This is a genomic window from Leifsonia shinshuensis (assembly GCF_013410375.1).
GTDB classification, from domain to species: domain Bacteria; phylum Actinomycetota; class Actinomycetes; order Actinomycetales; family Microbacteriaceae; genus Leifsonia; species Leifsonia shinshuensis.
In genome coordinates this window covers 448,362-501,648 of record NZ_JACCFL010000001.1, presented here as the reverse complement: position 1 = coordinate 501,648, position 53,287 = coordinate 448,362, and the positions used below count along the sequence as shown (strand labels likewise).

The window sequence follows — 53,287 nt, the reverse complement described above, 5'->3', positions numbered from 1 at the left end:
CCCGCGGCGATACGGTCCGAGGAATCCGTTCCCATCACCAGAAGGAGCCGCGATGTCCAGCTCTCAGCCCTCCGCGTTCGCGTCGTTCTCGCTCAACGGGCAAGACCTGACGAAGGCGGCCATCAACAGCGTGCGCGTCGCGCTGGGGATCAGCGGCGCCGTCGCCCTCATCATCGGCGTCATCATCGTGTTCTGGCCGAAGACCGCGGCGGTCGGGCTCACCGTGCTGATCGCGATCTCGCTGCTCATCTCCGGCATCGCCTACCTCGGCATCGGCATCTTCGCGCGCGGCATCGGCGGCGGCGCGAGAGCGCTCGACATCGTCTTCGGCATCCTGCTCGTCATCGGCGCGGTCATCGCGTTCGCGAACCTCCAGGGGACCACGGCTTTCCTGGCGGTGTTCATCGGCATCCTGGTCGGCATCGCGTGGATCGTGGAGGGCGCGGTCGCGCTCGCCCAGCTCGGCGACTCGCCGTCGCGCGGCTGGTCGATCTTCTTCGGCATCCTGAGCATCGTCGCCGGCATCGTGCTGCTGTTCAGCCCGCTGTGGGGGATCGTGGTGCTCTTCCTGCTCGCGGGGATCAGTCTCATCGTGCTCGGGATCGTGCAGATCGTGCGCGCGATCACGTTCGGCCGCGGGATCGCGACGCCGGAGGTCTGAGGGCGTTCCGCGGGGCCGGTTTCTCGGCGCCTCCCCTTCTCGGCGTCAGCGGCCGATGACACACTGAGGTCGTGCTTCTCGACACGATCGTCACCACGCTGGAGACCGTCGCGGGAACGCGCTCGCGCCTGGCCAAGGTCGACGCGCTCGCGGGCCTGCTCGGCGCCCTGGAGCCGGAGGAGATCGCGCCGGCGGTCGGCTTCCTGGTCGGCAAGCCGCGTCAGGGCCGCGTCGGCGTGGGCTGGCGCGGGGTGGCGGATGTCATGGGCGCGGGTGTGGATATCCCGACCCTGACCGTCCTCGATCTCGATACCCTGCTCGGCGAACTCGCCGCGCTCGGCGGGGAGGGGTCGGCACGCGACCGCAGCGCCGCGCTCCGCGACTTCGCAGCGCGCGCGACGCCGGGCGAGCAGGACCTGCTGGCGCGCATCCTCCTCGGCGAGATGCGGACCGGCGCCCTGGAGGGCGTGCTGCTCGACGCGATCGCCCGCACCGCCGACCGCCCGGGGCCCGACGTGCGCCGGGCCGCGATGCTCACGGGCGACCTGGGCGCGGCCGCCGTCCTGGCGCTGACCGGCACCGCCGAGGAGCTCGCCGCGGTGGGCCTCGTCGTCGGGCGGCCGGTGCTGCCGATGCTGGCCGCCACCGCGGCGTCGGCCTCCGCCGCGCTGGAGACCACCGGCCGCGCGTCGGTCGAGTACAAGCTCGACGGCGCGCGCATCCAGGTGCACCGCTCGGGCGACACCGTGCGCGTCTTCACCCGGACGCTCGCCGACATCACGCACCGCGTCCCCGAGGTGGTGGAGATCGTGCGCCGGCTGCCCGCCCGCGACCTGGTCCTCGACGGCGAGACCCTGGCACTCGACGAGGACGGCGGCCCGCGGCCGTTCCAGGAGACGATGTCGCGTTTCGGCGCGGAGGCCGGGCGGGAGACCCTGCTGCACCCGTGGTTCTTCGATGTCCTCCACGTGGACGGGCGGGACCTGCTGGACGAGCCGCTGTCGGTCCGGATCGCGGAGCTGGAGCGGGTCGCCGGCGAGTACCGGATCCCCGGCGAGGTCACCGACGACCCGGAGGCAGCCGAACGGGTCTCGCGCGACGCCCTCGCCGCCGGCCAGGAGGGCGTCGTCGTCAAGGCGATCGACTCCCCCTATGCCGCCGGCCGTCGCGGAGCGAGCTGGATCAAGGTCAAGCCGGTGCTCACCTACGACCTGGTGGTGCTGGCGTGCGAGTGGGGCTCGGGCCGGCGCGCCGGGTTGCTCTCGAATCTGCACCTGGGCGCGCGCGACCCGGACGGCGCGTTCGGCGAGCCGGGCGGGTTCGTGATGGTCGGCAAGACGTTCAAGGGCCTCACCGACGAGCTGCTGCGCTGGCAGACCGAGGAGTTCCAGCGGATCGAGGTGCGCCGCACGCCCGGCACCGTCTGGGTAGCGCCGACGACCGTGGTCGAGATCGCGATCGACGGCGTCCAGCGCTCGTCCCGCTACCCCGGCGGCATCGCCCTCCGCTTCGCGCGCGTCAAGCGCTACCGCGACGACAAGCCGGCGGCCGAGGCCGACACCATCGGCACGCTCCGCGCACTGCTCCGCGAGTAGCGCGGCGCCACCCCACCCGCAGCCGCCCCGCCCCCGCCCCACCCTGCCCCACCCTGCCCCCGCTGCCAACGGAGGAGTCTCCCCCTCCGCTGCCCCTCATTTCCTCCGCTGGCTGCTCCCCCGCGGCGTGTCGACCGCCACCTCCTCCGGTGGCTGCTCCCGGCCGGCGTGTCGACCGCCACCTCCGCCGGTAGCCGCTCCCGGCCGGCGTGTCGACCGCGATCTGCTCCGTTCGCAGCACGCGTGGCCAACGGAGGACACTCGGCCCGGCGCGCCCGGGGAAACGCGGGCAACGGAGGAGTTCCGGCTTCGACCGTCGCGCATCTCCTCCGTAGGCTGCACTCGCGTGTCGGCGGCCATCTCCTCCGCTGGCGACAGGCGTGGGCAACGGAGGAGATGCGGGGCGACACGCCGAGAGAAAGCGGGCAACGGAGGAGTATCGGGCGGTGTGGGGCGGGATGTCCTCCGTTAGCGACGTGCCGGCTGTGTGGGACCGGGGGTGGGCCGTGGGAGTGGAGCGGGCCGTGGGCGTGGCGAGCGGCGCGGCGTAGGATTCCGGCATCGAGGGAGGATCGACGTGACGAACAAGACGCCTCGCGAAGAGGAGATCCAGAAGGAGCAGGAAGCGAAGGACGCCGAGAAGGAGCGCCTCGAGCGCGACGAGGAGGAGCGCCTCCGCTAGCACCGCTCGGCGAGGGGCCGGCTAGCGACGGCGGTCAGCGCCGGGCGGTCGCCCGCGCCCCGGCGTCGTGCGGCAGCTGGAACGCGCCCGCCAGCGGGATGAGCAGCAGCGCCGCGGCGAGCGCGAACGCCCAGTGGTAGCCGGGCAGCGGCGACCCGGTCACGCCCTCGGACACCCCGGTGGAGGCCCGCACGAACACCGCGACCACCGCGAGTCCCAGCGCGGTCGCGACCTGTTGCAGCGCGGACGCGAGCGTGTTCGCGTTGTTGGTGTCCGCCGCGTCCACGTCCGCGAACTGGAGCGTGTTGTACGCGCTGAATCCGATGGACCGGAACACGCCGCTCGCCACCAGCAGCAGGAGCAGCACGGGCAGCGGCGCCGCGGGCCCGATCCCGACGAATGCCGCCAGCACCAGCATGCCGAGCAGGTTGGACCAGATAAGCACCGTGCGGAAGCCGAACCGGCGGATGAGCGGGGTCGTGAACGGCTTGATCGCGAGGTTGCCGACGAAGATCGCGATGACGGTGAGGCCGGCGACGGTCGCGCTCCAGCCGTAGGCGAGCTGGAACAGCAGCGTGAACAGGAAGGGCGCTCCCGTGATGATCATCCGGTAGACGCCGCCGCTGATGTTCCCCGCCCGGAACGAGTGCAGCCGCAGCACGCTCCAGTCGAAGAGCGCGTGCTCCCGGCCGCGCGACCCCGCGATGGCGACCCAGCCGACGGCGATCGCGACGAGGATGGCGGCGCCGCCCGCGAGCTGGAGCCGCGCGTCCTCGGCGCTCAGCCCCTCCGCTCCGGCGGTGAGCAGCACCAGGGCGAGCGCGATCGCCGCGTAGCCACGGCCGTCGAACGGGAGGTCGCGCTGCCGTTCGGTGTGCGGCACCAGCACCAGCCCGGCGATGACCGCGGCGACGCCGAAGGGGAGGTTGATGAGGAAGATCCAGCGCCAGCCGACCGTGTCCGACAGGATGCCGCCGAGGGCGGGCGCGATCACCGGGGCGATGAGCGCGGGCCAGGTGAGGTAGGCGATCGCGTCGAGCAGGTCGACCGGGTCGATGTCGCGGAGCACCGCCAGCCTCCCCACCGGCACCATGAGCGCGCCGCCGATGCCCTGCAGCACGCGGGCGACGGTCAGCAGCGTGAGCGTCGGCGCGAACGCGCACAGCAGCGACGCGACGGTGAAGACGACGATCGCGGTCAGCAGCACCGGGCGGATGCCGATCCGGCGGGACAGCCAGCCGGTCGCCGGGATGCCGGCGGCCACCGCCAGCAGGTAGGCGACCATCGCGACGCTCACGTCGGCCGGCGCGACGCCGAACTCGCGCGCCATCGTGGGGGCGGCGGTCTGGATGATCGTGCCGTCCAGGTTCTCCATGAAGAACGTGGCGGCCACGAGGAGTGCGAGGCCGCGGCTGAACGACACGGCCGTCCGCGTCATGCGGTAGGGTCCTCGGTCGCAGACTGCCGCGCTGCCCCCGGCTCCGCCGTCCTCCCCCGGTTCCGCCGCCGGACCTCCCGCGGCGCACGCCCCGCGAGGAACGAGCGGCCCGGGTCGACGACGAAGCCCTGGCGGAGGGCCTCCCGGCCCACCAGCATCCGGAAGCCCATCTGGTCGCGGTTGCTCAGCGTGGTCTCGGCGAGGACCGTCCGGCCGCCCAGGACGATCTCCTGCAGCACCACGATCCGCTCCTCGGTGTGGCCCGACGAGCTGCGCACCACGCGGCGGTCGTGGATGGGGACCTCGACCACCGACGCGTCGGTGTCCGCGTCCTGCCACGGGTGCACCATGAACCGGACGCGGTCGCCCGGGAGCTCCTCCAGGTCGAACGCGTGCAGCGCCGAACTGCGCGCCCCGGTGTCGATCTTGACTTTGATCCACGGAATGCCGATGCTGGGCAGGCTCGCCCATTCACGCCACCCCACGACCAGGGTGTTTGAATGGAGGTCACCGGCCATTCCCCTATCTTCGCAGGATCCATCGATGAAGCTCGCCATCCTCTCCCGCGCTCCGCACGCGTACTCCACCCAGCGGCTGCGCGCGGCCGCGCGCGACCGCGGCCACACCGTCAAGGTGCTGAACACGCTCCGCTTCGCGATCGACCTCTCCGGCGAGGAGCCCGACCTGCAGTACCGCGGCCGGCTGCTGTCCGACTACGACGCCGTCCTGCCGCGCATCGGCAACTCGATCACCTACTACGGCACCGCCGTCGTCCGCCAGTTCGAGCAGATGGACGTCTACACGCCGAACACCGCCAACGGGATCACCAACTCGCGCGACAAGCTGCGCGCCAACCAGATCCTGTCGCGGCACAACATCGGGATGCCGGCGACCACGTTCGTGAACAGCCGCGCCGATGTGCGCATGGCGATCGAGCAGGTCGGCGGCGCGCCGGTCGTCATCAAGCTGCTGGAGGGCACCCAGGGCATCGGCGTCATCCTCGCGCCGGAGGCGAAGATCGCCGAGTCGATCGTGGAGACGCTGCACTCCACCAAGCAGAACGTCCTCATCCAGAGCTTCATCTCGGAGAGCCGCGGGCGCGACATCCGCGCGCTCGTCGTCGGCGACCGCGTGGTGGCGGCGATGCGGCGTGTGGCGAGCGGGGACGAGTTCCGCTCCAACGTGCACCGCGGCGGCACGGTCGAGAAGGTCGAGCTGACGCCGGAGTACGAGGAGGCTGCGGTGCGCTCGGCCCAGATCATGGGCCTCCGCGTGGCGGGCGTCGACATGCTCGAAGGCAACGACGGCCCGCTGGTGATGGAGGTCAACTCCTCCCCCGGCCTGGAGGGCATCGAGCGCGCCACCGGCCTCGACGTTGCCGGCGCGATCATCGACTTCATCTCCAACCAGGTCGCGTTCCCCGAGATCGACGTGCGCCAACGGCTGAGCGTCTCCCGCGGGTACGGCGTGGCCGAGCTGCTCGTGCACGGCAACGCCGACCTGATCGGCAAGACGATCAAGGAGTCCGGGCTGTGGGACCGCGACATCACGGTCCTCACGCTGCACCGCGGCGCGACGGTCATCCCGAACCCGCGCAGCGGCGTCGAGCTGCAGGCGGGCGACCGGCTGCTCTGCTTCGGCAAGCTGGAGGAGATGCGGTCGATGATCCCGGACCGCCGGAAGCGCCGCACGAAGGTGCGCCGGCTACCGAAGGAGCACCTGGCGGAGGCTGCGACCACCTCGGCGTAGGGCGAGAAGGCGCGGCAGGGCAGCGCGCGGCTCAGGCCGCAGGCGCCTCCGCGTCCCACCAGCGCAGCACGCGCAGCGCCCGCAGGGTGACCCAGCGGCTGGGCATCCCCTCGTTGTCGCCGAAGTCGAGCCAGACCGGGCCTTCGTGCCGGTTCTCCAGGTTCCAGAGGCCGTCGGCGTCGGCCTTGCCGCGCAGCAGCTCCACCGCCTCCGCGAGTCGCGGGTCGCGGCGGTCGACGGCGCGGAAGTGCTCCAGCCCGCGCAGGATGTCGTGGAACCACCGCGTGGGGCTGCTCAGCATCGTCAGGCGCGGGTCGGCGACCTCTCCGGTGCTCCGCCGGCGGAACAGTCCTCGGGCGAGCAGGTACTCCTCGCCCGTGCCCTGGGCGTCCGCCGTCGTCGCGTCGCCGCCGCCGGTGGCGTTCCAGGCGGCCAGGCCCTCCACCGCGCAGATCGTGGAGTGGAACGAGGACACCCGCGCGCCGTACTCGGCCCAGCAGTTCCAGGCGCCGTCGTCGAGCCGGCCGCCGGCTAGGGTCGCTGCGACGTTGGAGCCGTCCTGGCCGAAGTAGGCCGCGAGTCTCAGCACGACGCCGTTGATGCACGGCTCGGTCTCGCCGTCGAAGTAGGGCTCGCCGGCGTGGTCCCAGCGGACGTGGTCGCGCACATGGGAGACGGCCTCCAGCGCACGCGGGTGCTCCGGGTCGACGCCGAAGTCGGCGAGCTGCTGCAGCACGAAGTGGGTCGCGGTCCAGGCGTCGAAGAACGGGCGGTCCTCCTGCGCCCAGCCCGGCCGGTAGACGCCGCCGTCCCAGGTGCCGTCCGGTCCCTGCGCGTCGAGGAGCCGCGCCCCCCAGCCCTCGGTCGCGACGCGGTCGCGCTCGGCGGCGACGGTCTCGTCGGAGGCGCCCGCCAGATCGCGCAGCACCTGCCAGCGGATGCTCGGGTCGGAGTCCAGGAGCCACTCGATCGTGTCCATGCCCCGCATGGTACTCAGGCCCTCGGACAGTCCGGGATCACCGCGGGCTGCGCTCCGCCACCAGCACGAGTACGACGATCGCCAGCAGCGCGCCGATGAGCGCGATGCCGGGCAGCCCGCCCGCCCGCAGCGGCAGCATCCACGCCGCGAGGAGGCCCGCCACGAGACTGCCCGCGGCTCCGATGAGCCGGTAGACCCACGGGCCCAGCCGCAGCTCGCGGCGGTACTCGGCGTCCCCGACCAGGTACACCGCGACGCCGCCGGAGAGCAGCCAGGCCGCCGCAGGCGTGACCGGCGCGAAGGCGTCCTCCAGCGAGAGGTGCAGCCCGGCGGCCACGCCGACGAGGCCGAACAGCATGACGAAGTGCGCGAGGTAGTAGGCGGTGAGGGCGAGCGTCGTGCCACGACGGCCGGCCGCCCGGCCGAACGACCGCTCCGCCCGCTCGTCGTCCCCGGAGAAGTAGCACCACCACAGTGCCGCGACCATCGCGACCGTCGCCACCGCGCCGAGCACGACCTGCGGACGCAGGCCGGACGCGGTCAGCCCGGCGCCGACCGACACGATCGACTCGCCGAACGCGATGATCATCAGCAGGCCGTGCCGCTCCACGAAATGGGAGGCGCCGAGTGCGAACGGCGACGCACGGGCCAGCAGCCCGGACACCAGGAACAGGACCAGCGGCGCCAGGAACAGCACCCACTCCAGCCAGCCCGTCGCGAACCCGGAGGCGATCAGCAGGAGCGCGGCCACGGCGTTCAGCGGCCCGACCCGCAGCATGACCCGCACCGAGCCGCGGCCTCCCCGGGCGATGAACAGCCCGGAGTGGATGACGACCACCGCCAGGTACGCGACCCCGAACAGCACGCCGGAGCCGGTGAACACATCCGGGATCGCCAGCGACAGCACCAGGAACGCCGCCATCGCCGCGATGAGCAGCAGCCGCACCGGGACCGTGTCCGGCACGGCCTGGTTGGTGAGCCACGCGAACGCGTCGTACATCCACCAGACGACGGCGAGGATGGCCGCGGCGCGCAGCACCGATTCGACGCCGGGCGACTGCACGATCACTGCGGTCAGCTGGCCGATCGTGAAGACGAACACCAGGTCGAACAGCAGCTCGATCGTGGACACGCGCGACGCCACCCGCGCGATCCGGCCTCCGGTCACCCCGCTCACAGGCCAAAGGTAGCGGGGCGCAGGGCCTCTAGGCTGGCCCCATGCCCACGCCTTTCGTCGCCGATCCCGGCCGCTACGACTCGATGCCCTACCGCCGCGCCGGACGCAGCGGCCTCCAGCTTCCGCCGCTCTCGCTCGGGCTCTGGCAGAACTTCGGCACCGCGCGCTCGTTCGACACGCAGCGGGAGATCGTGCTGCGGGCGTTCGATCTCGGCGTGACGCACTTCGACCTCGCCAACAACTACGGACCGCCTCCGGGAGCGGCGGAGGAGTCCTTCGGGCGCATCCTCGCCACCGACCTGCGCGCCTACCGGGACGAGATCGTCGTCTCGACCAAGGCCGGCTACCTGATGTGGCCGGGCCCGTACGGCGACTTCGGCTCGCGCAAGTACCTGCTGTCGTCGCTCGACCAGAGCCTGCGACGGCTGGGGCTGGAGTACGTGGACGTCTTCTACCACCACCGTCCGGACCCGCAGACGCCGCTGGAGGAGACGATGGGCGCGCTGACGACGGCGGTCGCCCAGGGCAAGGCGCTCTACCCGGGGGTCTCGAACTACGACCCCGCGCAGACGACGGCCGCGGCGGCGCTGCTCGCCGATGCCGGGACGCCGCTGCTGCTGCACCAGCCGCGCTACTCGATGTTCGACCGGCACGTGGAGGACGGCGTCCTGGACGCGGTGGACGCTGCGGGGGCGGCCGCGATCGTGTTCTCTCCGCTGGCCCAGGGGATGCTGACCGACCGCTACCTGAACGGAGTGCCGGCGGGCTCGCGCGCGGTGACCAGCGTCTTCCTGCACGAGTCCGACCTGACCGAGGATGTGCTGAGGACGGTGCGTGCGCTGAACGATATCGCCGCCGAGCGCGGCCAGAGCCTCGCGCAGCTCGCGCTGCAGTGGGTGCTGCGGAGCCCCGTGGTGGTGTCCGCGATCATCGGCGCGAGCAGTGTCGCCCAGCTGGAGCAGAACCTGGGCGCGCTGGACGCGCCCGCGCTGACCGCCGACGAGCTCGCCGCGATCGACAGCGTGCTGGAGTAGGTCGGCGCGACAGGGGTCGCGACACGCCGTTATGGGCGCGGCGTAGCAGCGTGTTGCGACCCCTGTGCGGCGCGGCCGCGCGGTGCTGCGGCTACGCGAGGGTGGGCAGCGTTGCGAGGGCCTGCTCGACGTGCGACGCGAGCGTCGCGTCGGCGGGGCCCGCGATCCACTGGGCGAAGCCGACGTGGAACGCGCCCACCGCCGCCTGTCCCGCGAGACTCGCGGCGGGCTCCGGGACGCCGCGGGCGCGCAGCGCCCCGCCGCTCGCGGTGGCGAGGGCGGCCAGCTTGAGCAGCTCGCGCTCCTGGAGGCTCGGGTTGGCCGCGATGACGGCCGAGCGCCGCCGCGGGAAGTCCCCGCCGGCACTGTCGATCAGGGCTGCGGCGGCGCGCATCCCGTCCCCTGCGACGGCGAGCGGCGTCGCGTCCTCCGGCGCGGCCGCGATGGCGGCGAGGACGGCGTCCTGCATCGCGGTCGACCCGGCGAAGAGCACCTCGCGCTTGTCCGCGTAGTGCCGGAAGAAGGTGCGCTCGGTGACGCCCGCGCGCTCGGCGATGTCGGCGACGGTGGTCCCCTCGAAGCCGCGCTCGGCGTACAGCTCGATCGCCGCCTGGGCCAGGCGGCCGCGCGCATCCGGTGTCCAGCGTCCCACGGCGTCATTCTACCGGTTTCCGGCGAAGTGATGACAGTTGCTGACATGGGTGCTATCGTGATGTCAGTCACTGACGACAGTCACTGACATCGACACCATCCACGATCCCATGACTCGGGAGGTCATTCCCATGCGCGTCTTCGTCACCGGAGCATCCGGCTGGATCGGCTCCGCCGTCGTCCCCGAACTCCTCTCCGCCGGCCACGAGGTGACCGGCCTCGCCCGCTCCGAGGCCTCGGCCGAGCGCATCCGCTCCGCCGGCGCCACCCCCGTTCCCGGCTCGCTCGACGACCTGGAGAGCATCCGCTCCGGCGCCGCGGCGGCCGACGCGGTCATCCACCTCGGCTTCAAGCACGACTTCTCCGACTACGCCGGCGCCGGCCGCACCGAGCGCGCCGTCGTGGCCACCATCGGCGACGAGCTCGCCGGGTCCGACCGGCCCTTCCTGTTCGCGTCCGGCATCGTCGCGCGCCCCGGCGTGCTGCTCACCGAGGACGTCCCGTCGCCCTACGTCGGGCCGGACGCGCCGCGCGGCGGCGGCGAGGCGTTCGCGTTCGAGTACGCCGACCGCGGCGTGCGGCCGGTCGCGCTGCGGTTCTCGCCGACCGTCCACGGCCGCGGCGACCACGGCTTCAGCGCCGAGCTGGTCCGCGTCGCCCGCGAGAAGGGCGTCGCCGGCTACGTCGGAGACGGCTCCAACCGCTGGCCCGCCGTCCACCGGCTCGACGCCGGGCGCCTGGTCCGGCTCGCCCTGGAGCAGGCCACCCCGGCCGCGCGCGTGCACGCGGTCGGCGAGGAGGGCATCCCGACCCGGGACATCGCGACGGCGATCGGCGAGGGTCTCGGCCTCCCGGTCGAGTCCATCGCGCCCGAGGACGTGGACGCGCACTTCGGCTGGATCGGCCGGTTCTTCGGAATGGACATCCCGGCCTCCAGCGCGATCACCCGCGAGCGCTACGGCTGGACGCCCACCGGGCCGACCCTGCTGGAGGACTTCGCGTCCGGCGCCTACTTCGAGGCGGTCGCCGCGCGCTGAGCGCCTGGCGCCGGCAGCAGGCCGATGACGGCGGCGGCGAGGAAGCACAGCGCGCCGCCGACCGTGCCCACCCCGGTCCAGAACGGACTCAGGAGGGCGTCGGTGCCCGGCAGCACGAACGCGCCGACGGCCGCGAAGCCGAAGAGCACGGAGCCGAGCAGGTTGAGCCAGACGCCGGCGCGGTCGCGCGACGAACCGCGCTGCCGGGCCACGGCGACCACCGCTAGCACGCTCGACACGAGGAAGCAGATCGACCCGAAGGCGTCCGGGCGCCAGCCCGTCCCGCCCTTCGCCCCGGCAGAGATCGCGGCGATCAGCGCCTGCGACGTGCTCACGTTGAAGAACAGCGTCCCGACGAACTGGATGACCGACGAGCTCCGGTCCGGCACCCCGAGCGCCAGCCCGGCGCCCAGCGTGAAGAACACGGAGCCGACGACGAACACGACGTTCGTGACGACCGCGCCGAGCGCGGCGGCGATCGACGGCAGCGCGGCGACCGCGAAGCACACCGAGCCGACCGCGAAGGAGGCGTCGGAGAGCAGGAGTCTTCTCCGCTCCCCGGCGCCTCCTCCGTCGCTCACGGCACGCTCAGTGCGCGAAGTGGGTCCGCGTGCGCGCGGACTCCGTGGCCTTCGCCGGCGAGGCGACCGCCGCTCCCGCCTTCTCGGCCTGTTCGCCGAGCTCGGCGCACACCGCGCGGATGTCGTTCACGAGATCCTGGGCGAGGTCGGCGTTGAACCCGTCGCGCACGACGATCCGCAGCACGGCGACGTCGGTCGCGTCGTCCGGCATCGTGTACGCGGGCACCTGCCAGCCGCGGGCGCGCAGCTCGTGCGACACCTGGAACACGGTGTACGGCGTCCCGTCCTTGAGCGCGAACGAGATGACCGGGATGGCGGAGCCGTCCGTGATGACCTCGATCGCGGGATCCTCGGAGAGGCCCTTCGAGATGAGCAGGGCGGTGTCGCGCAGCGCCTCCATGATCGCGGTGAACCCCGAGCGGCCGAGCCGGACGAAGTTGTAGTACTGGCCGACGATCTGGTTGCCGGGCCGGGAGAAGTTCAGGGTGAACGTGGGCATGTCGCCGCCGAGGTAGTTCACCCGGAAGACGAGGTCCTCCGGCAGGTGCTCCGGCGAGCGCCACACCACGAACCCGATCCCGGGATAGGTCAGCCCGTACTTGTGCCCACTGACGTTGATCGACACGACGCGCGGCAGACGGAAGTCCCACTCCAGGTGCGGGTGCAGGAACGGCACGACGAACCCGCCGCTCGCTGCGTCCACGTGCACCGGCACATCGGGGCCGCCCGAGGCGGCCAGGGTGTCGAGCGCGTCGCAGATCGCCGCGATCGGCTCCAGCTCGCCGGTGTAGGTGGTGCCGAGGATGCCGACGACGCCGATCGTGTTCTCGTCCACCGCGTCCACGACCTGCTCCGGCGTGATGACGTAGCGGCCCTTGGCGACCGGGAGGTAGCGGGGCTCCACCTCGAAGTAGCGGCAGAACTTCTCCCACACCACCTGGACGTTCGCGCCCAGCACCAGGTTGGGCACCCCGCCGGGCTCCGCACCTCCGGAGACCCCCGCCCGCTTGGCGCGCCAGCGCCACTTGAGCGCGAGGCCGGCCAGCATGACGGCCTCGCTCGACCCGATGGTGGCCGCTCCGGTCGGTTCGCCGGGCTCGGCGTGGAACAGGTGGGAGACGATGGACACACAGCGCCGCTCCATCGCCGCGGTGGCCGGGTACTCGTCCTTGTCGATCATGTTCTTGTCGAACGCCTCGGCCATCAGGATCTCGGCCTCCGGGTCCATCCACGTCGTGACGAAGGTGGCCAGGTTGAGGCGCGAACTCCCGTCGAGGAGCAGCTCGTCGTGGATCAGCCGGTAGGTGCTGGCCGGATCGGTGGCGTCGTCGGGCAGGGTGTCCGGCGGACTCTTCCGGGACAGCCGGCCGGTGTAGGCGGGGGCGAGCCGGGTGTCACCGCTCGCCGTCTGGATGTCTGACTCGAGCCGCGCCATGCGCCGCCCCTCTCTGCCGCGGCGCCGTCACGGGTCGGCGACGCCTCCTTGTCGGCCGCGGATCACTTCGACTTGTCGAGTTTCCCGATCTCGTTGCCGTTGATGTCGTAGACGACCAGGGTGCTGCCCTTGGCCGTCCCGCTCGACGCCTTCGCCAGCCACTCGTCGACCCCCTGGCACGCCATCATGGTGCTGGCGATCGGGCCGAAGGTGATGGTGTCGCCGTCGACCGTCCCCTTGCCGGAGAGGCGGTTGCAGCCGTCCGTGCCGGAGAAGGCGCCGTCGTTCTGGATGGTGAGGTTCGGCTGCTGGGCGGCCGTCGACCCCCAGGTGCCGACCAGCGCCGCGCCGCTCGGGGTGCCGGCGCAGCCGGCGAGGAGGGCAAGGGCCGCTGCGGCGACGGCGGCGCCGCCGATGAAGCGGGCGGGTGCCCGCCGGATCGTCCGCGCCATGTCGTCCTCCCCCTCTGCGGGCCGCCCGGTGCTGCGGCCCGCGTCACGAGGCCGAGGATAGCGGGGCGCGACGAGCGCGCAACAGGGTCGTCATCCCCGATCTCACCCTCGGGTGAGGTCGTCGACGAGCGCCAGCACCGTCGGACTGCCGAGGATGCGGAAGTGGCCGCCGACCGGCACCTCCACGTTGACGGCGCCCGGCAGGGCGCAGCCTCCCGGGATGTGCGGGTCGTACCAGCCCCAGACTGACACGATCCGCCCGACGTCCACGCCGTCGGCCGCCAGCCGCACCAGGTCGGGGTGGCCGCGCCGCAGCGCGCGCACCGCGGGGAACGGGACCCAGGCCGCCAGCACGGAGCCGGAGAACGGGGTGGCGATCGCGACCACGCGGCGGATCCGGGCCGAGGCATCCGGCCTGGCGAGCAGGAGCCGCGCGACCAGGCCGCCCTTGCTGTGCGCGACGATCGTCACGCCGCTGAGGTGGTTCTCGCGCAGGTGCCGCTCGACACGGTCGACGGCCTCGCCCAGCGGCATCCGGTTGTCGCCGAGCCCGGCGACGACGTGCACGGGGTGCCCGGCCGCGTGCAGGCGCCGCGCGAGCGGGTGCAGGAACCGCCAGGTCTCGTAGATGCCGGGCAGCAGGACGACCGGGCCGCCCTCGCCGCCCTCGTCGACGAGCGCCTCCGGCGCGCCCCGGTCGAACGCCGCCCGCAGCTGGTGGCGCAGCACGTACTCGTAGTCGGCGAGGACGACGCCGATCCGGCGGCCGAGGCGCAGGACGCCGCGGAGGGGATGCGGACGCGGGTGCTCTGCCACGCTGCCCAGCATCCCGCCGGCGGAGCGGTATTGCCAAGCACCGGGGCGGGGTGGATAGTTGCGCCATGGGCGATGTGATCGCATTCATCCTGTGCCTGGCGCTGTTCCTGGTGGGCCTGTTCCTGCTCGGCCTCGCCGACACGCTCCCCGCGTGGCAGGGACTCGTCTTCTTCGCAGGGATCGTCTGCGTCGCGCTGTCGTTCGGCATCCCCGTGCACGCGCTGGGCCACTCCGAGCAGCGCTGATCCGTCCCGGACGCCGGGTCGGCTCCCCTGACCGGCGGGTCGGCTCACATGTCCGGCGCGGTGTGGACCCCGGAGTCGGCGCGGAAGCCGGCGGTGGCCTCCTCGTAGGTGGTGTGCTTGCGGGCGGGGTGCGACTCGGCGGGCGGCGGGACGTCCGCGCGGCTCAGGGCGTGGAGGACGAGCTGTTCGACGAGCTCGGCCGCGGTCGTCTCCCGGTGGCGGGCGATGCGGACCAGCGCGGCGAACTCGCGCTCTCCGAGGCGGATCGTCAGGGGGATTCCTGCAGGCGCACGACCGGGGCCGTGAGCGGACGCGGGCTCAGCGACATCAATACCGTGAGAATCCTTCATGAAGGGATCGTCTCACGGGCGCGCGATCTTTTGAAGAACCCAAATCTGCGAACAATACGCCGAATCCGGTCCGCGTCCAGTGGGACCGGCGTTCTGCTCTGCGGTGACCGGAGCGCGCGTCACCAGACCGCGTCGTCGGACGCCAGCCCGGCCCGCCGCGGCGGCTCCACCCGGCGCGGGGAGTCCTCCACGACGGCTGCCGCGAGGGCGTCGAGCGCGGCCAGCGCGGCCGTCGCGCCGGACGCCGACGCACCGTACCAGCGGCCGCAGGTGAGCACCGGGAGGCCGTTGCGGGTCACGTACCAGCCGCTCATCCCCACCCGGTCGCCGTTCACCGCGACCACCGCGAGCTGGTCCACCGCCGCGCGCAGCGCCGTGACGTGTGCGCGGGCGCTCGCGAAGGACGTGTAGGCGCGGGCGCTGCGGGCGAGCTCGCGATTGTTGGGGGCCAGCACGCGCCACACGCCGCACGGGGCCGTCGCCGACACCGCGCGCGCCGCCGGCTGGGCCCGTCGCAGCTCGAGCGGGCCCGTGGGGCCCGCCGGCGTCACGGTCACTGCGGCGACGGCGGCCGAGCGGCGGGCGCCGGCCTCCACCGCGTGGAGGAAGCGGACCCAGGCCAGGAACATGGGGTCGGTGCTGGAGCGGAACATGGAGAACACGATGCGGGGCGTGGCGGACATAGGGCAGCCTTCGGGTGGGGACGGCGCTGGCGCTGGGGGGTGTACGCCTCGGGGTCGACCGTCGAGAACAAGGTGGAAGGCGCGGATGACCGAGCGGCGTCCGGAAGATGAAGAAGGGGTGTACGGCGGACCCCCAATCTGTGGGCATTCTCAGCAGTCCGGCCCGCGTTTCGCGGCGTTCGCGCAGCGGTCCACCCCCGTTCGGGGCTGTCGCCGTGACGGTCTGGTGAACAGCGGATGAAGCCCCCTTCGGGAACGCACAGGCGCCTCCTAGGCTCGCTCCTGTCCACTCCCCAGGAGGCTTGCCTGCCATGTCGAAGCGCGCCCGTCTGACGGCGCTCCTCGGCGTACTGGCCGCCATCGTGGCGGTGGTGGTCGTCATCACCCTGGCGACGCGACCGGGGGCGGTGAGGGCGGCGCCCTCGTCGGAGACCGAGGTGAGCGCGGGGACGGACGACTGCGGCCACGGCTGGGGCGACGACGGCCGGACGCTCGGCGGCGCGGCCTCCTTCGACGTCTCGAACACGACGATCGCCGGCGTCGAGGTCTACCTCCAGTCCGTCGACACCCAGAAGGTCTACCTCGACCTCGAGAGCATCGGCGCGGGCGCGCACGCCCACGCCCGCGTCTCCCTCGGCTCCGGCCGCTACCGGTTCGTCTGCCTCCCGGCCGACGCGGACCCGGCGCACGGGCCGACCGTGCGGGTGGGGCCCGCTCCGCCGGGGACGGCGCTGACCCCCGGCATCGTGCCGGTGACCCGGGTCGACCTGATCCCGCCCGCCCAGGCGTACGGGGCGTGGGTGTCCTCCCGCCTGCCCGTCCTGCGCCAGCAGGTCGCCGCCGTCGCGGCCGACGCCGAGGAGGGCGACTTACCGGCCGCGAAGCGCGACTGGCTGACCGCCCACACCACCTATGAGACCCTCGGCGCCGCCTACGGGGCCTTCGGCCCGGCGGGCGACGCCATCGACGGGCTGCCCCGCCACGGCCTGACCGGCTTCCACGCGGTGGAGGCGCCGCTCTTCACGGGCGGTACCGCCGCCGCTGCCGCTGGGCCGGCCCGAACGCTGGTCTCCGATGTCGACACGCTCATCGCCCGGTTCCCGAAGGCGCAGATCGACCCGGGCGACATGGGGCTGCGCGCCCACGAGATCGTGGAGGACGCGCTCCGAGACGTGCTCGGCGGCGCCGCCGACGCCGGGTCGGGCACCGAGCTGGCCACGATCGACGCGAACCTCACCGGCACGATCCAGGCGCTGGAGCCGCTGCACGGCATCCTCGCTCCGCGCTACCCGCAGCTCGCCGCAACCGAGCAGTCGATCGCGGCGACCCAGCGGCTCGTCGAAGGATTCCGCGCGGCGGACGGGACCTGGACGCCGCTGTCGGGCCTCAGCACTGCCCAGCGCGAGCACGTCGACGCGGCGCTCAGCGAGACGGCGGAACTGCTCGCGCCGGTGGCGGCGATCTGCGACCCGAGGAGGGCACCGTGACGGGACGGGAGCCGGAGAGCGGCCGCGTGCCGATGAGCGGCCAGGGACCGAAGACGGGGCTGGGCCGCCGCGACTTCCTGCAGGTCGGAGCGGGCGTCGCGGCCGGAGCCGCGGTCACGGGCGGCGTCGGCGCGGCGCTGGCCCCGGCTCCGGCTCCGGCGAGCGCGGCCGTCACCCACGCCCAAGCTGCGGCGACGGGCGCCCGCGCGACGGAGGTCCCCTTCCACGGCGAGCACCAGCAGGGCATCCTCACGCCGGTCCAGCGCTCCGCCGCGTTCGTCGCGCTCGACGTGACCGCGGCCTCCCGCGCCGAGCTGGCCGACCTGCTCAAGACGATCACCGAGCGCGCACGCTTCCTGACCACAGGAGGCACGCCCCCCGACCCGGGGCTGACCGCGCCGCCACGCGACTCCGGGGTGCTCGGTCCCACCGTCGTTCCGGACGGGCTCACGGTCACCCTCTCGGTGGGCGCCTCCCTCTTCGACGGCCGCTACGGTCTGGCGTCCGCCCGCCCCGCCCGGCTGCGGACGATGGACGAGTTCCCCGACGACTCGCTCCGCCGCGAGGTCTGCGACGGCGACCTCCTCCTGCAGGTCTGCGCCGACGACCGCGACGCCGTCACGCACGCCGTGCGCGAGATCGCCCGGGCGACCCGCGGCGGGATGGGCGTCCGCTGGCGGCAGGACGGCTTCGTGTCCCCGCCGCGACCGACCGGCACGCCGCGCAACCTGATGGGGTTCAAGGACGGCACCAGCAACCCCGACGTGCACGACGCGGCGCTGATGAAGCGGCTGGTGTGGGCCGCGGGCACGGGCTCCGAGCCGTCCTGGACCGCCGGCGGCAGCTACCACGTCGTGCGGGTCATCCGGATGCTGGTCGAGTTCTGGGACCGGGTGAACCTGCACGAGCAGGAGAACATGATCGGCCGCCGCCGCGACACCGGCGCTCCGCTGACGGCCTCCGCGGAGTTCGACGATCCGCACTACGAGAACGACCCGACCGGGGACGTCATCCAGCTCGACGCGCACATCCGCCTCGCCAACCCGCGCACGACGGCGAGCGCGGACCAGCGGATGCTGCGCCGCGCCTACAACTACGACGGCGGCGTCGACGCCAACGGGACCCTCGACATGGGCCTCGTCTTCGTCGCCTTCAACCAGGACCTCGACCGGCAGTTCGTGGCCGTCCAGAAGCGGCTCGCCGGCGAGCCGCTGACGGACTACGTCCAGCCGTTCGGCGGCGGCTACTACTTCGCGCTCCCCGGAGCCCGCGACTCCTCCGACTGGCTCGGGCGAACGATGCTCGCCTGACGGAGGCCCCAGGTAACACCCCCGCAACACCCACCGAACAGAAGGAAGCAGGAATCGTGTCCAGACTCAACCGTCTGCGCCGCCACCCGGTCGCCTCGGCCGGCTTGGCGCTGCTCGGCGCGGCGACCCTCGTGGGCGCCGGCGTCCTCGCCGTCGCCCCCGCGTCGGCGTTCCCGGCCCACGGGACCCCCGACCACTCCCACCAGACCCAGACGCCGATCAAGCACCTCGTCGTGATCTTCGACGAGAACATCTCCTTCGACCACTACTTCGGCACCTACCCGAAGGCGGCCAACACCGACGGCACCACCTTCACCGCTGCGGCGAACACCCCCGCGACGAACACGCTCGCCAGCAGCGGGACGCTCACCAGCAACCCGAACCTGTACGCGCCGACGCGGCTGACCCCGGCGCAGGCCCTGACCTGCGACCAGAACCACAGCTACGCCGCCGAGCAGGCCGCGGTCGACAACGGCAAGATGGACCTGTTCGTCCAGAAGACCGAGTCCGACACCTGCACCGGCGCGTTCGCCCAGCCGGGCCTGGTCATGGACTACTACGACGGCAACACCGTCACCGGGCTGTGGAACTACGCGCAGAACTACGCGATGAGCGACAACATGTGGGACACCACGTTCGGCCCGTCCACCCCGGGCGCGCTCAACCTGATCTCGGGCCAGACCCACGGCGGCACCGCCTACGACCCGAAGACCGGCGCGGTGCTCCCCGCCTCCACGTCCGTCCAGTCGAAGAACGCCGCGGGCGTCGGCACCGTGATCGGCGACCCCGACCCGGTGTACGACGACTGCTCGGGCAGCGACCACACCTCCACCTCGGCACTGGTCGGCATGGCCGGCAAGAACGTCGGTGACCTGCTCAACGCGCGCGGCGTCAGCTGGGGCTGGTTCCAGGGCGGCTTCACGCCGACCACCGCGTGGAACGGCCAGGCCGGCAGCTACGCCAAGTGCGACGCGACCACCGCGAACATCGGTGGCGCGACGCCCAAGGACTACTCGCCGCACCACAACCCGTTCGCGTACTACAAGTCCACGTCGAACCCGCACCACCTGCCGCCGACGTCGACCCAGGCCATCGGCCACACCGACCAGGCCAACCACCAGTACGACCTGACCTCGTTCGACAAGGCGCTCGCGGCGAACAACCTGCCCGCCGTCTCGTTCCTCAAGGCCCCGGAGGCGCAGGACGGCCACGCCGGCTACTCCGACCCGCTGGACGAGCAGAAGTTCCTGGTCAACGAGATCAACGCCCTCCAGAAGTCGAAGGACTGGAAGAGCACGGCCGTCGTCGTCACCTACGACGACTCGGACGGCTGGTACGACCACGTCGCGCCGACCATCGCCAACGGCTCGAACGACCCGGCCGTCGACTCCGCGGTCTGCACCAGCGTGACGAAGATCGCCGGCGGCTACGCCGACCGCTGCGGTCCGAGCCAGCGCCTGCCGTTCCTGCTGATCTCGCCGTGGGCCGCCCAGAACAAGGTGGACCACACCGCGATCGAGCAGACCAGTCCGCTGAAGTTCATCGAGGACAACTGGGGCACCGGCCGGATCGGCGACGCGTCGTTCGACGCCCGCGCCGGCTCGCTGAACGGCCTGTTCGACTGGCGGCACCCGCAGCACCGCGAGGTGCTGCTCGACCCGGCCTCCGGCGCGGTCAGCCAGGTCGTGCCCACGCACGGCCACGGCGACGACGGCGACGACAACCGCTAACGCCCGAGTACGCACATAATCGGTCGGAAGCCGCCGAGTACGCAGACTATCTGCGTACTCGGCGGTTTCATTCGGGGCGGGAGGTCAGGAACTCGTCGAGCGAGAGCGGCCGGCGGCCGGTGACGCGCTCGACATCGCCGCTCGGCCCAGCGAACTCGCCGGCGGCGATCGCGATGTAGGTGGACACCCACGCGTCGTACTGCCACTGCGGGGCGTCCCACTTCTTCCGCGAGGCGTAGGCCTCCTCGACCGTCTCGTCGTGGAACGAGACGGCGCGGCCCAGATGAGCCGTCAGCTTCTCGGCGACCTGCGCCATCGTCAGGTCCTCCGGACCGGTCAGATCGTAGGTGACGTTCCGGTGCTGCTCGGGGTTCCGGAGCGCGACCGCGGCCACCCGGGCGACGTCGGCGCGCGCGACCATGGCCGCCTTGCCGTGCCCGGCCGGCCCGCGGATCACTCCGTCCTCGCCGACCATGTACTCCACGAAGTCGAGATAGAGGTCGTCGCGCAGGAAGGTGTACGCCATCCCGGTCGCCTTGATGCGTTCCTCGGTGGCGTAGTGGTCGCGGGCGAGGGTGAAGGTCGCGTCGGGCGCGGCGCCGAAGAACGAGGTGTAGACGATGTGCCGCACGCCGGCGTCGGCCGCGGCGTCCACGAACGCGAGGTGCTCGCGGAGCCGGTGCTCGTTCTCGGCCGCCGAGACCATGAGGACGGTGTCCACGCCCTCCAGCGCGGCGCGCACCGAGTCGCCGTCGGCGTACGTGCAGGCGAACACCTCGGTGCCGGGGAATCGCGGGGCGCGCTCCGGGGAGCGCGCCAGCATGCGGAAGGGGAGGCCGGCCTCCGCGAGCTCGGACGCGGCGAGCCGGCCGACCGTCCCGGTTACTCCTGTGACTGCGATGGTCATGTGTGCTCCTTGCGACCCGTCGTCTCCCCACATGATCGGTCAGGGGACGCCGCCGCGTCCAGCGTCCGCGTGCTCCGCTTCCCGTGCTTGACCCTCACACCGTGTCAGGCTGGATCGTGGCCTCCATCATGTACACCATCGGAGAGTTCGCCGCGATCGGGCGGGTCAGCGTCCGGATGCTGCGGCACTACGACGCCATCGGCCTGCTACCGCCGGCGCGCGTGGACGACCGCAGCGGGTACCGCTACTACACGGACGCGCAGCTGGCCGGACTGCTGTTGATCGTCGAGCTGCGACAGCTCGGGATCGGCCTCGACGCCATCGCCGCCGTGCTCGCGTCCGACGACCCGCGCCCCGCCCTCACGGCGGCGCTCCGGCAGCGCCGGGCCGAGCTGGAAGCGGGCATCGCCGACGACCGGAACCGGCTCGACCGCCTGGAGCGGCGCCTCCGCATACTGGAAGGAACCGAGATCATGACCACACCCGTCGAGTACCGGCCGCTGGAGGCGGTCACCGTCTACGCCGTCAGCGGCACCGCGCCCGGGATGGGCCCCGAGCTGGTCGGCCCGATGGTCGGGCCGCTCATCGGCTCGCTGGACAGCGCGCTGGAGGCCGCGGGCCGCCCGATCCTGGCGCCGTCGGTGTTCTGGTACGAGGCCAGGGACGACGAGCGCCTGGAGGTGCACATCTCCTACCCGGCCGAGACGCCGCCGCGGGCCGGCGACGGCTACGAGATCGTCGACCTCCCCGCGGTCCCGCTCGCCGCGACGCTGCTGCACCACGGCGACATGACCGGCATCGGCGACTCCTGGATGGCGCTCACCGAGCGCCTCGTCGCCGACGGCTACCGGGTCGTCGGCCCCACCCGCGAGGTCTACCTCCACGCCACCGGCCACGAGCCCGCCCCCGACTGGCTCACCGAACTCCAGGCTCCCGTCGAGCCCGCCTCCTGACCCCAACCGCCGAGTACGCGAATAATCAGGCGAAAACCGCCGAGTACGCAGACAATTCGCGTACTCGGCGGTTGCGGTGCGGAGGGGGGACCCGGCCGCCGCACGCCGATGACAGGGCGACGGCCGGGAGTCTGCGCGGCTAGAGGCCGCGGGCGAGGCGGTAGTAGGCGGCGTTCCAGTCGAGCTCGCGGGAGAAGGCGCGCAGCGTGGTGTCCTCGTCGATGACGAGAAGCTCGGTGCGGGCCATGCGGGCGAAGTCCTCGAAGGCCTGGATGCCGACGGCGGTGCTCATCACGGTGTGGTGCGCGGCGCCGGCCTCCAGCCACGCGGTCGCCGACGTAGTGAAGTCGGGAGCCGGCTTCCACACGGCGCGGCCGACCGGGAGCTTCGGCAGCGGGGCGGTCGGCTCGACGACCTCCACGACGTTCGCCACGAGCCGGAAGCGGTCGCGCATGTCCGAGAGCGCCACGACCACCGCGGGGCCGGGGTCGGCGGTGAAGACCAGGCGGACCGGGTCGTCCTTGCCGCCGATGCCGAGCGGGTGGACCTCCAGCGTCGGCTTCGCGCTGGTGAGCGACGGCGAGACCTCGAGCATGTGCGCGCCGAGGATGCGCTCGTCGCCGGGCGTGAGGTCGTAGGTGTAGTCCTCCATCAGGGACGCGCCGCCGGGGAGGCCCGCGCCCATGACGTTCGCGGCGCGGACCAGGATCGCCGTCTTCCAGTCGCCCTCCGCGCCGAAGCCGTAGCCCTCGGCCATCAGCCGCTGGACGGCGAGGCCGGGGAGCTGCTTCAGCGCTCCGAGGTCCTCGAAGCTGGTGGTGAAGGCGCCGAAGCCGCCCTCCTCCAGGAACGAGCGCAGCCCGACCTCGATCGCGGCGCCGTCGCGCAGCGACTGATGACGCTCGCCGCCGCGACGGAGCTCCGGGACGACGTCGTACAGGTCCTCGTACTCGGCGACCAGCGCGTCCACGGCGGCGTCGGAGGCGGCGGCGACCGCGTCGGCCAGCTCGTTCACGCCCCAGGTGTTGACCTGCACGCCGAAGCGCAGCTCGGCCTCCGTCTTGTCGCCCTCCGTCACCGCGACGAAGCGCATGTTGTCGCCGAAGCGGGCGAGCTTCAGCGAGCGGGTGGCCGCGTGGCCGGCGGCGGCGCGCGTCCAGGTGCCGATGCGCTGCGTCACGGCCGGGTCGCTGACGTGGCCGACGACCGTGGTGCGCGGGACGCCGAGGCGGGTCTGGATGTACCCGAACTCGCGGTCGCCGTGCGCGGCCTGGTTGAGGTTCATGAAGTCGAAGTCGATCTCGCCCCACGGCAGCTCGACGTTCGCCTGGGTGTGGAAGTGCAGCAGCGGCTTCTGCAGGGCGTCCAGGCCGGCGATCCACATCTTGGCGGGGCTGAAGGTGTGCATCCACGCGACGAGGCCGATCACGGCGTCGTCGGCGTTGGCCTCCAGCGCGATGCGGCGGATGGCGTCGGAGTCGGTCAGCACCGGCTTCCAGACGACGCGCACCGGCACCTCGGAGGAGGCGCCGAGGGCGTCGGCGATCCCGCGGGACTGCTCGGCGACCTGCGCCAGCGTCTCCGGTCCGTACAGGTGCTGGCTGCCGGTGAGGAACCAGACCTCGTAGTGGTCGAGGGAGGTCGTGAGCTTCGGCATCAGGCGAGGGATCCTTCCGGGTTCTGTCCGTAGACGTTCTGGTAGCGGTCGAAGAGGCTGTCGATCGCCTCCTGCGGGATCGGGACGAGCGGGCCGCCCTGCCGCGCGATGTGCACGGTGCGGGCGACGTCCTCCGCCATGACCGCGGCCTTCACGGCGTCGCGCGCGTCGCGGCCGATGGTGAAGACGCCGTGGTTCTGCATGAGGACCGCGCGGCTGCGGTGGCCCTCCAGCGTCGCGACGATGCCGCGCCCGATGGAGTCGTCGCCGATGATCGCGAACGGCCCGACCGGGATCTCGCCGCCGAACTCGTCGGCCATCGCGGTGATGACGCACGGGATCGGCTCGGCGCGCGCCGCCCACGCGGTGGCGTAGGTGGAGTGCGTGTGCACGACGCCGCCGACCTCGGGAAGGTGTCGGTAGACGTAGGCGTGCGCGGCGGTGTCGGAGGACGGTGACCGGTCACATCCGGCCGAGCCGGGGACGACCTCGCCGTCGAGCGTGCAGAGGATCATGTTCTCCGGCGCGAGGTCGTCGTAGTCGACGCCGCTCGGCTTGATGACGAACAGGTCCTCGCCGGGGACGCGCCCGGAGACGTTGCCTCCGGTCCAGACGACGAGCCCGTAGCGGACCAGCTCGGCGTGGAGGGCGGCGACCTGCTCCCGGGTGCGGCGGACGGCGGGGGACTCGGGGGTGGGCGCCTGGGCTGCGGTCATCGGGCGGTTCCCTTCAGAGCGATCGACTCGACGGCGGCGCGCTCGGCCGCCAGGCCGTCGCGGTAGCGGGCGAGGTAGGAGGCGAAGCCGGCGACGTCGTCGGGGTGCGGCTCCACGGTGTCGGCGGCGAAGCCGGAGAACACCTCCCGGTCGAGGTAGGCGTCGAGCGGGGTGCCGTCGCGGGCGGCGCCGAGGTAGGCCGCGAGCACCGCCGCGCCCCAGGCCCCGCCCTCCGACGCGGTGTCGGCGACGGAAACGGGCGCGTCCAGAGCCCCGGCCAGGAAGCGCTGCGCGACTCCGGCCGTACGGAACATCCCGCCGTGCGCGAACATCCGGTCCAGGGCCGCCCCCTCGGCGTGCAGCACCTGCATCCCGAGCGCCAGCGTCCCGAAGACGCCGTAGAGCTGTGCGCGGGCGAAGTTGCCGAGGGTGAGCCGGCTGTCCGGCGTGCGGGCGACCAGCGGCCGCCCCTCGTCGAGGCCCGTGATCGGCTCTCCGGCGAGGTAGTTGTAGGCGAGGAGGCCTCCCGCGTCGGCCTCGCCGTCGAGCGCCTCGCGGAACAGCGTCTCGAAGACCGCGTCCGCCGCGACCGGGACGCCGGCGGCCTCGGCGAACCGGCCGAAGAGCGACGCCCACGCCGACAGCTCGCTGGCGCCGTTGTTGCAGTGCACCATCGCGACCGCGTCGCCGGCCGGCGTGGTGACCAGGTCCAGTTCGTGATGCGGCTGGGCGAGCGGGCGCTCCAGCACCACCATCGCGAAGATGCTCGTACCCGCACTCACGTTGCCGGTGCGCGGGGCGACCGAGCCGGTCGCGACCATGCCGGTGCCGGCGTCGCCCTCGGGCGGGCAGAACGGGATGCCGGGCAGCAGCTCCCCCGACGGGTCGAGCAGCGCGGCGCCCTCCGGGGTCAGCTCGCCGGCGGGCTCGCCCGCGACGAGCACCTCGGGCAGGAGGTCGAGGAGCGGCTTCGGGAGCGCCGACCCGACGCGCGCGTCGTAGCGGGCGACCAGCTCCGCGTCGTAGCCGGCGGTGGCGGAGTCGATCGGGAACATCCCCGACGCATCACCGACGCCGAGGACGCGGCGGCCGGTCAGGCGCTCGTGCACGTGGCCGGCGAGGGTGGTGATCGTGTGCAGGCGCGACAGGTGCGGCTCGTCGTCCAGCACGGCCTGGTGGAGGTGCGCGATCGACCAGCGCAGCGGGATGTTGACGCCGAAGAGCTCGCCGAGCTCGGCGCTCGCGGGCCCGGTCGTCGTGTTGCGCCAGGTGCGGAACGGGACCAGCAGCTCCCCGGCGGCGTCGAAGGCGAGGTAGCCGTGCATCATCGCGGAGACGCCGATGGCGCCGGCAGTCCGCGGCCGCACGCCGTGCCGCGCCTCCGCGTCGGCCACGAGGGCGGCGTAGGCGGCCTGCAGGCCGGACCAGACCGCGTCGAGCGAGTACGTCCAGGTGCGGTCGACGAAGTCGTTCTCCCACTCGTGGGAGCCGACGGCCAGCACGGTCGCGGGATCGGCGGCGTCGACCAGGCAGGCCTTGATGCGGGTGGAGCCCAGCTCGATCCCGAGGGCGGTGCGGCCGCTGACGAGGGCGTCGCGGTGGGTGTTCATCGTTCTCACTTCGTTGTGACCGGTCACATAGTGTCGTACGAGTGTCCCTCGCGCACAATCCCCTTGTCAAGCCGCCTCCGCCGGGCGCACATTCGTGACGAATCGCGGCTCTCGCTCGCGCGTTCTGCACATTCGTGACGAATGCGGCGCGGGGTCACGCCGAGTCGCGCACCACCAGCACCGGCGCCACCGGCGCGTCGAACGCGAGCTCGCGTCCCTCGATGAGCGCCACCAGGCGCGCCACGCAGCGGCGGCCGAGCTCGGCGAAGTCCTGGCGCACCGTCGTCAGCGGCGGCGCGAAGAAGGCCGCCTCGGGGATGTCGTCGAAGCCCACCACCGCGAGGTCCTCGGGCACCCGGCGTCCCCGCTCCCGCGCCGCGTGCAGCAGCCCGAGCGCCATCTGGTCGTTCGAGGAGAACACGGCCGTCAGTTCGGGGGCGGCGAGCAGCTCAGCGCCGATCGCCGCGCCGGACGCGGCCGTCCAGTCACCGTCCCTGGACACCACCGGCTCGAGGCCGGCCGCGGCGAGCTCGGCGAGGAACCCGTCGCGCCGCGCGCGAGCCTCCGACCAGTCGCCCGGGCCGCTGAGATGGGCGATGCGCGTGTGGCCGCGCTCGATCAGGTGGCGGGTGGCGAGCCGGGCGCCCTCCAGCTGATCCACGAAGACGCCGTCGTCGCCCGCGACACCCGCGCCGTGCAGGGTGACCGACGGGACGGCGAGCGAGAACGCGGCCATGGCCTCCTGCACCGCACGCTGCGGCGCGATCACGATGACGCCCTCCACCGACTGCGCGCCGAGGTGGTCGATGGCCGCCCCGAGGTCGCCCGGGTCGAGGGAGGCCGCGTGGGCGACAGTGACGAAGTAGCCCGCGTCCCGCGCGGCCTGCTCGACAGCGTCGATGCTGGACGCCGGCCCGAACAGCGACGACGCGGAGGATGCCAGCACGCCGATGGTGCGCGAGCGCGCGGTGGTGAGCATGCGGGCGGCGCGGTTCGGACGGAAGTTGAGGTCGGCCATCGCCGCCAACACCCGCTCGCGCGTCTCCGGCCGGATGCTCGGATGGTCGTTGAGCACGCGGGACACGGTCTGCCGCGAGACCCCCGCGGCGGCTGCGACCTCCCGCACGCCGGGTGCCCGTCCGCTCTCGCTCACATCCACACCCTACTGGCGGTCCGGATGCCTCGAGGGGCACGCCGTCATCGCTTCCGGGTCTGGAAGCGCGAAAGTCATGCCCTCGGCAGCATGCGGCCCGCGAGCGAGCGTGGCTACGTGACGACCGCGAAGCCGCCGGTCCACCCAACACGCTCGGCCGCCCCCTACGCCTCGAGGGGCACGCCGTCATCGCTTCCGGGCCTGGAAGCGAGAAGGTCATGCCCTCGGCAGGATGCGGTCCGCGAGCGAGCGTGGCTACGCGACGACCGCGAAGCCGCCGGTCCACCGAACACGCTCGGTCGCCCCATACACCTCGAGGGGCACGCCGTCATCGCTTCCGGGGCGCGAAGCGAGGTGGTCGCGTGCCCCTCGGGAGGATGCAGTCCGCGAGCCAGCGGTGGCTACGCGACGACCGCGAAGCCGCCGATCCACCGAACACGCTGGGCCGCCCTCTACGCCTCGAGGGGCACGCCGTCATCGCTTCCGGGTCTGGAAGCGAGGAGGTCGTGCCCCTCGGGAGGATGCAGTCCGCGAGCCAGCGGTGGTTACGCGACGACCGCGAAGCCGCCGGTCCAGGAGACGCGCTCGGCGGCGGCCAGCGTGATCTGCAGGAAGCCGAGGGCCTCCAGCTCGCGGGCGCGGCTGAGGGGGCCGGCGTCGACCGCGTTGAGGCCGCCCGCGCGGATCAGCGCGGCGAGCTCGGCCTTCGCGTCCTCGTCGTCGCCCGCGATGAGCACGGTGGTCGGGTGCGAGCCGTTGACGCCGGAGGCGAGCGTGGCCGCGAACGTGGTGTTGAACGCCTTGAGGACGCGCGCCTCGGGCAGGGCGGCCGCGATCGTCGCGGCCGCGGACGAGTCGGCGGGGACGGTCAGTCCGTCGAAGGTGGCGAAGTCGACCGGGTTGGTGATGTCGACCACGGTCTTCCCGGCGAGCTGGGCGCCGTAGGTGGCGAGCACCGCGTCGACCTCCGGGTACGGAACCGCCAGCACGACGATCGAGCCATTGACCGCTCCGCCGGCGCGGCCCAGGTACTCCACCGTGCTGCCGCCCGCGGCCAGGACGCCGCCGATCGCCTTCGCCATGTTGCCGTTCCCGATGATGCTGACCGTGGTCATGTGTCCTTCTCCTTGTCGAGTTCGCGCCACTTTTGTTGACGCTTCAACTAAATGATAGCCCGCATTAGTTGAAGCGTCAAGTAATGCGATAGAATGCTCTCCATGAGGACGAACGAGGAGCTCGCCGGCCGCGAACGCGACGCCTGGCTGGGCCTCGTCGCGCTCACGCAGCTGCTGCCTCCCGTGCTCGACGGTCAGCTCGCGCGCGACGCCGCGGCGACGCACTACGAGTACTTCGTGCTCTCGCGGCTCGCCGAGGAGCCCAATCGGCGGATGCGCCTGAGCGCCCTCGCGACGGCCACGAACGCGTCCGTCTCGCGACTCAGCCACGTCATCACCCGCATGGAGGCCCGCGACCTGGTCAAGCGGATGCCCTGCGAGGAGGACGGCCGGGCGACGAACGCGGTCCTCACCGACGCCGGCGCGGCGATGGTGGCCGACGCGGCCCCCGGGCACCTGGAGACCGTGCGGGACCGCATCCTCGGGGCGCTCCGGCCGGAGCAGGTCGAGCAGCTCGCGGACATCTCGGCGGCGCTCGTCGGCGCGATCGACCCCGCCCGGCGGCCGTCCGACGCGTGCGCGGCCATCGTGGAGGCCGCTGAGGGCGCCCGCGCGAGCGCGTAGCGCGCCGCGGGGTCGTCGAGGGGCGCCCTGTGGCCTCTCAACGGGCGTTGCAGGGGCATTCACGTGCCCCTCGGCGCGTGCGCAGTCAGTCGATGAGGCCGAGCGCGGCGAGACGCTCCAGCACCGCGCGCCCGGCGGGCGGGCAGCGGTCGGCGTCGGCCGTCGTCACCCAGTGCACCGCGTCCACCTCGCCGGACGGCGCGGGCTCGGCCGCCGTCTCCGCCCGGAACACACGCATGTGGACCTGCCGGCCGTCCGGTTCCCCGTGGGCTTGCGTCCGCACCTCGAACAGCTCGGCCAGCGCGTCGGCGTCGAGCGCGAGCGCGACCTCCTCCTCGGCCTCCCGCGCCGCCGCCGCGGCCGCGGTCTCACCGGCGTCGATCTTGCCGCCCGGCATGTAGTACACGTCGCGCCCGCGGGAGGTCACCATGAGCACGCGCCGGTCGCGCACCACCGCGACGGCCGACACCTGCAGCGGAGGCAGCGTCATGCCTCGACCAGCTGCTTGAGCTGCCGGAGTCCCTTCTCGAAGTCCGGTCCGATCAGCTTGTCCAGGTTGAAGAAGCGGCTGAAGAAGGTCTTCGCGCTCTCCATCCGCCAGATGACGCGGGTGCGGTCGCCCTCCGGGCTCAGCAGGAAGCGCACGTGGCTGCTCGACCGGAACGGCCGCGTGAAGTCGAGGGCGACGCCGACGCCGTCCGGCTCGACGGACTCGATCCGCATCCTCCCGGCGCCCGCCTTGCGGTTGCCGCTCCACGCGTACGTGGAGCCGACCGTGCCCGGCTCACCGGTGTACTCGCGCTTCAGCGCGGGGTCCATGCCCTCCCACGGCGACCAGTCGACCCAGCGCGGCAGCTCCGCGATGTAGGGCAGCAGCGCTTCCGGCGTGGTCTGGATGGTGTCGGTGCGCTCGACGACGATTGTTCCGGCCATGCGCACACCTTAGCGGCATGGCATGATCGGGCTGTGACCGGGCGAACGATGCTCCTCGACAGCGCATCCCTCTACTTCCGCGGGTTCTACGGCGTCCCCGACACGGTGCGGGCGCCGGACGGCACCCCGGTGAACGCGGTGCGCGGCTTCCTCGACATCATCGCGAAGCTGGTCACCGACTACCGTCCCGAGTCGCTCGTGGCCTGCTGGGACGACAACTGGAGGCCGCGCTGGCGCGTCGACCTGATCCCCAGCTACAAGGCGCACCGGGTCGCGCAGGAGGTGCCGGGCGGGGTCGACGTGGAGGAGGTGCCCGCCGAGCTCGTCGCGCAGGTGCCCGTCATCCGGGAGGTGCTCGACGCCCTCGGGATCACGATCGTCGGTGCCGCCGACCACGAGGCCGACGACGTGATCGGCACGCTCGCCACCACCACGCCCGGACCGGTGGACGTCGTGACCGGCGACCGCGACCTGTTCCAGCTGGTCGACGACGACCGGGACGTGCGCGTCGTCTACACCGCGCGCGGGATGAGCAACCTGGAAGTGCTGACGGACGCGACGGTCGTGGCCAAGTACGGCATCCACGCCCGCCAGTACGCGGATTTCGCCGCGATGCGCGGTGACAGCTCCGACGGCCTGCCCGGCGTCGCCGGGGTCGGCGAGAAGACCGCGGCCGCGCTGCTGGCCGAGTACGGCGACCTCGACGGGATCCGGGCGGCCGCCGCCGACCCCGCGAGCGCGATGAAGCCCGCGCTCCGGACGAAGTTCGGCGCGGCGGGCGACTACCTCGCCGTCGCGCCCACCGTCGTCGAGGTCGTCCGCGACCTCCCCCTCGGCACGGTCGACGCGCGCCTGCGGGCCCCTTCCGACGAGCAGCGCGCGGCCCTTGCGGCCCTCGCCGAGCGCTGGGCCCTCGGCGGCTCCCTCGACCGCTGCCTCACCGCCCTCACCTGACCCCTCCCCCAAGCAGCCGCCGAGCACAGGAAAACCGTCGCGAATCACGCTGAAACGCGACGTTTTTCCTGTGCTCAGCGGCTAGGAGGCGGAGGGGTCGAAGCGCCAGAGTTCGCGTTGGGCGAGGAGGGCGAGCTCGCGGAGGACGTCGAGGTCGGCGTCGGACTCGGCCGGCCGGCGGGCGGTGCGGCCGAAGACGCACATCGCGCCGATGCGCGTGCCGTCGGGCGCCTCCACGGGATAGCTGGCGTAGAAGCGGAGGTGCGCGGGGCCGGTGACCAGGGCGTTCGTGGCGAACCGCTCGTCGTGCTCGGCGTCGGGCACCACCATCCCGTCCGGGGACTCCAGGGTGTGCAGGCACGCGGACTGCTCGATCGGGATCTCGGTGAGGGCCGCGCCGACCGCCGCGATCGGCCACTCCGTGCGGTCGTCGAGCACGGTGAACATCGCGATCTCGGCGCCGAGGGTGCGCTGCGCGGTGCCGACGAGTCCCTCCAGCCGGGCGTCCCGCTTGTGCTCGCCGAGCCGCAGCCGGGCGATCGCCGCGATCCGGTCCTCGGCGGTGGAGGCGTGGTGCCCGGTCTCTACGGGGTGCCCGATCAGGGCGGGGGCGAGAGCGTCGGCGATCGAGCGGGCCCAGAACAGATAGTCCGCGGGGCTGCGGTGCCGGCCGCCCTCCACCCGGGGCGACGCCGGCAGGGGGACGAACGTGGCGCCGGTCTCGGCGCAGGCCTCCCGGGCGGCGCGGTTCAGCCGCTCGGCGTGCTCCTGCACGAAGTCGCGGAACTCCTCGTCGTAGGGCGGCAGCGACCGGATCGGCTGGGCGCCGAGCCAGGCGACCACCCCCGCCCCGCTGGCGCGGACCTCCTGGAGCAGCCCGGTGACGTGCCCGCGCCACCGCGCCGGCTCGACCATGCGGACCGTGTCGGCGACGGTCGCGCTGAGGATCACGACGTCGTACCGGCCCGCGCCGGCCGCGCGCACCATCCGGGCGAGCCGGCGGACGCCGGCCGACGGGTGCGCCTCCACGTCCACGACGACCCCGCGCCCGGTGGTGGCGGCGATCGCCCGCGCGAGGGCGCCGGGCAGCGCCAGGTCGTGGCTGCTGACCCCCCAGCCGACCACGGGTCCGGAGCCGGCGAGCAGCACGCGCAGGTTCCGGCGCCCGGCGACGAAGGCCTGCGGCGAGTCCGCGGGCCGCGCCAGGGACTGCCGCACGCCGCCGACGCGCAGCAGTCTGAGCCGGGCGGCGAGCCGCCGCGAGGCGCCGAGCCGGTCGTCTTCCACCTGCACGACGGTATCCCGACCATGCGCCCCACGGCACCCACGGCTCGCCGCGACTCCCGCCAGACGCCGGAGAGGCTGTCGAGTACGCGCAAAATCGGGCGAAAACCGCCGAGTACGCGGATAATTCGCGTACTCGGCGGTTTGTTTCGGGAGGCCGCTACGGGAGGATGTGCCCCGCGAGCCGGAACAGGCGGTACCACTCCTCGCGGCTCAGCGGCAGGTCGGAGCCCGCAGCGGCCTCCTGGACGCGGCCCGGGTTGGTGGTCCCGAGGACGACCTGCATGTTCGCGGGGTGCCGCGTGATCCACGCGGTCGCGATCCCGGTGGGGGTGACGCCGTAGGCGGCGGCGAGCTCGTCGAGGGCGTCGTTCAGCTCGGGGTACTGCTCCCGGTCGCCGAGGAAGACCCCGTCGAAGAAGCCCTTCTGGAACGGCGACCACGCCTGCAGCGTGATGTCGTTGAGGCGCGCGTAGTCCAGGATGCCGTTGTCGCGGTCGATGGACTGGTCGAGGCCGGCCATGTTGGCGGCGACGCCCTGCGCGATGATCGGCGAGTGCGTGATGCTCAGCTGGAGCTGGTTCACCTTCAGCGGCTGCGTCACCCAGCGGCGGAGCAGCTCGATCTGGCCCGGCGTGTGGTTGGAGACGCCGAACGCCCGCACCTTGCCCGCGGCCTCGAGCTCGTCGAACGCCGCCGCGACCTCCTCCGGCTCGACCAGCGTGTCCGGACGGTGCAGCAGCAAGAGGTCGAGGTAGTCCGTGCGGAGCGCGGCCAGGGACTCGTCGACGGTGGCCAGGATGTGCTCGCGCGAGAAGTCGAAGTAGCCGTTCCGGATGCCGACCTTGGACTGGATGACCACCTGGTCGCGCTCGGACGCGGGCACCGCGCCCGCGTCGCCGAACCGGGTCTCGCAGCCGTGACGCTCGTCTCCGTAGATGTCGGCGTGGTCGAACACCGTGACGCCGGCGTCCCTGGCCGTCCCCACGAGCGTGCGGACTTCCTCGTCGCTCAGCGGGCTGATCCGCATGAGACCGAGGACGACGTTGGAGGCGGGGACGGCGATGTTCGGAAGGCTCAGGGTTCTCATGCCTCCATCTAACCCCCCGTCAACCCCCTGGCCGGATTCGCGCAGAAGACTACCGTCTACAGTCCGGGGAATCGGGGCCCGGACGGACGGTAGGAGGGGACCGATGACGATGACGCCAGAGGCGAGGACGGCGGTCGACGGGTTCCGGCGGGAGACCCGTCTCGAGGCGTGCCAGCCGCACGGTCCCGGCTACATCGTGCACGCCCTCGGGCGCGACTTCCACGTGAGCGACGAGATGGCGCGGATCTTCCTGCGCCAGGTGGAGCGGGTCGCGGAGTCCGACGCGTCCGCGCTCGTGATCCTGCGGCACGCGCACGGCGTCGAGCTGCTCATGGTGACCGACGCGTCGTCGTTCTCGATCCGCCCGTCCACCGCGGCGGACCGCGCGGCGGCACAGGCGGCCTATCCTCGGATGCGTGGATGAGCTGGGCGACGCGGACCCTCTAGGTCCGGAGGCTGCAGGCGCGGGAGCCGCAGAAGCGGAGAATGCGGACGCGGAGACCGCAGACGCCGAGGCCGTGGACCGTGTCCGGGCCGCCCTCGCCGACGCGGTCCGCCGGCTGGAGGAGGCCGGCGCGCGCGACGAGGCGCTGGCCGTGCTGGTCCCGCGGCGGCGCAGGTTCGGCATCCCGCGCGAGCCCGTGCTGCGGCCGGCCGGGCGGGTGTGGCGGCTGGGCGTGCTGCTCCTCGCGCGCGACGGCACGCTGCACGCCACCGGGCAGCTCGTGCGCGCCACGCCGCCGGGCCGCACCCAGTACGTCTCGGTGTCGGCGGAGACGCGCAGGGCCTACCGCGCGGCGGCGGAGCGCGGGCACTTCCGCGACGGCGAGACCGTCGACTTCGACGCCCCCGACATCGAGCTCACGGTCGAGGGCCTGCGCGCCGCGACCGGGCCGCTGCTGCTCCGGGACGGGCAAGCGCTGGTGCGGTGGAGCGCCGCCTCGGAGCAGACCGTCGGCTTCCACGACTACCTGGCCGAGCGCGTGGACCTGCTGGCGCACCCGCCCCAAGGAGCGTGAGGCGCCGAGGGTGAGGCGCGCAGCGGGTACGGCGAAGAGCGGGGCTCAGGCCTCGGTCGGGGCGCTGTCCGCCTTGCCGGTGACCTGATCGAGCTTGTCCGACGCCTTCCCCACGGCGTCCGACACCGTGTCGCTCACGGTGGAGGCGGCGCGGCCGGCGAGGTCCCCCACGCTGTCCTTCACCTGCTTCACCTGGTCCGAATTGGAGAAGCCCTGCCATTTGCTCCGCATGTTCTCGTAAGCGCCGCGGCCCGCGCGGGTGCCGACCACGAACCCGACGGCGACCCCTGCCAGAAAGATGATGACCTTCATGCGCAGCACCGTACGCGCGCGTCGCCGACCGCACCAGGGACGAGAATGGGCCGGGTGACGGAACCGGTGCGGGGCGGGGAGGACGGCGGCGACGCCGTGGCGCGCTTCGAGCGCGCGGCGTCCGCGTGGTCCGCGCGTTCAGGCTCCGCGACGGTGCCCGTGCCGGCCGGGCTGGTCGGCGCGCTGCTCGTGGAGGGCGCGAGCGACCGCGCCGCGTGCCGCGAGGCGTGCCGGCTGCTCGGGGTCGATCCGGCGGGCTCCGGGGTGGCCATCCTCCCGATGGGCGGCGCGATGAGCGTCCGCCGGTTCGTCGGCCTGCTGCGCCCGGCGCAGCTGCGGCTGCACGGCCTGTGCGACGCCGGCGAGCGCGGCTTCTTCGAGCGCGCCGGGCTGGACGAGCGCTCGGTGTCGGTGTGCCGTCCCGATCTGGAGGGCGAGCTGCTGCGCGCGCTCGGCGTCGAGCGGGCGGAGGCGGTGCTCGCGCGGGAGGGCGATCTCGGCCTGTTCCGCACCTTCCAGCGCCAGCCCGCCCAGCGCGAGCGGCCGGCGCTCGCCCAGCTGCACCGCTTCCTCGGCACGACCTCCGGGCGCAAGGAGCGCTACGGCCAAGTCCTCACCGCGGAGCTGGCGCCGGCGGAGCTGCCCGCGCCACTGCGGGAGGCGGTGGAGGCCGTTCTCCGCCGATAGAACGCCCGGCGCATAGGCTGGGCCGCATGCCCACCACCTCCCCCGAGCTGCTCGATCGCCTGGCCGTCCTCTTCGCCGCGCGCGACCGCGACAACATGCGCCCGACCATCGACGCGTTCCTGGCCGTGCTCGCCGAGCACCCCGACGACCCGCACGTGCTCTACGAGGTGGGCGGCTCCTACGACACCGCGGGCGAGGAGGAGACGGCGGCCGGATACTACGAGCGCGCCCTCGATGCCGGACTGGCGGGCGACACGCTCCGGAAGTGCCTGCTGCAGCACGGCAGCACCCTGCGCAACCTCGAGCGCTTCGACGAGTCCCTGGCGGTGCTCGACCGGGCGCGGGCCGCGTTCCCGGAGTCCGAGTCGGTGCGCGTCTGGCACGCGCTCTCGCTGCACGCCGCCGGTCGCAGCGACGGCGCGGTCGCCGAGCTCATGGAGCTCGCCGCCGACCGCATCCGCACCCCCGACCTGCTGCGCTACGAGGCGGGGCTGCGCGGCAACGCCGAGTACCTCCGCGAGCTCGACGCCGCCCGCTGACATTCGTGACGAATCGCGGCTCTGACCCCGCCAAACGCGACATTCGGCACGAATCGCCAGACCGACATTCGTGACGAATCGCGGCTTTGAGCGCGCGAAAGGCGCGATTCGTCACGAATGTGCGGAGGCTCAGGCCAGCAGGGCGGCGATGACCAGCAGCACCGGGACGGCGAACAGCGTCGTCAGCAGGACGATGTCCCGGGCGACCGGCATCCCGCGCTCGTAGCGGGCGGCGAAGTTGTAGACGTTCTGCGCGGTCGGGAGCGCCGCGAGCGCCACCGCCGCGAACAGGGCGTGACCGTCCAGCCCGAAGGCGAACCGGGCCACGACGAACGCGATCAGCGGCATCCCGACGGACTTGAGGACCACCGCGGTCGCGATCTCCGCGCGGCCGTGCCCCGCCTGGAGCGGACGGGACCCGTGCAGCGACATCCCGAACGCCATCAGCACGAGCGGCACCGCGGCGCCGCCGAGCAGCTCGAACGGCTGGTAGACGGCCGCCGGGATCGGGATGTGCAGCACGTCCACGAGGATGCCGAGCAGCGAGGCGATGATCATCGGGTTGCGCACCGGCTGCGTCAGGATCGACCGGAGCGAGACCGTCCCGCGGCTGGTGACGTCCAGCACGGTGAGCGCGATCGGCGCGAACACGATGAGCTGGAGCAGCAGCACCGGCGCGACGTACGACGCGCTCCCCAGCACGTAGACGGCGACGGGGAGGCCGATGTTGTTGGCGTTGACGTAGCCGGAGCCGAGCGTGCCGATCGTGGTCTCCGCCGCCGGCCGCCGGAAGAACAGTCGCGACAGCGCCAGGAACAGCCCGGCCGCGACGACGGCCGCGATGGCCGCGACGACGAGCTGCGTCGAGAACACGACTTTGAGGTCGGCGTGCGCGAGCGTCACGAAGAGCAGGGCCGGGTTGGTGACGAAGAACGCGATGCGGTTGAGCACGTACGGCGCGGTCGGGCCGCCGACCCGGAACCGCCCGGCGAGGTAGCCGACCAGGATGACGAAGGCGATGATCCCGAACCCGGTCAGCACTCCAGCCATCGACGCGGCGTCTCCTCTCGTCTCCCCCGGACCATCCTGCGGGACAATCCTGCCAAGGAATGCGCCACGATCCGGTCAGGACGTCAGCGGATCGCGCGCATTCGCGTGGAGCCTCCCGGCCACCAGCACGCCGATGCCCGTCCCGATCACCGCGCCGAGCGTGTTGGCGATCACGTCCTGCACGGTACCGAACCGGGCGGGGAGGAAGAAGTGCTGGGTGAGTTCGATCGCGACGCTGGCGAGCAGGCCGGCGAGCGGGGCGATCCACCAGCGGCGGCGCCCGGCGATCAGGACGAGGAGCAGGGCCGGCGGGACGAAGAACGCGATGTTGGCCGTGAACTCGATGACGTCGTACGCGTCGAGGGGGCGGATCCCCACGACGGCCAGCGTGCCGAGGAGGCGGAAGAGCAGCGGGTGGAACGGGCGATCGACCGGGGTCGGCCACAGCCCGACAGCGGCTACGAAGACGGTGTAGGCGAGCAACCCGATGGTCGCTCTGGTGCGGATGCGTCGGTCGGCGGGCATCGCATCAGGTTACGGGACTCGCATCCGGAGTTCCTGTGTGTCAGACCCCACGTTTCACAGCGTCGGGGTGGGCCGCGGCGGCGCGACCGTCAGCCGCGCCGGATGCGGCCGCCCCTGGCCACGCGCGCCGCCCCGGCGACCATCACGATCAGGACCGCCGCGGCGAGCGCGGTCACCGCGACCACGGCGCTCGGCAGGGCGCCCTCCACCCGCGAGACCGCGATCCACACCAGGCCCCAGGCGGTGGCGAGTGCGGGAGCGAGGCGGCCGCGGTCCCAGACGGCGAGCGCGCAGGCGACGGCCGCGAGCAGGACGATCACGGCCATCGCCCACAGCTCGGGCGCGACGCCGAACCCGGTGAAGCCGGCGGCTTGCAGCCACGCCGCCGCGTCGGCCGCGGTCGCCACCATCACCCAGCCCAGGTACAGGCCGACCGTGCCGTCCAGGAGGACGCTGTCGGCGGTGGACTCGCCCGGCTCGTGCCGCAGCCGCACGAACGCGACCAGGAGCACCGCGAGCAGGAGGGCGATCACCGGGACGCTCAGGGCGAGCAGCCCGGCCTGCACGGCGAGGATCCAGGCGGCGTTGAGCAGGAGCGAGGCGAGCACCCAGTAGCCGGCGGCTCGCTGGCGGTGGCGCGTCGCCTGGGAGGGCAGCGCCTGCCAGATGGCGTACCCGGCCAGCCCGAGGTAGATGACCGACCAGATCGCGAACGCCGGCACCGCCGGCGCCAGCAGCGTGGCGTCCGGCCCGAGCGCGCCGCCCGCCACCTGGGGGATGGGCCGGCCGCCGGCCAGTCCGGAGCCGTAGGCCGCGCTGCAGAGGGCGACGACGGCGGCGGCGATCACTCCGCTCTGCCGGATGCGGTCGGCGACGGTGGGGTGCGTCGTTCCGAGCGGCAGCCTTCGGGTAAGGCTCGACATGCGGCACAGAGTAGTCCGGAGGGCCGGGAACCGGCATCCCCTTGCGTTTTCGCGGATCCTGGGGCTGAGGGAAGCTCAGGAGGCCGGATCGGCGTGCGCGGCTGAGGCGGTCGCGACGACCACGGTCCCGTCCAGGTCGGGGTCCGAGACGACCCGCGGGGTGAATCCCACCGCCTCGAACAGCCCGGCGGTCCGCTCCGCCTGCTCGTCGCTCGTCTCGATGACGACGGCTCCGCGCGGCGTCAGCCAGGCCGGCGCCTCCGCCGCGATCCGCCGGTGGAGGTCGAGGCCGTCGGCGCCGCCGTCCAGCGCCACCGCCGGCTCGTACAGGCGCGCCTCCGGGGGCATCAGGGCGATCGCGTCCGTCGGCACGTACGGCGCGTTCACCGCGATCACGGCGAACCCGCCCCGCAGGGAGGCCGGCAGCGCGGCGAACAGGTCGCCCTCGAAGACGCGCTCCGGCGGGAGGTTGGCGCGCGCGGCGCGGACGGCCGCCGGCTCGACGTCCGCCGCGTACACGACGGCGCCCGGCACGCGCGCGGCGATCACGGCGCCGATCGCTCCGGCGCCGCAGCAGAGGTCGAGCACCGCGTCGTCCGGCGCGGCGAGCGCGGCCGCCTCCCGGGCGAGCAGCTCGGTGCGGCGGCGGGGGACGAAGACGCCGGCGTCCACGTGGATGCGCAGGCCGCCGAACTCGGCGTAGCCGAGCAGGGGCTCGAGGGGCTCACCGGCCACTCGCCGCTCGACCAGGGCCTCCAGCTCGTCCGGGGAGGCCGCGGCCTCCAGCAGCAGGGCGGCCTCCTCCTCGGCGAAGACGCAGCCGGCGGCGCGCAGCCGGCGCACCAGCGCGGTGTCGTCGCTCGCGTCCACCGGGCCATGCTATCCGGCGGCCCGCAGCCGTCGCCGCGGGCATGCCCAATCCCGCCAGAGTTCAACCCCTCCCCCTAGACCTTGACCCGCCGCCGGTCCGCTCGTATGGATGGTCTATGAAGAGGATCCACTACGCGAGCGGGTCGGTGCTCACCGGCGACGCGATCGCCGACGTCCTGGTGCGGTACGCGGCGGTCCTGGCGACCAACACCGCGGCTGCGGAGGTGCGTGCGCCGGTGATCCTCCACTCCGGCGAGGTCGGCGAGGCGGTTCTGCTGCTCGGGCCGGCCAGCCAGATCCTGGCCGAGAGCGAACCCTACGACGGTCCGGAGCTGCGCGACACCGACTTCGTCGACCGGCTGGACGACCTCGTGACGTCTCTGGGGCCGCGCCGGGCGACGTTCGTCCATGCCGGGACCGAGGAGCTGGACGACCTCGACGTCGACCTGCTCTGACCGCTCCGAGCCCTCCCGCCGAGCCCTCCCGCCTGGCCGGATCGTCCGGCCGTCGGCCGCATCCGATACAGGAGTGCACTGGCAGAACCCGGATTGCCGCGTACTATCTGGCGGGAGAGCAACTCCGGGGAGTAGGACATGCAGGTGTTCCACGTCTACATCGACGAACTGCGATTCACGTTCGTCGATCGCGAGCCTGTCGAAGAGCTGAAGCGGCAGGTGATCCAGGCGAGCCGTTCCGCCGGAGACTTCATCGCGATCACCCAGTCGAGCCGTCCGCCGAGCGAGATCTTCGTGACCAGCCAGACCCGGGTGCGCATCGAGACGGCCAGCATCCCGCGGGAGCCCGCCACGGCGAGCGACCACGAGGAGGACGACTCGTTCTGGTTCGACTTCGACTCGCTCAGCTGAGGGGACGAGCCGCTGGGCCACGCGGGACGCGGGCGGCGGGGTCCGGCTCGGCGGCGCGCGAGCGCGGCTATAGCCCGCGTTCGGGGATTCCAGTAGGGTCGCGGCATGACCATTCCTGAGGACGAGAACAAGCCGCAGCCTCCCGAGGGCGGCAACACTGCCGGCGCCGTCCCGCCGGTCCCCGAGCCCACCGAGCCGGCTCCTTCCTCTGAGGTGCCCCCGGCCGCCCCGGTCACCCCTCCGCCCGCGGCGCCCGCCGGCGGCTTCCCGCCCGCGCCGCCCGCGCCCGCTGCCGGCTCGGTCCCGCCGCCTCCCGGAGCCTTCCCGGCGTACGCGGCCGCACCGCAGGAGCCCGTCGCCGCGCCCACCCGCATCCCGTCCACGGTGAACGCCGCCTTCTGGCTGTACGTGGCGAGCGCCGTGCTCAGCGTCATCGGCGGGATCGTCACGATCGCCACGGCCCCGGGCAGCAAGGGCGCGATCATCCGCCAGTTGCAGACCTCCCGGGCGAACCTGAACGGTCAGAGCCTCGACCAGATCGCGAACGCGGCGGTCAGCGTCGCGATCGGCGTCTCCATCGTCACGCTGATCTTCTGGGCGATCACCTTCGTGCTGTTCGCGTTCTTCATGCGGCGCGGAGCGAACTGGGCGCGGATCGTGCTGACGGTCCTGACTGTGCTGTCGCTGTTCAACATCATCCCGGGCTTCCCGTTCGGCCTGCTCCAGGTGCTCGCGTCGATCGTCGCCGTGATCCTGATCTGGCTGCGGCCGTCGTCGGCGTGGTTCGCCGCGATCAAGGCGTCGAAGGCGCCGCGGGCGTAGCCTCCTCCCGCCACCCGGCGTACCGTTCGTCGCGGACGACGAGAGGGGCGGATCATGCCGGGACGAGAGAACTCGCTGAAGGACCAGGAGCTCTACGAGAAGCTGCGCGACGAAGGCAACTCGAAGGAGAAGTCTGCTCGCATCTCCAATGCGGCCGCGGCGCGCGGTCGCAAATCCGTCGGCCGGAAGGGCGGCGAGTCCGGCTCGTACGACGACTGGACGGTCCCTGAACTGAAGAAGCGCGCCAAGGAGCTCGGCCTGACCGGCTACTCGAAGAAGACCAAGGCGGAACTCGTGGAGGAGCTCCGCGACCACTGAGTGCCGCGGGCCGGACGCGTGACGCCGCGCACGCGTACACTCGCGGCATGGACCTGCGCGAGGTGGCCGCGGACCTGTACGGGGTCGATCCCGCGGAGTTCGTCGCCGCGCGCTCGGCGGCAGCCGCCGGAGCGGACCGCGAGCTGCGGAACAGCATCAAGACGCTGAAGAAGCCCACCGCGTCCGCCGCGGCGGTCAACGGGCTGACCCGGCGGGACCCCGAGCTGGTGGAGCGCATCCTGGAGCTCGGCGACCGCATGCGGGACGCCTTCGCCGCGCGCGACCGGGACGCCATCCGCGACCTGACGCGGGAGCGGCAGCGCCTGCTGCAGCGCGCCCTGCGCGACCTCGGCACGAGCGCCGCGGTCGGCCGCGAGGTGGAGGAGACCCTCCAGGCCGCCGTCATCGACCCGGCCGCCGCCGCGGCCGTGCGCAGCGGGATGCTGGTGCGCGCGCTGGAGTCGACCGGGGTGGAGTCCGTCGACGTCACCGACGCGATCGCGCTGCCGCTGGACGCCGACGCGCTGGCGGCGCTCGCACAGCGGGACACGGAGCCGATCGTCACGGCGACGCAGGCGCCCCGCCCCGCGGACCGCAGCGGCACGAAGACTGCGCGGACCCCCGGCGGAGAGAAGAGCGCGCGGGAGGCCGCCGGCGCACAGACCGAACCGGAGAAGAAGGAGAACGCCAGCGACCGCCGGGAGCGCGAGCGGACCGTGCGTGCCGCCGAGCGCGCCCTGGAGCGTGCCCGGGCCGACGCCGAGGCGCTCGACGACGAGCTCGACGCCGAGGTCGACCGCCGCGCCGACCTGGAGGCCGAGCGCGACGCGCTCGAACGGCGGATCCAGCGGACCGAGGCCGAGCTCGCCGACGCGAAGGCTGCGGAGCGCGCGCTGCGGCGGCGCATCCCGGAACTGCAGCGCGCCGTGCGTGACGCCGAACGCGCCCTGGACGAGGCCCGCGACGGCTGAGCCGATCGGCTGAGCCGACCGGCCGCTTCGATCAGGCGGGAAGGTGCTGGTTGAGGTCGTCCTCGGCCATCACGACCATGCCGCCGGTGCGCTGGGACGTGTGCATCAGCGCTTCCAGCCACTGCGGGTTGATCGCGGGCGGACGGCTCCCCGCGAACTGGAACGCGATCGGGATCTCGCGGCTGATCCAGAGCGACACGCGCCCCGAACCCTGGTCGACGGGGACGTCCCAATTGAGCAGGAAGCTCTCGTGGCGGCGCAGTTTGGCCACGACCGCGAGCTTGACGTGACTCAGCACGCGGTCATCGAGGTCAAATTCCTGACCTGCGCCGTAGAGCAGTTTTCCCATGCTGCAATAGTGCCCCACGAAACACCCATCGTGCCTCGCGAATACAGGGGATTGACACACCCGCCATTCCCGGATAAGACCGGACCAGCGGCTGAAACCGCTCTCACTGGGAATGCCCTCCGACCGCTCCCGGACGCCCGGGAACGGTCGGCGCTCAGGTCCGCCGGAACGGCGCCGCCACCGTCGCACCCAGCGCCCGCCGGCGCACCACGGCGAGGACGCCCGCGAGCAGCGCGTAGCCGCCGGCCACGAGCCAGCGCGCCTCGGTCGACGGGAACACGAAGGTCGCGGCGAAGAGCACGAACAGCGCGACGGCCCACCTCCCGCTGAACCGCAGCGAGAGCAGCACGGCGACGCCGAGCAGGGTCTGCGCCGCCGTCAGCACGAACTCCTCGGTCTGCCGCCCGTCGAGCGGCAGCGCCCAGCCGCCGCCGCCGAGCGCGTGCGCGATCGGCAGGGTGCCGACGAGCGCCGTCCACTGGTTGACCTTGCTGGCCAGCAGGATGCCGAGGCCGGTCGCCGCCCGGCCGCGCACGACGAAAAGGATCGCGATGACGAACTCCGGCGCCTCGGACGCGAGCGGGGCGAGCCACTGCACGAGCAGGAAGTCGTCGATCCCGAGGGCGCGGCCGCCCGAGACGAGGCTGTGCGCGAACGGCTCGGCGAGCGCCAGGATCACGGCGGCGGCGAGCACGAAGATCGCGACGACGACGATACGGCGGGCCCGCTTCGGCAGCGCGCCGAGGTCGCGGGAGACGCCGATCAGCTCGGGCTCCCCGGTCTCCGTGCGCGCGACGCGGACGAGGTAATACACGAACAGGGCGAGCAGCACGACGCCGAGCGCCACGTCGATCCGTCCGGTCAGCGGGATGATCAGGGTCAGCGCGGAGGCGATCAGGAGGAGGCCGAGCTCGGTGCGGTTCTCCCGCGGCAGCCCGATCGAGAACGGCCTCTGCAGCACGTCGGCGTCGGCCGCGCGCCTCGCACGCAGCGCCCGCTGCGCCAGGAAGGCGACCAGCAGCAGGAACGGCCAGCCGAAGCCGAGCAGCAGCCGGTTGGAGCCGGTCATGTTGGCCGCCGCGTACGCGGCCTGCGCAGGGTCGGAGCCGGCGGAGAAGGCGAAGTACAGGTCGATCGCGTATTCGGGGAGGATCGCGACGACCGCGAGGAGGCCGACGGCGAGCCCTCCGGAGATGTCGAGCTCCGCGGCCTCCCCGGCCCAGGCGAGCGCGAACGCGGCGGCGACGATGGCCGCGCCGAAGGCGAGGATGCCGACGGCCGGCGGGAGGTCGACGCCGGCCGGCCGGAGCGCGACGCCCTGCGCGGCGACGGCGACGACGAAGCCGAGGGGGAGGAGGAGGCGCAGGGCGGGGCGGCGCGACGGGGCGGCGTCGGGCCGGGATCCCGGTCGGGTAGGGGTGATGGGTGCTGGCCCGGTCATGGCAGCGGTCCTCTCGCTCGCGCGGCGACCGGGCACGGAAGGAGACCGGCCACCGCAGACGGGTGGCCGAAGGTCTCGCTCGCCCCGCGGTCGCTGACGCTGCGCGGGGTGGCACGCCGGGCCGGGCTTCGTGGCCGGCCAGTGTGTCGACGTGCCGCGGGGAGCTACTCCCCTTCGACCCGTCCAGCCTGTCAGAGCGCGCGGCCGTGCCTCCCGGCCGCGGGCGGATTGCCAGCGTTTCGCGCGGCCTAACTCGGGCGCTCGGCCGCCCCTAAGTGGATGTCAGGCGCGGGGATCAGGAGCGGCACTCAAGCGTCGAGGAAGGCGATCAGGTGCGGGAGGAACGCGCGCAGCGCCGCGTCGTCGCCCGCGGCCGCCAGGAGCTCGCCGAGGTAGTCGCCGTGCGTTCCCGGCACGATCAGGAGGCGCGCGTCCGGCAGCAGGCCGGCGACCTCCACGAAGTGGGCGCTGCGCACCACGTCGCGGTCGGCCCCGACGACCAGCGTCGGCGCGGCCACCGACGCCACCAGCTCGTCCGGGAAGTCCTGGAAGCCCAGCATGAGCCGCCGGTCGAGCTCGAACATCCGCTCGGCGTGCCCGGGGTCGCGGCTGACGGCGAAGTCGGCTTGGGCGTAGACCGCGGGCAGGTCCTCGAAGCGTCCGGCCTCCAGGCCGGCCCAGAAGCCGTCGACCATCGCATCCCGGCGCAGCGGCGCGGACGCCAGCACGAGCTTGCGCACGCGATCCGGGTGGCGCGCGGCGAGCTGCAGCGCGACCTGGCCGCCGTTGCTGAAGCCCAGCACGTCGACCGGGCCCAGGTGGAGCTCCTCGAGCACCGCGGCGACATCGTCGGCCGACGCCTCGAACGACGGTTCGCGGTCGCCGGAGGCCGTGCGACCGTGGCCCTGCAGCTCGACGGCGAGCACCGAGCGGGTGCGCTCCAGCAGCGGGAGCAGCATCCCCCAGTTCGACTCGATCGTGGAGCCGCCGCCGTGGAGGAGGAGCAGCGGCGGGTGCGGCGAGTCCTCGTCGCCGTGCCATTCGCGATGCAGGGGGATGCGCGTCACAGTGCCCGACGCTACCGCGTCACGCGCGCCGTGGACACACTTCTGCTGGCAATCCGGCAAAAGACCTGTGCCGGACGCGGTGAAGTGGTTAGGCTTGAGGAGTTCGCGCGCATCGAATACCAGGCAAGGAGGCCTTCACAGGCATGTCCCATCCACTCGCTGTCGCTGCGCTCGGCTTCTGGCACGTCCACGCGGGCGATTACGCCCGCGTCGCCCAGGAGCATCCCGGCACCACCCTCGTCGCCATCTGGGACGACGACCCCGAACGCGGCCGCGAGGCCGCCGAGACGTTCGGCGTGGAGTTCGTCGCCGACCTGGACGAGCTGCTCGCCCGTGACGGTCTCGACGCCGTCACCGTCACCACCTCCACCGACCGCCATCGCGACGTGATCCTGCGCGCGATCGCCGCGGGCAAGCACGTTTTCACCGAGAAGGTGCTCGCGCCGAGGGTCGAGGAGGCCGACGAGCTCGTCGCCGCCGCCGACGCCGCCGGCGTCTCGCTGGTGGTCTCGCTCCCCCGCCTCTACCACGGCTACACGGCCGGGATCGAGGAGGTCCTGGACGCCGGGACGCTCGGCGACCTCGCCTACAGCCGGGTGCGCCTCGCGCACGACGGCTGGATCGCCGGCTGGCTGCCGGACCGGTTCGGCCACCCGACCGAGGCGATCGGCGGCGCCCTCACCGACCTCGGCTGCCACCCCGCCTACCTCACCCGCCTGTTCCACCGGAGCGAGCCGCTGCGGATCAACGCCACCTACGCGAGCCTCACCGGGCGTGAGGTCGAGGACAACGCAGTGGTCACCGCGGAGTTCGCGGGCGGACGGATCGGCGTCTTCGAGGCCAGCCTGGTGCAGGGACCCGGCGACTTCACGATCGAGCTCCGCGGCACCCGCGGCGCGCTCTCCTACGGGGGCGCCGGCGGCGGGCTGCGGATCGACACGGGTGACGGCTGGCGCGAGCTGCCGGTCCCGGACGACAAGCCCGGCGCGTTCGACGAGTGGGTGCAGCGCATCCACGACGGCGGCCGTGCCGACGCCAACCTCGACCACGCGCTCGCGCTGACCCGCATGGTGGTCGCGGCGAACGCCTCCGCCGCGGAGGGTCGCGCCGTGACGCCCGCCGTACCCGCCGCCACCCGCTGACCGCGCCGGCCCACCACACCGAACACACACCACCGCCGCGGGGCGCGAGCGCCCCGATCCGGCACTTCCCGGGCGCTGACGCGCCCCTCGATCCTCTTTGGAGTCTTCCCATGACCAGCAACACCGTCCGAATCGGCCTGATCGGGGCAGGCGGCATCGCCGGCGCCCACGTCGAGGGCTACCTGCTCAACCCCGATGTCATCACCTTCGCGGCCGTCGCCGACCCGGTGCGCGAGAGCGCCGAGAAGCGCGCCGCCGCCTCCGGCGCGGCGATCTACGCCGACTACCGCGACATGCTCGCCGAGTCGGACATCGACGCCGTCGACATCTGCCTGCCCCACCACCTCCACAAGGACGCGATCGTCGCCGCGGCCCGCGCCGGCAAGCACATCCTCTGCGAGAAGCCGCTCTGCTTGACCCCGGAGGAGGCCGCCGAGGTCTCCGCGGCGGTCGAGGAGGCCGGGGTCACCCTGATGTGCGCGCACAACCAGCTGTTCCTCCCCGCGGTCGCCCGCGCGAAGGAGCTGATCGAGTCCGGCGCGATCGGGCGGGTCTACGAGGTGCGCACGACGGACTCCTTCTACAACGACTTCGACCCGGCGAACATGGGCTGGCGCGCGCACGCGTCGACCTCCGGCGGCGGGGAGCTGATCGACACCGGCTACCACCCGACCTATCTGCTGCTGCACCTGGCCGGGGGAGCCCCGGTCGAGGTCACGGCGATGCTGGCCACGCACCGGCTGACCTTCATGGAGGGCGAGGACTCGGCGACGGTGCTCGTCCGCTTCGACAACGGGGTGATCGGCACCGTCGTCACGAGCTGGGCCTACGAGGCCGCTCCCGGCACCGAGAAGTTCTCGGCGGTCGGCGAGCTCGGCAGCCTGACCAGCGACGGGACCACCCTCACGCTCAAGCGGCGCGGGGAGGCCGAGCCCACCGTGCTCGCACTGGAGCCGGTGCACCAGTTCGGCGAGGAGCTGAAGCACTTCGCCCGCAGCGTCCTCGACGGCACCCGCCCGCTGCACACGCACAAGGAGGGCATCGAGGTGCTCGGGATCATCCTCGGCGCCTACGACTCCGTCCGCACGCGCGCCGTCGCCACCATCCCCGCCCTCTCCCCCACCCGCTGACCCACCGCCGAGTACGCACGAAATCAGCCGGAAGCAGCCGAGTACGCAGACTATTCGCGTACTCGGCTCTTTCGTGCGGCGGGTAGGGTCGGGGGATGGATGCGTTTCCGTTGCGTCTCGCTCTGGAGGGCCACGACGGCGTGGTGCTGCGTCGGCTCGAGGAGGAGGACTGGGACGTCGAGCTGCGGCTCGCGCACGTCGAGGACATCCCGCCGTGGACGATGTACCCGGCCGATCTCGACGAGGACGGCGCCCGGCTCCGCGCGCAGCGCAACGTGCGCGCGGCGGAGGCGGGGCACGGCATCCGGTACGTCGTCGACGAGGGCGGCGAGGCGCTCGGAACGGTCGGTTTCGGGCGGTCGCAGGACGGTTTCGAGGTGTTCTACGCGTTGCTGCCGGAGGCGCGCGGCCGCGGCCTGGTGACCGGCGCCGTCACCGCGCTCTCCGCGTGGCTCGGCGCCCAGGGCGAGCGGGTGGTCTGGCTCAGCACCCTCGACGGGAACGCCGCGAGCGAGGCGGTCGCGACCCGCTGCGGCTTCGCCCGCTTCCGCTCGGGAACGCACGTGGACGGCCGCCCGCTGACGGTCTGGAGCCGCACCCTGGAGTGGTGAAACCTTCGAGGATTGACACGAAATCTATTTCATTTCAACAGGTTCCCACCTGTTCCCAAACGGCGTGCCGTGGGGTTAAAGTGACGCATGAGCACTCCGAGGACGGGGCGCCAGCTGGGCGGTCCCGAACACCCGCGACACGATGACTTCGTCGCGGTGCCCTACCTGCGTCAAGGGCAGCTCATCTCCCTGATCCGCTGGAGCCAGGTCAACGGCGAATGGCGGTACACCACGATGCTCGCGCAGTACCTCCACCGCGACGAGGAGAGCTGGTACCTCGTCATCAACGGCCAGCGCGCCAAGCTGAGCCGCTCGGAGTGGGCCATCTTCAACTGACGCTGATTCCCCCGCTCGGCGGCCGGGTGTAAGACGTGGAGGCATGACCCTCCGCACCGTGCTCTTCGACGTCGACGGCACGCTCGTCGACTCGAACTACCTCCACATCGACGCCTGGCAGCGCGCGTTCGCCGAACTGGACGCGCCCGTCGACGCCTGGCGCGTCCACCGCGCGCTGGGCCGGGACTCTGCGCAGCTGCTGCGCGCGGTCGCCGGCGAGCGCGACGACGAGTGGAACGAGCGCGCCAAAGCGCTGCACGCCGCGCACTTCCGGGAGCTCGCGCCGCGGCTGCGAGCGTTCGACGGGGCCGCGGACCTGCTGCGCGCGGTCAGCGCGCGCGGCGTCCGGGTCGTGCTCGCGACCTCCGCCGCCGCGGACGAGCTGGAGCTGCTGCGGCGCGCGCTCGGCGCCGACGATGCGGTGCACGCCGCCACCTCCGCGGACGACGTGGACGAGGCCAAGCCCGATCCCGGCATCCTGGAGGTCGCTCTGCGCCGGGCGGACGCGACGGCCTCCGAAGCGCTCGTCGTCGGGGACTCGGTGTGGGACATGACCGCGGCGGCCCGAGCGCGCATCCGCCCGGTCGGCGTGCTCTGCGGCGGAGTGGGGGCGGCCGAGCTCACCGACGCCGGCGCGCGGGCGGTGTTCGACGGGCCCGCCGCCCTGCTGGAGGCCCTCGACTCCGTGCTGTGAGACCGGCCGGTCAGTCCGGCAGCTCCCGCAACGCGCTGGTCCGCTCTCCGGGGCGGTCGCCGGTGTTGACCGTGCCCTTCGGCTCGAACATCACGACGAGGGCCTCCTCCTCCGCGAACGGGCAGTGCTCCTCCCCCTGCGGGACCACGAACACGTCGTGCGGGCCGAGCTCCACCTCGCGGTCGCGCAGCTGGATGGTGAGCCGGCCGGAGATCACGAGGAACAGCTCGTCGGTGTCCGGGTGCGCGTGCCAGATGAACGAGCCCTGGAGCCGGGCGACCTTCACGTCGTAGTCGTTCACGCTGGCGAGCCGGTGCGGCTGCCAGGGTTCGGGGACGAGCGCGAACGCCGCGTCGATGTTGTGGACACCCTGTTGCGGGGAGGCGGTCCCCTTCCGCTGCGTGCTCATGCGCACAGCGTAGACACGCGCATCTTGCCAAGCACAGCCCCTCGGGCGTTTGATGCTCTCTGAGAGCGACCACCGACGGAAGGACGGCCATGTCCGCCAGCGAACTCGAGATGTCCAGCGTCCGCTACCCGTACCGGGAGCGCATCTTCCACGTCGAGAAGAAGGCGCCGGGCCAGTGGGTGGTGCTCGACGAGTCGCACGCGGAGCTGGGCCGGCTCGTGCGGGTGTCCGCGGAAGGCGAGGAGCACGAACCGGTGTTCGGCGCGATTCCGCTCGGCTACACCGAGACCCTGCACGAGGGGTCGGACTGGAAGTTCCTCGTGGCCGCGCTCATCAACGAGGCGCTCGACGAACCGCCGACGCCCTCGGTCGTCCACCCGGGCGAGGCCTGACCGCCCGGGCGGACACACCTTCGGGCATCCGGTGCCCGGATTTCTCGCCGGAACAGGGCGTTTGCGGAGAGGCGGCGGCTACGATACCGGCAATGAACGCAGCGCTGCGCACGACGCTCGGCTGGGTGGCCGCGGTGCTGCTCAACCTCGGCGCGGTGCTGTTCGTCGTGGGCCTCATCGTGCCCCGCTCCGGCGACACCTCGATCCTGGCCGTCGGGATCGGGATGCTCGTCGCCGGGCTGATCGTCGGCGCGGTGTGGCTGTACGGGAGCCGGCGCGCGGGACGGCGCTGACCCAATCCCGCGCGCCGGCTCCCGGGCGCTCAGTCCGGCGGCTCAGTCCGGGGGCTCGGTGTTCTTGACGAGGTCCGGGTTGGACGGCTGCTCGCTCGGGTCGAAGTCGGCAGGCGGCGGTTCGGCGGCGTCGGAGCCCTCCGACGCCGGACCCTGCGTGTCGCGCGTCGTCACGTCCTCCGCTCCCTCGGGCGTGACGCCCGTCTCGTGCGCCGCGGAGACGTCGCCATTCTCCGGCTCGTCCTCGCCGGGCTCGGCGGCCTGCGCGTCCCGGTCGGCCCCGGCCTCCTGGCCGCTCCGGCCCTCGCCGCCGCCGTCCTCGAAGCGCGCGGGGTCGTCCTCGGCCGGCACGCCGAGATCGCTCGTGTTCGGGAGTCCGCTGGTGTCGCTCATGGCCTGCCCTCCTCGCTGTACGACGTGGCCGAGTCGTCGTCCTCGTCCCTCGGTCGGTCCGGGTCGAGGTCGGCGATCACGTCCTGGATCACGTTCTGGTCCGCCGAGGGCGTGATGGCGCCGCCGTCGTCGCCTTCGAGGTCGCCGGCGAGCCCGTTGGTCGGGTCGTGGCCGGCGACGGCATCCGTGTCATCTCGCTGGTCGCTCATGGCACCGACGCAACGCCGAACCCCCCGCCCACGCAAGGGGTTCACCGTCGCCGAAAGCGGCGTACGCTACCGGTTCGCCGCCGCCACGAGCTGGTCCAGCTGCTCCGCCGTCACCGGGCTGCCGGGGAACGACGCCGCGCGCACCAGCGGGATGGACTCCGCCATCCGGCGCAGGCCCGGGTCGGCCAGCATCGCGCCCATCCCCTGGGCCTCCGCGCTCTGCGCGAGCGCCGCCATCAGGACGGGGCCGCCGACCGGGTGCTCCAGCCACTCGCCGAGGGTCGACTGGATCGTGAGCGGAGCGCTGCGGCCGTCGCCGGCGAGGGTCACGACGGCGGAGCCGCGCAGGTCGCGGGACGACGCGCCGACCTCCACCACGTACTCGCCGCCCTCCACCGTCCAGGCGTCGAGCTCGGTGTCGAAGTAGGCGAGGTCTTCTGCCGCCACGTCGATCACCACGGTCTCGGTGGCGCCCGCGGCCACGGCGACGGTGGCGAAGCCCTTCAGCTCGCGCACCGGGCGCTGCACGCGGGAGGCCGGCACCGACACGTAGACCTGCACGACCTCCCGACCGTCCCGGTCGCCCGTGTTCGTGACGTCCACCGCCACGCGGATCCCCTCGGCCGTCGCGGTCGCCGTCGGAGCGCCGAACGCGAACGTCGTGTACGACAGGCCGTGGCCGAACGGGAAGGAGACCGCCGCGGCCCGAGCGTCGAAGTCGCGGTAGCCGACGAACAGGCCCTCGCCGTAGCGTACGTGGCCCTTCTCGCCCGGGAAGTTGAGGTACGACGCGGTGTCCTCCAGGCGCACCGGGATGGTCTCCGCGAGCCGGCCGGACGGGTTGACCACGCCGAACAGCACATCGGCGATCGCGCCGCCCCCGGCCTGGCCGAGCAGCCAGCCCTCCACGATCGCGGGCACCCGATCGGCCCAGCCCGAGACGCGCACCACGCCGCCGTTGGAGAGCACGACGGTGACGCGCGGGTTGGCGGCGATGACGGCCTCCAGCAGCGCGGTCTGCGCGGCGGGGAGCTCGAGGTGCTCGCGGTCGAAGCCCTCAGACTCGTCCTCGCCCGGCAGGCCGAGGAAGACCAGAACGTCGTCGGCGTCCGCCGCGATCCCGACGGCCTCGGCCGTGAGCGCGACCTCGTCCGCGTCGGCGCCGAGGGTGTAGCCCGGGGCGAAGACCACGGTCGCGTCGCCGGAGAGCGCGCGCAGCTCGTCCAATGCGTTGTCGAGGCGGGTGGGGACGATCTGGGACGAGCCGGCGCCCTGGTAGCGCGGGGTGCGGGCGAACTCGCCGATGACGGCGATCGTGCGTCCGGCCTCCGCCGCCAGCGGGAGGACGCCGTCGTTCTTGAGCAGGACGACGCTGCGGCCGGCGACCTCACGGGCGAGGGCGTGGTGCGCCTCCGCGTCGTAGGTGGCGGTCGCGTCGGCCTCGGCGAGCGCCTTCTCCACCAGGTCGATCACGCGGTCCGCCGCGGTGTCGAGCACGGACTCCGCCAGCGAGCCGTCGCGCACCGCGGCGACCAGTTGCGCGTCCGTGACGCCGCCGCTCGACGGCATCTCCAGGTCGAGCCCGGCGACCAGCGCGCTGACCCGGTCGTTCACCGCTCCCCAGTCGGAGACGACCAGCCCCTCGAAGCCCCACTCGTCGCGGAGCACGGAGGTGAGCAGCCACGGGTCCTCGCTCGCGTAGACGCCGTTGATGCGGTTGTAGGAGCACATCACCGTCCACGGCTGGGCGTGGGTCACGACGTGCTGGAAGCCGCGCAGGTAGATCTCGCGCAGCGGGCGCTCGTCGACGTCGGCGCTCACGCGCAGCCGGTCGGTCTCCTGGTTGTTGGCGGCGAAGTGCTTGAGGGAGGCGCCGACGCCCTGCGACTGGAGGCCGCGGACCAGCGCCGCGCCGAGTCGGCCGGAGACGATCGGGTCCTCGGAGAGGTACTCGAAGTTGCGCCCGCAGAGCGGCGAGCGCTTGATGTTGATGCCCGGGCCGAGCAGCACGCCGACGCCCTCGGCCTTGGCCTCCTCGCCGAGCGCCGCGCCGACCCGCTCCAGCAGCTCGGCGTCCCACGAGGAGCCGAGCGCGACCGCGGGCGGGAAGCAGGTGGCGGGGACGCTGTCGCCGATGCCGAGGTGGTCGCCGCCCTGCGCCTGCTTGCGCACGCCGTGCGGCCCGTCGGTCAGGTAGATGGAGGGGATCCCGGCGCGCTCCACGCCCTCGGTCTCCCAGAAGCTGCGGCCGCTCGTGAGCGACGCCTTCTCGTCCAGGGTGAGTTCGGATGCTCGGGGCAGGCTGTCGACCATGATTCTCCTTCGAACGGCGGCGTAACAAAACCTTACACCACTCGGTTTTATGGTTCGGGGGCGGCGCACATTCGTGACGAATGTCGCGAAAGCGACGCTGAAAACGCACATTCGTGACGAATCGCGGTCGGGGCGTCGCCGTCACAGGCGGTGGATGAGGTCACGGAGGGCGGTCATGTATTGGGTGGAGGCCTGGTAGTTGGGGTGCGTCGCCACCTTCACAAGGTAGAGCGGCGGCCCGAACTCGTCTGCCCCCCGGTCGATCTCGTTGTCCTTGAACGAGGCGTCGGGGAAGCCCAGGTAGTCGGTGCGCCGCCACAGGTTGATCCAGGCGAGCTGCCCGTCCGGCTGGGTGAGCAGCTCGCGCAGCGTCGGCTTGTCGCGCTCGACGGGATCGCGGCCGCCCGACCCCGCCGTTGCGTGATCCTCCACGACCTGCCGCAGCCACGGGTCCGCCTGCCACAGCGACGGCGCGCGGCTCGGGAGGGCGCCGAGCGCCGCCGGCCCGAACAGCTCGG

Annotated in this window: 62 protein-coding genes (1 of these 62 running past the window's edge); 28 read left to right on the top strand and 34 right to left on the bottom strand. The window is 72.8% G+C overall.

All coding sequences use genetic code 11. From position 1 onward, the window contains the following. Positions 1-52 precede the first annotated feature (52 nt). The gene (locus tag HNR13_RS02520; RefSeq protein ID WP_179604291.1) at positions 53-661 is read left to right on the top strand and encodes an HdeD family acid-resistance protein; all 609 of its coding nucleotides are present in this window, start codon (positions 53-55) and stop codon (positions 659-661) included. A gap of 71 nt (positions 662-732) precedes the next feature. After that, complete coding sequence (locus HNR13_RS02515) at positions 733-2,256, top strand: ATP-dependent DNA ligase (protein WP_179604290.1); 1,524 nt, start codon at positions 733-735, stop codon at positions 2,254-2,256. 716 nt (positions 2,257-2,972) lie between these two features. Here HNR13_RS02515 and HNR13_RS02510 read toward each other — a convergent pair. Beyond that, the gene (locus HNR13_RS02510; RefSeq protein ID WP_179604289.1) at positions 2,973-4,376 is read right to left on the bottom strand and encodes an MFS transporter; all 1,404 of its coding nucleotides are present in this window, start codon (positions 4,374-4,376) and stop codon (positions 2,973-2,975) included. Beyond that, positions 4,373-4,894, bottom strand: a complete 522-nt coding sequence (locus HNR13_RS02505; RefSeq protein WP_179604288.1) for an ATP-dependent zinc protease family protein — start codon at positions 4,892-4,894, stop codon at positions 4,373-4,375. The genes HNR13_RS02510 and HNR13_RS02505 overlap by 4 nt, the downstream gene beginning before the upstream one ends. A 25-nt stretch (positions 4,895-4,919) precedes the next feature. Here HNR13_RS02505 and rimK point away from each other — a divergent pair, with 25 nt between their 5' ends. Then, positions 4,920-6,125, top strand: coding sequence for a 30S ribosomal protein S6--L-glutamate ligase (rimK, locus tag HNR13_RS02500; RefSeq protein WP_179604287.1), 1,206 nt, complete (start codon positions 4,920-4,922; stop codon positions 6,123-6,125). Between the two features lie 31 nt (positions 6,126-6,156). Here the strand turns inward: rimK and HNR13_RS02495 are convergent, their stop codons facing one another. Beyond that, entirely contained in the window at positions 6,157-7,104 is a 948-nt protein-coding gene (locus HNR13_RS02495; RefSeq protein WP_179604286.1) for a hypothetical protein, read from the bottom strand. 37 nt (positions 7,105-7,141) lie between these two features. Beyond that, positions 7,142-8,281, bottom strand: a complete 1,140-nt coding sequence (locus tag HNR13_RS02490) for a low temperature requirement protein A (RefSeq protein ID WP_179604285.1) — start codon at positions 8,279-8,281, stop codon at positions 7,142-7,144. Positions 8,282-8,322: 41 nt separating this feature from the next. On the opposite strand from HNR13_RS02490, the gene HNR13_RS02485 reads away from it, so the two are divergent. After that, the gene (locus HNR13_RS02485) at positions 8,323-9,315 is read left to right on the top strand and encodes an aldo/keto reductase (protein ID WP_179604284.1); all 993 of its coding nucleotides are present in this window, start codon (positions 8,323-8,325) and stop codon (positions 9,313-9,315) included. A 91-nt stretch (positions 9,316-9,406) separates the two neighbouring features. Here the strand turns inward: HNR13_RS02485 and HNR13_RS02480 are convergent, their stop codons facing one another. Further along, the gene (locus tag HNR13_RS02480; RefSeq protein ID WP_179604283.1) at positions 9,407-9,967 is read right to left on the bottom strand and encodes a TetR family transcriptional regulator; all 561 of its coding nucleotides are present in this window, start codon (positions 9,965-9,967) and stop codon (positions 9,407-9,409) included. Between the two features lie 130 nt (positions 9,968-10,097). On the opposite strand from HNR13_RS02480, the gene HNR13_RS02475 reads away from it, so the two are divergent. After that, positions 10,098-11,003, top strand: coding sequence for an SDR family oxidoreductase (locus HNR13_RS02475; RefSeq protein WP_179604282.1), 906 nt, complete (start codon positions 10,098-10,100; stop codon positions 11,001-11,003). On the opposite strand, the gene HNR13_RS02470 is transcribed toward HNR13_RS02475, so the two are convergent. The 4 genes from HNR13_RS02470 to HNR13_RS02455 all read right to left on the bottom strand — a co-directional run bounded on the left by HNR13_RS02470 (position 10,976) and on the right by HNR13_RS02455 (position 14,287). Further along, positions 10,976-11,584 carry a YrhK family protein gene (locus tag HNR13_RS02470; protein ID WP_343063421.1) on the bottom strand — a complete coding sequence of 203 codons (609 nt, stop codon included), beginning with the start codon at positions 11,582-11,584 and terminating at the stop codon, positions 10,976-10,978. The genes HNR13_RS02475 and HNR13_RS02470 overlap by 28 nt on opposite strands. Positions 11,585-11,591: 7 nt before the next feature. Beyond that, entirely contained in the window at positions 11,592-13,019 is a 1,428-nt protein-coding gene (gene gad / locus HNR13_RS02465) for a glutamate decarboxylase (RefSeq protein ID WP_179604281.1), read from the bottom strand. Positions 13,020-13,081: 62 nt separating this feature from the next. After that, positions 13,082-13,471 (bottom strand): META domain-containing protein, encoded by a 390-nt coding sequence (locus HNR13_RS02460; protein ID WP_179604280.1) that lies wholly within the window; start codon positions 13,469-13,471, stop codon positions 13,082-13,084. Positions 13,472-13,573: 102 nt separating this feature from the next. After that, the gene (locus HNR13_RS02455) at positions 13,574-14,287 is read right to left on the bottom strand and encodes an esterase/lipase family protein (RefSeq protein WP_343063420.1); all 714 of its coding nucleotides are present in this window, start codon (positions 14,285-14,287) and stop codon (positions 13,574-13,576) included. 65 nt (positions 14,288-14,352) lie between these two features. Between HNR13_RS02455 and HNR13_RS02450 the strand changes: the two genes are divergently transcribed. Beyond that, the gene (locus tag HNR13_RS02450) at positions 14,353-14,532 is read left to right on the top strand and encodes a hypothetical protein (protein ID WP_179604278.1); all 180 of its coding nucleotides are present in this window, start codon (positions 14,353-14,355) and stop codon (positions 14,530-14,532) included. A gap of 44 nt (positions 14,533-14,576) precedes the next feature. Here HNR13_RS02450 and HNR13_RS02445 read toward each other — a convergent pair whose 3' ends face one another. Both HNR13_RS02445 and HNR13_RS02440 read right to left on the bottom strand, forming a co-directional pair. After that, entirely contained in the window at positions 14,577-14,882 is a 306-nt protein-coding gene (locus tag HNR13_RS02445) for a hypothetical protein (protein WP_179604277.1), read from the bottom strand. A gap of 119 nt (positions 14,883-15,001) precedes the next feature. After that, entirely contained in the window at positions 15,002-15,565 is a 564-nt protein-coding gene (locus HNR13_RS02440; RefSeq protein WP_179604276.1) for a hypothetical protein, read from the bottom strand. Between the two features lie 311 nt (positions 15,566-15,876). Here HNR13_RS02440 and HNR13_RS02435 point away from each other — a divergent pair, with 311 nt between their 5' ends. The 3 genes from HNR13_RS02435 to HNR13_RS02425 are packed head-to-tail and all read left to right on the top strand — an operon-like array spanning position 15,877 to position 20,092. Then, positions 15,877-17,052, top strand: coding sequence for an EfeM/EfeO family lipoprotein (locus HNR13_RS02435; protein WP_179604275.1), 1,176 nt, complete (start codon positions 15,877-15,879; stop codon positions 17,050-17,052). After that, positions 17,049-18,362: an iron uptake transporter deferrochelatase/peroxidase subunit gene (gene efeB / locus HNR13_RS02430; RefSeq protein ID WP_343063419.1), complete on the top strand. Its 1,314-nt coding sequence runs from the start codon at positions 17,049-17,051 to the stop codon at positions 18,360-18,362. Before HNR13_RS02435 ends, efeB begins: the two co-directional genes overlap by 4 nt. Positions 18,363-18,418: 56 nt before the next feature. Next, a complete protein-coding gene (locus tag HNR13_RS02425) occupies positions 18,419-20,092 on the top strand; it encodes an alkaline phosphatase family protein (protein WP_179604274.1) in 1,674 nt (557 codons plus the stop codon). 67 nt (positions 20,093-20,159) lie between these two features. Here HNR13_RS02425 and HNR13_RS02420 read toward each other — a convergent pair whose 3' ends face one another. Further along, positions 20,160-20,999 carry an SDR family oxidoreductase gene (locus tag HNR13_RS02420; RefSeq protein ID WP_179604273.1) on the bottom strand — a complete coding sequence of 280 codons (840 nt, stop codon included), beginning with the start codon at positions 20,997-20,999 and terminating at the stop codon, positions 20,160-20,162. Between the two features lie 101 nt (positions 21,000-21,100). Here HNR13_RS02420 and HNR13_RS02415 point away from each other — a divergent pair, with 101 nt between their 5' ends. Then, positions 21,101-21,952 carry a MerR family transcriptional regulator gene (locus tag HNR13_RS02415; RefSeq protein WP_343063418.1) on the top strand — a complete coding sequence of 284 codons (852 nt, stop codon included), beginning with the start codon at positions 21,101-21,103 and terminating at the stop codon, positions 21,950-21,952. 139 nt (positions 21,953-22,091) lie between these two features. Here HNR13_RS02415 and araA read toward each other — a convergent pair whose 3' ends face one another. The 5 genes from araA to HNR13_RS02390 form a co-directional block, all read right to left on the bottom strand. After that, entirely contained in the window at positions 22,092-23,609 is a 1,518-nt protein-coding gene (gene araA / locus HNR13_RS02410; RefSeq protein WP_179604272.1) for an L-arabinose isomerase, read from the bottom strand. Further along, entirely contained in the window at positions 23,609-24,325 is a 717-nt protein-coding gene (locus tag HNR13_RS02405) for an L-ribulose-5-phosphate 4-epimerase (RefSeq protein ID WP_179604271.1), read from the bottom strand. The genes araA and HNR13_RS02405 overlap by 1 nt, the downstream gene beginning before the upstream one ends. Continuing rightward, positions 24,322-25,935, bottom strand: a complete 1,614-nt coding sequence (locus HNR13_RS02400; protein ID WP_179604270.1) for a xylulokinase — start codon at positions 25,933-25,935, stop codon at positions 24,322-24,324. Before HNR13_RS02400 ends, HNR13_RS02405 begins: the two co-directional genes overlap by 4 nt. A 154-nt stretch (positions 25,936-26,089) precedes the next feature. Then, the gene (locus tag HNR13_RS02395) at positions 26,090-27,088 is read right to left on the bottom strand and encodes a substrate-binding domain-containing protein (protein WP_179604269.1); all 999 of its coding nucleotides are present in this window, start codon (positions 27,086-27,088) and stop codon (positions 26,090-26,092) included. A gap of 545 nt (positions 27,089-27,633) precedes the next feature. Next, on the bottom strand, positions 27,634-28,203 hold the full coding sequence (locus HNR13_RS02390; protein WP_179604268.1) for an NADPH-dependent F420 reductase: 570 nt from the start codon (positions 28,201-28,203) through the stop codon (positions 27,634-27,636). A 102-nt stretch (positions 28,204-28,305) separates the two neighbouring features. On the opposite strand from HNR13_RS02390, the gene HNR13_RS02385 reads away from it, so the two are divergent. Continuing rightward, positions 28,306-28,827 carry a MarR family winged helix-turn-helix transcriptional regulator gene (locus HNR13_RS02385; RefSeq protein WP_179604267.1) on the top strand — a complete coding sequence of 174 codons (522 nt, stop codon included), beginning with the start codon at positions 28,306-28,308 and terminating at the stop codon, positions 28,825-28,827. Positions 28,828-28,912: 85 nt separating this feature from the next. Here HNR13_RS02385 and HNR13_RS02380 read toward each other — a convergent pair whose 3' ends face one another. Next, complete coding sequence (locus HNR13_RS02380) at positions 28,913-29,317, bottom strand: NUDIX domain-containing protein (RefSeq protein WP_179604266.1); 405 nt, start codon at positions 29,315-29,317, stop codon at positions 28,913-28,915. Next, positions 29,314-29,760, bottom strand: coding sequence for an SRPBCC family protein (locus HNR13_RS02375; protein WP_179604265.1), 447 nt, complete (start codon positions 29,758-29,760; stop codon positions 29,314-29,316). Before HNR13_RS02375 ends, HNR13_RS02380 begins: the two co-directional genes overlap by 4 nt. Before the next feature lie 48 nt (positions 29,761-29,808). On the opposite strand from HNR13_RS02375, the gene HNR13_RS02370 reads away from it, so the two are divergent. Beyond that, positions 29,809-30,714: a 5'-3' exonuclease gene (locus tag HNR13_RS02370; RefSeq protein WP_179609056.1), complete on the top strand. Its 906-nt coding sequence runs from the start codon at positions 29,809-29,811 to the stop codon at positions 30,712-30,714. 81 nt (positions 30,715-30,795) lie between these two features. Here the strand turns inward: HNR13_RS02370 and HNR13_RS02365 are convergent, their stop codons facing one another. Together HNR13_RS02365 and HNR13_RS02360 are read right to left on the bottom strand one after the other, a co-directional pair. Next, a complete protein-coding gene (locus tag HNR13_RS02365; RefSeq protein WP_179604264.1) occupies positions 30,796-32,001 on the bottom strand; it encodes a GDSL-type esterase/lipase family protein in 1,206 nt (401 codons plus the stop codon). A gap of 157 nt (positions 32,002-32,158) precedes the next feature. Beyond that, positions 32,159-33,088 carry an aldo/keto reductase gene (locus tag HNR13_RS02360; protein ID WP_179604263.1) on the bottom strand — a complete coding sequence of 310 codons (930 nt, stop codon included), beginning with the start codon at positions 33,086-33,088 and terminating at the stop codon, positions 32,159-32,161. Positions 33,089-33,191: 103 nt separating this feature from the next. Here HNR13_RS02360 and HNR13_RS02355 point away from each other — a divergent pair, with 103 nt between their 5' ends. Both HNR13_RS02355 and HNR13_RS02350 read left to right on the top strand, forming a co-directional pair. Then, positions 33,192-33,512 (top strand): TetR family transcriptional regulator, encoded by a 321-nt coding sequence (locus tag HNR13_RS02355; RefSeq protein WP_179604262.1) that lies wholly within the window; start codon positions 33,192-33,194, stop codon positions 33,510-33,512. After that, a complete protein-coding gene (locus tag HNR13_RS02350) occupies positions 33,505-34,107 on the top strand; it encodes a hypothetical protein (protein WP_218881149.1) in 603 nt (200 codons plus the stop codon). The genes HNR13_RS02355 and HNR13_RS02350 overlap by 8 nt, the downstream gene beginning before the upstream one ends. Before the next feature lie 45 nt (positions 34,108-34,152). Here HNR13_RS02350 and HNR13_RS02345 read toward each other — a convergent pair whose 3' ends face one another. Then, the gene (locus tag HNR13_RS02345) at positions 34,153-34,419 is read right to left on the bottom strand and encodes a hypothetical protein (RefSeq protein ID WP_179604261.1); all 267 of its coding nucleotides are present in this window, start codon (positions 34,417-34,419) and stop codon (positions 34,153-34,155) included. 54 nt (positions 34,420-34,473) lie between these two features. Between HNR13_RS02345 and HNR13_RS02340 the strand changes: the two genes are divergently transcribed. Beyond that, positions 34,474-35,106, top strand: coding sequence for a TOPRIM nucleotidyl transferase/hydrolase domain-containing protein (locus HNR13_RS02340; protein WP_343063417.1), 633 nt, complete (start codon positions 34,474-34,476; stop codon positions 35,104-35,106). A gap of 26 nt (positions 35,107-35,132) precedes the next feature. Beyond that, on the top strand, positions 35,133-35,645 hold the full coding sequence (locus tag HNR13_RS02335; RefSeq protein WP_179604260.1) for a tetratricopeptide repeat protein: 513 nt from the start codon (positions 35,133-35,135) through the stop codon (positions 35,643-35,645). A gap of 129 nt (positions 35,646-35,774) precedes the next feature. Here HNR13_RS02335 and HNR13_RS02330 read toward each other — a convergent pair whose 3' ends face one another. From HNR13_RS02330 to HNR13_RS02315, 4 genes are all read right to left on the bottom strand, one after another. After that, complete coding sequence (locus tag HNR13_RS02330) at positions 35,775-36,695, bottom strand: AEC family transporter (protein WP_179604259.1); 921 nt, start codon at positions 36,693-36,695, stop codon at positions 35,775-35,777. A gap of 75 nt (positions 36,696-36,770) precedes the next feature. After that, positions 36,771-37,220 carry a VanZ family protein gene (locus HNR13_RS02325; protein WP_179604258.1) on the bottom strand — a complete coding sequence of 150 codons (450 nt, stop codon included), beginning with the start codon at positions 37,218-37,220 and terminating at the stop codon, positions 36,771-36,773. An 89-nt stretch (positions 37,221-37,309) separates the two neighbouring features. Next, on the bottom strand, positions 37,310-38,143 hold the full coding sequence (locus HNR13_RS02320) for a tryptophan-rich sensory protein (RefSeq protein WP_179604257.1): 834 nt from the start codon (positions 38,141-38,143) through the stop codon (positions 37,310-37,312). Between the two features lie 75 nt (positions 38,144-38,218). Beyond that, positions 38,219-39,013 carry a putative protein N(5)-glutamine methyltransferase gene (locus HNR13_RS02315; protein WP_179604256.1) on the bottom strand — a complete coding sequence of 265 codons (795 nt, stop codon included), beginning with the start codon at positions 39,011-39,013 and terminating at the stop codon, positions 38,219-38,221. A gap of 116 nt (positions 39,014-39,129) precedes the next feature. On the opposite strand from HNR13_RS02315, the gene HNR13_RS02310 reads away from it, so the two are divergent. The 5 genes from HNR13_RS02310 (at position 39,130) to HNR13_RS02290 (ending at position 41,990) form a co-directional block, all read left to right on the top strand. Next, complete coding sequence (locus tag HNR13_RS02310; RefSeq protein WP_179604255.1) at positions 39,130-39,468, top strand: hypothetical protein; 339 nt, start codon at positions 39,130-39,132, stop codon at positions 39,466-39,468. A 138-nt stretch (positions 39,469-39,606) separates the two neighbouring features. Next, positions 39,607-39,879, top strand: coding sequence for a hypothetical protein (locus HNR13_RS02305; RefSeq protein ID WP_179604254.1), 273 nt, complete (start codon positions 39,607-39,609; stop codon positions 39,877-39,879). A gap of 105 nt (positions 39,880-39,984) precedes the next feature. Further along, positions 39,985-40,701, top strand: coding sequence for a hypothetical protein (locus HNR13_RS21405; protein ID WP_246312700.1), 717 nt, complete (start codon positions 39,985-39,987; stop codon positions 40,699-40,701). A gap of 54 nt (positions 40,702-40,755) precedes the next feature. Further along, positions 40,756-41,019, top strand: a complete 264-nt coding sequence (locus HNR13_RS02295) for a DUF7218 family protein (RefSeq protein WP_179604253.1) — start codon at positions 40,756-40,758, stop codon at positions 41,017-41,019. A 47-nt stretch (positions 41,020-41,066) separates the two neighbouring features. Further along, on the top strand, positions 41,067-41,990 hold the full coding sequence (locus HNR13_RS02290) for a hypothetical protein (protein WP_179604252.1): 924 nt from the start codon (positions 41,067-41,069) through the stop codon (positions 41,988-41,990). A 31-nt stretch (positions 41,991-42,021) separates the two neighbouring features. Here the strand turns inward: HNR13_RS02290 and HNR13_RS02285 are convergent, their stop codons facing one another. From HNR13_RS02285 to HNR13_RS02275, 3 genes are all read right to left on the bottom strand, one after another. After that, entirely contained in the window at positions 42,022-42,339 is a 318-nt protein-coding gene (locus HNR13_RS02285) for a DUF7882 family protein (RefSeq protein WP_179604251.1), read from the bottom strand. Between the two features lie 154 nt (positions 42,340-42,493). After that, positions 42,494-43,780 carry a sodium:proton exchanger gene (locus tag HNR13_RS02280; RefSeq protein ID WP_179604250.1) on the bottom strand — a complete coding sequence of 429 codons (1,287 nt, stop codon included), beginning with the start codon at positions 43,778-43,780 and terminating at the stop codon, positions 42,494-42,496. Positions 43,781-44,088: 308 nt separating this feature from the next. Continuing rightward, a complete protein-coding gene (locus HNR13_RS02275; RefSeq protein WP_179604249.1) occupies positions 44,089-44,847 on the bottom strand; it encodes an alpha/beta fold hydrolase in 759 nt (252 codons plus the stop codon). Between the two features lie 143 nt (positions 44,848-44,990). Between HNR13_RS02275 and HNR13_RS02270 the strand changes: the two genes are divergently transcribed. The 5 genes from HNR13_RS02270 to HNR13_RS02250 all read left to right on the top strand — a co-directional run bounded on the left by HNR13_RS02270 (position 44,991) and on the right by HNR13_RS02250 (position 48,760). Then, entirely contained in the window at positions 44,991-45,989 is a 999-nt protein-coding gene (locus HNR13_RS02270) for a Gfo/Idh/MocA family protein (protein WP_179604248.1), read from the top strand. 110 nt (positions 45,990-46,099) lie between these two features. Further along, a complete protein-coding gene (locus HNR13_RS02265; protein ID WP_179604247.1) occupies positions 46,100-47,119 on the top strand; it encodes a Gfo/Idh/MocA family protein in 1,020 nt (339 codons plus the stop codon). A 95-nt stretch (positions 47,120-47,214) separates the two neighbouring features. After that, positions 47,215-47,730, top strand: coding sequence for a GNAT family N-acetyltransferase (locus HNR13_RS02260; RefSeq protein WP_179604246.1), 516 nt, complete (start codon positions 47,215-47,217; stop codon positions 47,728-47,730). A gap of 87 nt (positions 47,731-47,817) precedes the next feature. Then, the gene (locus HNR13_RS02255; protein WP_179604245.1) at positions 47,818-48,066 is read left to right on the top strand and encodes a hypothetical protein; all 249 of its coding nucleotides are present in this window, start codon (positions 47,818-47,820) and stop codon (positions 48,064-48,066) included. A 43-nt stretch (positions 48,067-48,109) separates the two neighbouring features. After that, complete coding sequence (locus tag HNR13_RS02250; protein ID WP_179604244.1) at positions 48,110-48,760, top strand: HAD family hydrolase; 651 nt, start codon at positions 48,110-48,112, stop codon at positions 48,758-48,760. 10 nt (positions 48,761-48,770) lie between these two features. Here HNR13_RS02250 and HNR13_RS02245 read toward each other — a convergent pair whose 3' ends face one another. Continuing rightward, positions 48,771-49,169, bottom strand: a complete 399-nt coding sequence (locus tag HNR13_RS02245; RefSeq protein ID WP_179604243.1) for a cupin domain-containing protein — start codon at positions 49,167-49,169, stop codon at positions 48,771-48,773. Between the two features lie 89 nt (positions 49,170-49,258). On the opposite strand from HNR13_RS02245, the gene HNR13_RS02240 reads away from it, so the two are divergent. Then, positions 49,259-49,561 carry a hypothetical protein gene (locus HNR13_RS02240; RefSeq protein WP_179604242.1) on the top strand — a complete coding sequence of 101 codons (303 nt, stop codon included), beginning with the start codon at positions 49,259-49,261 and terminating at the stop codon, positions 49,559-49,561. Positions 49,562-49,653: 92 nt separating this feature from the next. Beyond that, the gene (locus tag HNR13_RS02235) at positions 49,654-49,854 is read left to right on the top strand and encodes a hypothetical protein (protein WP_179604241.1); all 201 of its coding nucleotides are present in this window, start codon (positions 49,654-49,656) and stop codon (positions 49,852-49,854) included. Positions 49,855-49,896: 42 nt separating this feature from the next. Here the strand turns inward: HNR13_RS02235 and HNR13_RS02230 are convergent, their stop codons facing one another. From HNR13_RS02230 to HNR13_RS02215, 4 genes are all read right to left on the bottom strand, one after another. Continuing rightward, positions 49,897-50,247: a hypothetical protein gene (locus HNR13_RS02230; RefSeq protein ID WP_179604240.1), complete on the bottom strand. Its 351-nt coding sequence runs from the start codon at positions 50,245-50,247 to the stop codon at positions 49,897-49,899. Further along, positions 50,244-50,456, bottom strand: coding sequence for a hypothetical protein (locus tag HNR13_RS02225; protein WP_179604239.1), 213 nt, complete (start codon positions 50,454-50,456; stop codon positions 50,244-50,246). Before HNR13_RS02225 ends, HNR13_RS02230 begins: the two co-directional genes overlap by 4 nt. Positions 50,457-50,522: 66 nt before the next feature. Continuing rightward, complete coding sequence (locus HNR13_RS02220) at positions 50,523-52,769, bottom strand: glycoside hydrolase family 3 C-terminal domain-containing protein (protein WP_179604238.1); 2,247 nt, start codon at positions 52,767-52,769, stop codon at positions 50,523-50,525. A gap of 141 nt (positions 52,770-52,910) precedes the next feature. Next, a protein-coding gene (locus tag HNR13_RS02215) for a hypothetical protein (RefSeq protein ID WP_179604237.1) crosses the window boundary here: on the bottom strand, positions 52,911-53,287 show its 3' end. Its footprint extends 2,461 nt past the window's final position; the window shows 377 of its 2,838 coding nt (coding positions 2,462-2,838); its start codon lies beyond the right edge, outside the window; it ends in the stop codon at positions 52,911-52,913.

Bases quoted from the DNA above. Each gene is read 5' to 3' on its own strand.
- HNR13_RS02295 (WP_179604253.1), top strand. From the start codon at position 40,756: ATGCCGGGACGAGAGAACTCGCTGAAGGACCAGGAGCTCTACGAGAAG.
- araA (WP_179604272.1), bottom strand. From the start codon at position 23,609: ATGCCGAAGCTCACGACCTCCCTCGACCACTACGAGGTCTGGTTCCTC.
- HNR13_RS02435 (WP_179604275.1), top strand. From the start codon at position 15,877: ATGTCGAAGCGCGCCCGTCTGACGGCGCTCCTCGGCGTACTGGCCGCC.
- HNR13_RS02445 (WP_179604277.1), bottom strand. From the start codon at position 14,882: ATGAAGGATTCTCACGGTATTGATGTCGCTGAGCCCGCGTCCGCTCAC.
- HNR13_RS02260 (WP_179604246.1), top strand. From the start codon at position 47,215: ATGGATGCGTTTCCGTTGCGTCTCGCTCTGGAGGGCCACGACGGCGTG.
- HNR13_RS02255 (WP_179604245.1), top strand. From the start codon at position 47,818: ATGAGCACTCCGAGGACGGGGCGCCAGCTGGGCGGTCCCGAACACCCG.
- HNR13_RS02495 (WP_179604286.1), bottom strand. From the start codon at position 7,104: ATGGACACGATCGAGTGGCTCCTGGACTCCGACCCGAGCATCCGCTGG.
- rimK (WP_179604287.1), top strand. From the start codon at position 4,920: ATGAAGCTCGCCATCCTCTCCCGCGCTCCGCACGCGTACTCCACCCAG.
- HNR13_RS02475 (WP_179604282.1), top strand. From the start codon at position 10,098: ATGCGCGTCTTCGTCACCGGAGCATCCGGCTGGATCGGCTCCGCCGTC.
- gad (WP_179604281.1), bottom strand. From the start codon at position 13,019: ATGGCGCGGCTCGAGTCAGACATCCAGACGGCGAGCGGTGACACCCGG.
- HNR13_RS02360 (WP_179604263.1), bottom strand. From the start codon at position 33,088: ATGAGAACCCTGAGCCTTCCGAACATCGCCGTCCCCGCCTCCAACGTC.
- HNR13_RS02290 (WP_179604252.1), top strand. From the start codon at position 41,067: ATGGACCTGCGCGAGGTGGCCGCGGACCTGTACGGGGTCGATCCCGCG.
- HNR13_RS02270 (WP_179604248.1), top strand. From the start codon at position 44,991: ATGTCCCATCCACTCGCTGTCGCTGCGCTCGGCTTCTGGCACGTCCAC.
- HNR13_RS02265 (WP_179604247.1), top strand. From the start codon at position 46,100: ATGACCAGCAACACCGTCCGAATCGGCCTGATCGGGGCAGGCGGCATC.
- HNR13_RS02390 (WP_179604268.1), bottom strand. From the start codon at position 28,203: ATGACCACGGTCAGCATCATCGGGAACGGCAACATGGCGAAGGCGATC.
- HNR13_RS02440 (WP_179604276.1), bottom strand. From the start codon at position 15,565: ATGTCCGCCACGCCCCGCATCGTGTTCTCCATGTTCCGCTCCAGCACC.
- HNR13_RS02420 (WP_179604273.1), bottom strand. From the start codon at position 20,999: ATGACCATCGCAGTCACAGGAGTAACCGGGACGGTCGGCCGGCTCGCC.
- HNR13_RS02305 (WP_179604254.1), top strand. From the start codon at position 39,607: ATGCAGGTGTTCCACGTCTACATCGACGAACTGCGATTCACGTTCGTC.
- HNR13_RS02285 (WP_179604251.1), bottom strand. From the start codon at position 42,339: ATGGGAAAACTGCTCTACGGCGCAGGTCAGGAATTTGACCTCGATGAC.
- HNR13_RS02355 (WP_179604262.1), top strand. From the start codon at position 33,192: ATGACGATGACGCCAGAGGCGAGGACGGCGGTCGACGGGTTCCGGCGG.
- HNR13_RS02375 (WP_179604265.1), bottom strand. From the start codon at position 29,760: ATGGCCGGAACAATCGTCGTCGAGCGCACCGACACCATCCAGACCACG.
- HNR13_RS02230 (WP_179604240.1), bottom strand. From the start codon at position 50,247: ATGAGCGACACCAGCGGACTCCCGAACACGAGCGATCTCGGCGTGCCG.
- HNR13_RS02345 (WP_179604261.1), bottom strand. From the start codon at position 34,419: ATGAAGGTCATCATCTTTCTGGCAGGGGTCGCCGTCGGGTTCGTGGTC.
- HNR13_RS02240 (WP_179604242.1), top strand. From the start codon at position 49,259: ATGTCCGCCAGCGAACTCGAGATGTCCAGCGTCCGCTACCCGTACCGG.
- HNR13_RS02380 (WP_179604266.1), bottom strand. From the start codon at position 29,317: ATGACGCTGCCTCCGCTGCAGGTGTCGGCCGTCGCGGTGGTGCGCGAC.
- HNR13_RS02335 (WP_179604260.1), top strand. From the start codon at position 35,133: ATGCCCACCACCTCCCCCGAGCTGCTCGATCGCCTGGCCGTCCTCTTC.
- HNR13_RS02250 (WP_179604244.1), top strand. From the start codon at position 48,110: ATGACCCTCCGCACCGTGCTCTTCGACGTCGACGGCACGCTCGTCGAC.
- HNR13_RS02400 (WP_179604270.1), bottom strand. From the start codon at position 25,935: ATGAACACCCACCGCGACGCCCTCGTCAGCGGCCGCACCGCCCTCGGG.
- HNR13_RS02450 (WP_179604278.1), top strand. From the start codon at position 14,353: ATGGGCGATGTGATCGCATTCATCCTGTGCCTGGCGCTGTTCCTGGTG.
- HNR13_RS02320 (WP_179604257.1), bottom strand. From the start codon at position 38,143: ATGTCGAGCCTTACCCGAAGGCTGCCGCTCGGAACGACGCACCCCACC.
- HNR13_RS02510 (WP_179604289.1), bottom strand. From the start codon at position 4,376: ATGACGCGGACGGCCGTGTCGTTCAGCCGCGGCCTCGCACTCCTCGTG.
- HNR13_RS02235 (WP_179604241.1), top strand. From the start codon at position 49,654: ATGAACGCAGCGCTGCGCACGACGCTCGGCTGGGTGGCCGCGGTGCTG.
- HNR13_RS02310 (WP_179604255.1), top strand. From the start codon at position 39,130: ATGAAGAGGATCCACTACGCGAGCGGGTCGGTGCTCACCGGCGACGCG.
- HNR13_RS02330 (WP_179604259.1), bottom strand. From the start codon at position 36,695: ATGGCTGGAGTGCTGACCGGGTTCGGGATCATCGCCTTCGTCATCCTG.
- HNR13_RS02225 (WP_179604239.1), bottom strand. From the start codon at position 50,456: ATGAGCGACCAGCGAGATGACACGGATGCCGTCGCCGGCCACGACCCG.
- HNR13_RS02245 (WP_179604243.1), bottom strand. From the start codon at position 49,169: ATGAGCACGCAGCGGAAGGGGACCGCCTCCCCGCAACAGGGTGTCCAC.
- HNR13_RS02385 (WP_179604267.1), top strand. From the start codon at position 28,306: ATGAGGACGAACGAGGAGCTCGCCGGCCGCGAACGCGACGCCTGGCTG.
- HNR13_RS02460 (WP_179604280.1), bottom strand. From the start codon at position 13,471: ATGGCGCGGACGATCCGGCGGGCACCCGCCCGCTTCATCGGCGGCGCC.
- HNR13_RS02325 (WP_179604258.1), bottom strand. From the start codon at position 37,220: ATGCCCGCCGACCGACGCATCCGCACCAGAGCGACCATCGGGTTGCTC.
- HNR13_RS02405 (WP_179604271.1), bottom strand. From the start codon at position 24,325: ATGACCGCAGCCCAGGCGCCCACCCCCGAGTCCCCCGCCGTCCGCCGC.
- HNR13_RS02370 (WP_179609056.1), top strand. From the start codon at position 29,809: ATGCTCCTCGACAGCGCATCCCTCTACTTCCGCGGGTTCTACGGCGTC.
- HNR13_RS02220 (WP_179604238.1), bottom strand. From the start codon at position 52,769: ATGGTCGACAGCCTGCCCCGAGCATCCGAACTCACCCTGGACGAGAAG.
- HNR13_RS21405 (WP_246312700.1), top strand. From the start codon at position 39,985: ATGACCATTCCTGAGGACGAGAACAAGCCGCAGCCTCCCGAGGGCGGC.
- HNR13_RS02485 (WP_179604284.1), top strand. From the start codon at position 8,323: ATGCCCACGCCTTTCGTCGCCGATCCCGGCCGCTACGACTCGATGCCC.
- HNR13_RS02280 (WP_179604250.1), bottom strand. From the start codon at position 43,780: ATGACCGGGCCAGCACCCATCACCCCTACCCGACCGGGATCCCGGCCC.
- HNR13_RS02520 (WP_179604291.1), top strand. From the start codon at position 53: ATGTCCAGCTCTCAGCCCTCCGCGTTCGCGTCGTTCTCGCTCAACGGG.
- HNR13_RS02505 (WP_179604288.1), bottom strand. From the start codon at position 4,894: ATGGCCGGTGACCTCCATTCAAACACCCTGGTCGTGGGGTGGCGTGAA.